This is a genomic window from Novosphingobium sp. HR1a (assembly GCF_015594425.1).
In the GTDB taxonomy this organism is placed as follows: domain Bacteria; phylum Pseudomonadota; class Alphaproteobacteria; order Sphingomonadales; family Sphingomonadaceae; genus Novosphingobium; species Novosphingobium resinovorum_A.
The window spans coordinates 55,935-109,505 of record NZ_JABXWS010000004.1; the positions used below are offsets into that span (position 1 = coordinate 55,935).

63 protein-coding genes (2 of these 63 running past the window's edge) are annotated in these 53,571 nt (G+C 67.0%); 31 read left to right on the forward strand and 32 right to left on the reverse strand.

What is annotated here, in order from left to right; genetic code table 11:
• The 5 genes from HWN72_RS00830 to queC form a co-directional block, all read left to right on the forward strand.
• On the forward strand, window positions 1–207 hold the end of the coding sequence (locus HWN72_RS00830) for an aspartate aminotransferase family protein (protein ID WP_036529922.1). It extends 984 nt beyond the left edge of the window; the window shows 207 of its 1,191 coding nt (coding positions 985–1,191); its start codon lies off the left edge, out of view; it ends in the stop codon at window positions 205–207.
• Window positions 207–1,130, forward strand: coding sequence for an ornithine carbamoyltransferase (argF, locus tag HWN72_RS00835; RefSeq protein WP_248005722.1), 924 nt, complete (start codon window positions 207–209; stop codon window positions 1,128–1,130). Before HWN72_RS00830 ends, argF begins: the two co-directional genes overlap by 1 nt.
• Window positions 1,127–2,032: an Hsp33 family molecular chaperone HslO gene (locus HWN72_RS00840; protein ID WP_051587186.1), complete on the forward strand. Its 906-nt coding sequence runs from the start codon at window positions 1,127–1,129 to the stop codon at window positions 2,030–2,032. The genes argF and HWN72_RS00840 overlap by 4 nt, the downstream gene beginning before the upstream one ends.
• Before the next feature lie 106 nt (window positions 2,033–2,138).
• On the forward strand, window positions 2,139–2,540 hold the full coding sequence (locus HWN72_RS00845) for a hypothetical protein (RefSeq protein WP_036529925.1): 402 nt from the start codon (window positions 2,139–2,141) through the stop codon (window positions 2,538–2,540).
• Window positions 2,541–2,605: 65 nt separating this feature from the next.
• Entirely contained in the window at window positions 2,606–3,313 is a 708-nt protein-coding gene (gene queC / locus HWN72_RS00850; protein ID WP_211149530.1) for a 7-cyano-7-deazaguanine synthase QueC, read from the forward strand.
• A gap of 142 nt (window positions 3,314–3,455) precedes the next feature.
• Here queC and HWN72_RS00855 read toward each other — a convergent pair whose 3' ends face one another.
• The 19 genes from HWN72_RS00855 to HWN72_RS00945 form a co-directional block, all read right to left on the reverse strand.
• Window positions 3,456–4,469 (reverse strand): OmpA family protein, encoded by a 1,014-nt coding sequence (locus HWN72_RS00855; RefSeq protein ID WP_008829062.1) that lies wholly within the window; start codon window positions 4,467–4,469, stop codon window positions 3,456–3,458.
• A gap of 189 nt (window positions 4,470–4,658) precedes the next feature.
• Window positions 4,659–5,117 (reverse strand): DUF2793 domain-containing protein, encoded by a 459-nt coding sequence (locus HWN72_RS00860; protein ID WP_008829061.1) that lies wholly within the window; start codon window positions 5,115–5,117, stop codon window positions 4,659–4,661.
• Between the two features lie 36 nt (window positions 5,118–5,153).
• Window positions 5,154–7,346, reverse strand: coding sequence for a phage tail protein (locus HWN72_RS00865; RefSeq protein ID WP_211149531.1), 2,193 nt, complete (start codon window positions 7,344–7,346; stop codon window positions 5,154–5,156).
• 1 nt (window position 7,347) lies between these two features.
• A complete protein-coding gene (locus tag HWN72_RS00870) occupies window positions 7,348–7,773 on the reverse strand; it encodes a hypothetical protein (protein WP_211149532.1) in 426 nt (141 codons plus the stop codon).
• The gene (locus HWN72_RS00875; protein WP_211149533.1) at window positions 7,770–8,591 is read right to left on the reverse strand and encodes a DUF2163 domain-containing protein; all 822 of its coding nucleotides are present in this window, start codon (window positions 8,589–8,591) and stop codon (window positions 7,770–7,772) included. Before HWN72_RS00875 ends, HWN72_RS00870 begins: the two co-directional genes overlap by 4 nt.
• Window positions 8,588–10,930, reverse strand: coding sequence for a DUF2460 domain-containing protein (locus HWN72_RS00880; protein ID WP_211149534.1), 2,343 nt, complete (start codon window positions 10,928–10,930; stop codon window positions 8,588–8,590). Before HWN72_RS00880 ends, HWN72_RS00875 begins: the two co-directional genes overlap by 4 nt.
• 11 nt (window positions 10,931–10,941) lie before the next feature.
• Complete coding sequence (locus HWN72_RS00885; protein WP_008829056.1) at window positions 10,942–11,499, reverse strand: hypothetical protein; 558 nt, start codon at window positions 11,497–11,499, stop codon at window positions 10,942–10,944.
• Window positions 11,492–11,680: a phage tail assembly chaperone gene (locus HWN72_RS00890; protein ID WP_008829055.1), complete on the reverse strand. Its 189-nt coding sequence runs from the start codon at window positions 11,678–11,680 to the stop codon at window positions 11,492–11,494. Before HWN72_RS00890 ends, HWN72_RS00885 begins: the two co-directional genes overlap by 8 nt.
• Window positions 11,677–11,985 (reverse strand): gene transfer agent family protein, encoded by a 309-nt coding sequence (locus tag HWN72_RS00895; protein ID WP_008829054.1) that lies wholly within the window; start codon window positions 11,983–11,985, stop codon window positions 11,677–11,679. The genes HWN72_RS00890 and HWN72_RS00895 overlap by 4 nt, the downstream gene beginning before the upstream one ends.
• The gene (locus HWN72_RS00900) at window positions 11,982–12,389 is read right to left on the reverse strand and encodes a phage major tail protein, TP901-1 family (RefSeq protein WP_008829053.1); all 408 of its coding nucleotides are present in this window, start codon (window positions 12,387–12,389) and stop codon (window positions 11,982–11,984) included. Before HWN72_RS00900 ends, HWN72_RS00895 begins: the two co-directional genes overlap by 4 nt.
• Window positions 12,390–12,576: 187 nt before the next feature.
• Window positions 12,577–12,966, reverse strand: coding sequence for a DUF3168 domain-containing protein (locus HWN72_RS00905; protein WP_008829052.1), 390 nt, complete (start codon window positions 12,964–12,966; stop codon window positions 12,577–12,579).
• A gap of 3 nt (window positions 12,967–12,969) precedes the next feature.
• A complete protein-coding gene (locus tag HWN72_RS00910) occupies window positions 12,970–13,143 on the reverse strand; it encodes a hypothetical protein (protein WP_155986452.1) in 174 nt (57 codons plus the stop codon).
• Window positions 13,140–13,697, reverse strand: coding sequence for a phage head-tail connector protein (locus HWN72_RS00915; protein WP_008829051.1), 558 nt, complete (start codon window positions 13,695–13,697; stop codon window positions 13,140–13,142). The genes HWN72_RS00910 and HWN72_RS00915 overlap by 4 nt, the downstream gene beginning before the upstream one ends.
• Window positions 13,698–13,903: 206 nt before the next feature.
• Window positions 13,904–15,043 carry a phage major capsid protein gene (locus HWN72_RS00920; RefSeq protein ID WP_036529485.1) on the reverse strand — a complete coding sequence of 380 codons (1,140 nt, stop codon included), beginning with the start codon at window positions 15,041–15,043 and terminating at the stop codon, window positions 13,904–13,906.
• Between the two features lie 145 nt (window positions 15,044–15,188).
• Window positions 15,189–15,626: an HK97 family phage prohead protease gene (locus HWN72_RS00925; protein WP_211149535.1), complete on the reverse strand. Its 438-nt coding sequence runs from the start codon at window positions 15,624–15,626 to the stop codon at window positions 15,189–15,191.
• Window positions 15,623–15,931 (reverse strand): DUF6127 family protein, encoded by a 309-nt coding sequence (locus HWN72_RS00930; RefSeq protein WP_211149536.1) that lies wholly within the window; start codon window positions 15,929–15,931, stop codon window positions 15,623–15,625. The genes HWN72_RS00925 and HWN72_RS00930 overlap by 4 nt, the downstream gene beginning before the upstream one ends.
• Window positions 15,928–17,076, reverse strand: coding sequence for a phage portal protein (locus HWN72_RS00935; protein WP_211149537.1), 1,149 nt, complete (start codon window positions 17,074–17,076; stop codon window positions 15,928–15,930). The genes HWN72_RS00930 and HWN72_RS00935 overlap by 4 nt, the downstream gene beginning before the upstream one ends.
• 234 nt (window positions 17,077–17,310) lie before the next feature.
• Complete coding sequence (locus HWN72_RS00940) at window positions 17,311–18,636, reverse strand: DNA-packaging protein (RefSeq protein ID WP_036529478.1); 1,326 nt, start codon at window positions 18,634–18,636, stop codon at window positions 17,311–17,313.
• A complete protein-coding gene (locus HWN72_RS00945; protein WP_036529475.1) occupies window positions 18,629–19,138 on the reverse strand; it encodes a hypothetical protein in 510 nt (169 codons plus the stop codon). Before HWN72_RS00945 ends, HWN72_RS00940 begins: the two co-directional genes overlap by 8 nt.
• Window positions 19,139–19,326: 188 nt before the next feature.
• Between HWN72_RS00945 and HWN72_RS00950 the strand changes: the two genes are divergently transcribed.
• From HWN72_RS00950 to HWN72_RS00965, 4 genes are all read left to right on the forward strand, one after another.
• Window positions 19,327–19,965 carry a YqaA family protein gene (locus HWN72_RS00950; RefSeq protein ID WP_036529473.1) on the forward strand — a complete coding sequence of 213 codons (639 nt, stop codon included), beginning with the start codon at window positions 19,327–19,329 and terminating at the stop codon, window positions 19,963–19,965.
• A gap of 64 nt (window positions 19,966–20,029) precedes the next feature.
• On the forward strand, window positions 20,030–20,986 hold the full coding sequence (locus HWN72_RS00955) for a TauD/TfdA family dioxygenase (RefSeq protein WP_211149538.1): 957 nt from the start codon (window positions 20,030–20,032) through the stop codon (window positions 20,984–20,986).
• A gap of 36 nt (window positions 20,987–21,022) precedes the next feature.
• The gene (locus HWN72_RS00960) at window positions 21,023–21,886 is read left to right on the forward strand and encodes an alpha/beta fold hydrolase (protein ID WP_211149539.1); all 864 of its coding nucleotides are present in this window, start codon (window positions 21,023–21,025) and stop codon (window positions 21,884–21,886) included.
• 4 nt (window positions 21,887–21,890) lie between these two features.
• Window positions 21,891–22,412, forward strand: a complete 522-nt coding sequence (locus HWN72_RS00965; RefSeq protein WP_211149540.1) for a nuclear transport factor 2 family protein — start codon at window positions 21,891–21,893, stop codon at window positions 22,410–22,412.
• A 74-nt stretch (window positions 22,413–22,486) separates the two neighbouring features.
• On the opposite strand, the gene HWN72_RS00970 is transcribed toward HWN72_RS00965, so the two are convergent.
• Window positions 22,487–23,755 (reverse strand): cytochrome P450, encoded by a 1,269-nt coding sequence (locus HWN72_RS00970; RefSeq protein ID WP_211149541.1) that lies wholly within the window; start codon window positions 23,753–23,755, stop codon window positions 22,487–22,489.
• Between the two features lie 134 nt (window positions 23,756–23,889).
• Here HWN72_RS00970 and HWN72_RS00975 point away from each other — a divergent pair, with 134 nt between their 5' ends.
• Window positions 23,890–24,840 (forward strand): ABC transporter ATP-binding protein, encoded by a 951-nt coding sequence (locus HWN72_RS00975; RefSeq protein ID WP_008831209.1) that lies wholly within the window; start codon window positions 23,890–23,892, stop codon window positions 24,838–24,840.
• A 224-nt stretch (window positions 24,841–25,064) separates the two neighbouring features.
• Here HWN72_RS00975 and HWN72_RS00980 read toward each other — a convergent pair whose 3' ends face one another.
• A complete protein-coding gene (locus HWN72_RS00980; protein WP_155986451.1) occupies window positions 25,065–25,235 on the reverse strand; it encodes a hypothetical protein in 171 nt (56 codons plus the stop codon).
• Window positions 25,236–25,433: 198 nt separating this feature from the next.
• Between HWN72_RS00980 and nadB the strand changes: the two genes are divergently transcribed.
• Window positions 25,434–27,035: an L-aspartate oxidase gene (gene nadB, locus HWN72_RS00985; RefSeq protein WP_069708854.1), complete on the forward strand. Its 1,602-nt coding sequence runs from the start codon at window positions 25,434–25,436 to the stop codon at window positions 27,033–27,035.
• Between the two features lie 135 nt (window positions 27,036–27,170).
• Here the strand turns inward: nadB and HWN72_RS00990 are convergent, their stop codons facing one another.
• A complete protein-coding gene (locus HWN72_RS00990; protein ID WP_008831211.1) occupies window positions 27,171–27,413 on the reverse strand; it encodes a GlsB/YeaQ/YmgE family stress response membrane protein in 243 nt (80 codons plus the stop codon).
• Window positions 27,414–28,133: 720 nt separating this feature from the next.
• On the opposite strand from HWN72_RS00990, the gene HWN72_RS00995 reads away from it, so the two are divergent.
• Window positions 28,134–30,092 (forward strand): ribonucleoside-diphosphate reductase subunit alpha, encoded by a 1,959-nt coding sequence (locus HWN72_RS00995; RefSeq protein ID WP_236727469.1) that lies wholly within the window; start codon window positions 28,134–28,136, stop codon window positions 30,090–30,092.
• A gap of 687 nt (window positions 30,093–30,779) precedes the next feature.
• On the opposite strand, the gene HWN72_RS01000 is transcribed toward HWN72_RS00995, so the two are convergent.
• On the reverse strand, window positions 30,780–31,382 hold the full coding sequence (locus HWN72_RS01000) for a TlpA disulfide reductase family protein (RefSeq protein WP_036529461.1): 603 nt from the start codon (window positions 31,380–31,382) through the stop codon (window positions 30,780–30,782).
• A gap of 19 nt (window positions 31,383–31,401) precedes the next feature.
• On the opposite strand from HWN72_RS01000, the gene argH reads away from it, so the two are divergent.
• The 4 genes from argH to HWN72_RS01020 all read left to right on the forward strand — a co-directional run bounded on the left by argH (window position 31,402) and on the right by HWN72_RS01020 (window position 35,234).
• Complete coding sequence (argH, locus tag HWN72_RS01005; protein ID WP_211149580.1) at window positions 31,402–32,775, forward strand: argininosuccinate lyase; 1,374 nt, start codon at window positions 31,402–31,404, stop codon at window positions 32,773–32,775.
• A 7-nt stretch (window positions 32,776–32,782) separates the two neighbouring features.
• Window positions 32,783–33,067 (forward strand): hypothetical protein, encoded by a 285-nt coding sequence (locus HWN72_RS01010; RefSeq protein WP_008829988.1) that lies wholly within the window; start codon window positions 32,783–32,785, stop codon window positions 33,065–33,067.
• 10 nt (window positions 33,068–33,077) lie between these two features.
• Complete coding sequence (gene lysA, locus HWN72_RS01015) at window positions 33,078–34,337, forward strand: diaminopimelate decarboxylase (protein WP_211149542.1); 1,260 nt, start codon at window positions 33,078–33,080, stop codon at window positions 34,335–34,337.
• A gap of 120 nt (window positions 34,338–34,457) precedes the next feature.
• The gene (locus tag HWN72_RS01020; RefSeq protein WP_211149543.1) at window positions 34,458–35,234 is read left to right on the forward strand and encodes a bifunctional precorrin-2 dehydrogenase/sirohydrochlorin ferrochelatase; all 777 of its coding nucleotides are present in this window, start codon (window positions 34,458–34,460) and stop codon (window positions 35,232–35,234) included.
• 147 nt (window positions 35,235–35,381) lie between these two features.
• On the opposite strand, the gene ruvX is transcribed toward HWN72_RS01020, so the two are convergent.
• The 6 genes from ruvX to pyrE are packed head-to-tail and all read right to left on the reverse strand — an operon-like array spanning window position 35,382 to window position 39,725.
• Window positions 35,382–35,852, reverse strand: coding sequence for a Holliday junction resolvase RuvX (ruvX, locus tag HWN72_RS01025; protein ID WP_211149544.1), 471 nt, complete (start codon window positions 35,850–35,852; stop codon window positions 35,382–35,384).
• Complete coding sequence (locus HWN72_RS01030; protein ID WP_211149545.1) at window positions 35,849–36,970, reverse strand: DUF3089 domain-containing protein; 1,122 nt, start codon at window positions 36,968–36,970, stop codon at window positions 35,849–35,851. The genes ruvX and HWN72_RS01030 overlap by 4 nt, the downstream gene beginning before the upstream one ends.
• A 6-nt stretch (window positions 36,971–36,976) precedes the next feature.
• Window positions 36,977–37,897 (reverse strand): signal peptidase I, encoded by a 921-nt coding sequence (lepB, locus tag HWN72_RS01035; RefSeq protein ID WP_008831547.1) that lies wholly within the window; start codon window positions 37,895–37,897, stop codon window positions 36,977–36,979.
• 19 nt (window positions 37,898–37,916) lie between these two features.
• Entirely contained in the window at window positions 37,917–38,321 is a 405-nt protein-coding gene (gene acpS / locus HWN72_RS01040) for a holo-ACP synthase (protein ID WP_069708861.1), read from the reverse strand.
• A gap of 25 nt (window positions 38,322–38,346) precedes the next feature.
• Window positions 38,347–39,087, reverse strand: a complete 741-nt coding sequence (locus tag HWN72_RS01045) for a pyridoxine 5'-phosphate synthase (RefSeq protein ID WP_008831549.1) — start codon at window positions 39,085–39,087, stop codon at window positions 38,347–38,349.
• Between the two features lie 56 nt (window positions 39,088–39,143).
• Complete coding sequence (pyrE, locus tag HWN72_RS01050) at window positions 39,144–39,725, reverse strand: orotate phosphoribosyltransferase (RefSeq protein ID WP_008831550.1); 582 nt, start codon at window positions 39,723–39,725, stop codon at window positions 39,144–39,146.
• Window positions 39,726–39,935: 210 nt separating this feature from the next.
• Here pyrE and coxB point away from each other — a divergent pair, with 210 nt between their 5' ends.
• From coxB to HWN72_RS01120, 15 genes are all read left to right on the forward strand, one after another.
• Window positions 39,936–40,973 (forward strand): cytochrome c oxidase subunit II, encoded by a 1,038-nt coding sequence (coxB, locus tag HWN72_RS01055; protein WP_211149546.1) that lies wholly within the window; start codon window positions 39,936–39,938, stop codon window positions 40,971–40,973.
• Window positions 40,974–41,003: 30 nt separating this feature from the next.
• The gene (gene ctaD, locus HWN72_RS01060) at window positions 41,004–42,686 is read left to right on the forward strand and encodes a cytochrome c oxidase subunit I (protein ID WP_211149547.1); all 1,683 of its coding nucleotides are present in this window, start codon (window positions 41,004–41,006) and stop codon (window positions 42,684–42,686) included.
• A gap of 113 nt (window positions 42,687–42,799) precedes the next feature.
• Entirely contained in the window at window positions 42,800–43,726 is a 927-nt protein-coding gene (locus tag HWN72_RS01065; RefSeq protein WP_008831553.1) for a heme o synthase, read from the forward strand.
• A gap of 9 nt (window positions 43,727–43,735) precedes the next feature.
• Complete coding sequence (locus HWN72_RS31540) at window positions 43,736–43,861, forward strand: hypothetical protein (protein ID WP_256434530.1); 126 nt, start codon at window positions 43,736–43,738, stop codon at window positions 43,859–43,861.
• Entirely contained in the window at window positions 43,861–44,448 is a 588-nt protein-coding gene (locus HWN72_RS01070; RefSeq protein WP_008831554.1) for a cytochrome c oxidase assembly protein, read from the forward strand. Before HWN72_RS31540 ends, HWN72_RS01070 begins: the two co-directional genes overlap by 1 nt.
• 82 nt (window positions 44,449–44,530) lie before the next feature.
• Window positions 44,531–45,352 carry a cytochrome c oxidase subunit 3 gene (locus HWN72_RS01075; protein ID WP_008831555.1) on the forward strand — a complete coding sequence of 274 codons (822 nt, stop codon included), beginning with the start codon at window positions 44,531–44,533 and terminating at the stop codon, window positions 45,350–45,352.
• Between the two features lie 88 nt (window positions 45,353–45,440).
• Entirely contained in the window at window positions 45,441–45,995 is a 555-nt protein-coding gene (locus HWN72_RS01080) for an SURF1 family protein (protein WP_211149548.1), read from the forward strand.
• Window positions 45,996–46,248: 253 nt separating this feature from the next.
• The gene (gene thrC / locus HWN72_RS01085; protein ID WP_008831557.1) at window positions 46,249–47,652 is read left to right on the forward strand and encodes a threonine synthase; all 1,404 of its coding nucleotides are present in this window, start codon (window positions 46,249–46,251) and stop codon (window positions 47,650–47,652) included.
• Window positions 47,652–48,539, forward strand: coding sequence for a class I SAM-dependent methyltransferase (locus HWN72_RS01090; RefSeq protein ID WP_211149549.1), 888 nt, complete (start codon window positions 47,652–47,654; stop codon window positions 48,537–48,539). Before thrC ends, HWN72_RS01090 begins: the two co-directional genes overlap by 1 nt.
• Window positions 48,540–48,673: 134 nt before the next feature.
• Complete coding sequence (locus HWN72_RS01095) at window positions 48,674–49,045, forward strand: dihydroneopterin aldolase (protein WP_008830633.1); 372 nt, start codon at window positions 48,674–48,676, stop codon at window positions 49,043–49,045.
• Complete coding sequence (locus HWN72_RS01100; protein ID WP_008830634.1) at window positions 49,042–49,401, forward strand: Rossmann fold domain-containing protein; 360 nt, start codon at window positions 49,042–49,044, stop codon at window positions 49,399–49,401. Before HWN72_RS01095 ends, HWN72_RS01100 begins: the two co-directional genes overlap by 4 nt.
• On the forward strand, window positions 49,398–50,417 hold the full coding sequence (gene moaA / locus HWN72_RS01105) for a GTP 3',8-cyclase MoaA (protein WP_211149550.1): 1,020 nt from the start codon (window positions 49,398–49,400) through the stop codon (window positions 50,415–50,417). The genes HWN72_RS01100 and moaA overlap by 4 nt, the downstream gene beginning before the upstream one ends.
• 1 nt (window position 50,418) lies before the next feature.
• Complete coding sequence (locus HWN72_RS01110; RefSeq protein WP_211149551.1) at window positions 50,419–50,673, forward strand: MoaD/ThiS family protein; 255 nt, start codon at window positions 50,419–50,421, stop codon at window positions 50,671–50,673.
• Between the two features lies 1 nt (window position 50,674).
• Entirely contained in the window at window positions 50,675–51,118 is a 444-nt protein-coding gene (locus tag HWN72_RS01115) for a molybdenum cofactor biosynthesis protein MoaE (protein WP_211149552.1), read from the forward strand.
• Between the two features lie 233 nt (window positions 51,119–51,351).
• Window positions 51,352–51,783: a hypothetical protein gene (locus HWN72_RS01120; protein ID WP_211149553.1), complete on the forward strand. Its 432-nt coding sequence runs from the start codon at window positions 51,352–51,354 to the stop codon at window positions 51,781–51,783.
• A 109-nt stretch (window positions 51,784–51,892) separates the two neighbouring features.
• Here the strand turns inward: HWN72_RS01120 and HWN72_RS01125 are convergent, their stop codons facing one another.
• From HWN72_RS01125 to HWN72_RS01135, 3 genes are all read right to left on the reverse strand, one after another.
• A complete protein-coding gene (locus tag HWN72_RS01125; RefSeq protein ID WP_248005723.1) occupies window positions 51,893–52,600 on the reverse strand; it encodes an HPP family protein in 708 nt (235 codons plus the stop codon).
• Window positions 52,601–52,616: 16 nt separating this feature from the next.
• On the reverse strand, window positions 52,617–52,949 hold the full coding sequence (locus tag HWN72_RS01130; RefSeq protein WP_069708871.1) for a hypothetical protein: 333 nt from the start codon (window positions 52,947–52,949) through the stop codon (window positions 52,617–52,619).
• A gap of 144 nt (window positions 52,950–53,093) precedes the next feature.
• On the reverse strand, window positions 53,094–53,571 hold the 3' portion of the coding sequence (locus HWN72_RS01135) for a nitroreductase family protein (protein WP_008830641.1). 101 nt of this gene lie beyond the right edge of the window; only the last 478 of its 579 coding nucleotides appear in the window; its start codon lies beyond the right edge, outside the window; the stop codon is at window positions 53,094–53,096.

Below are 53,571 nucleotides of genomic sequence, written 5' to 3' on the forward strand. Positions count from 1 at the left end.
GGCCTGTTCATCGGCCTCAAGATGAAGGTCGAGCCGCGCGCCTTCGTGGCGCACATGCGCGACAATCACGGGCTGCTCACCGTCTCGGCGGGCGACAATGTGGTGCGCGTGCTGCCCCCGCTCGTCATCGACGACAGCCACATCGACGAGTTCATGGAAAAGCTTTCCGCCGCAGCGGCGGACTACAAGATCGAAGCGAGCGTGTGATGAAGGATTTCCTGAGTCTGTCCGATGCGGGCGGTGATACTCTCGCCGCCATGATCAACGACGCGATCGACCGGAAGGCGGCGCGTGCGGGCTGGGCCAAGGGGCGTGCCGACGCCGATGCGCCGCTTGCCGGGCACACGCTCGCGATGATCTTCGAGAAGAACTCCACCCGCACCCGCGTCTCGTTCGACATGGCGATGCGCCAGCTTGGCGGCTCGGCGCTGATCCTGGAGGCAGGTTCCACGCAGATCGGTCGCGGCGAATCGATCGCCGATACCGCCCGCGTTCTCAGCCGCATGGTCGACGCGATCATGATTCGCACCGACGGCCACGCCAAGATCGAGGAACTGGCGCATTACGCCGACGTCCCCGTCATCAACGGCCTGACCGACCTGTCGCACCCGTGCCAGATCGTCGCTGACCTGCTGACGATCGTGGAGCACGGTCACGCGCTGCCCGGCCTCCAGCTTGCGTGGCTGGGCGACGGCAACAATGTCGCCAACTCACTGATCGAGGCGGCGGGGCTGATGAAGTTCACCATCCGCATCGGCGGCCCGGCGGGCTACGAGCCGGACGCCGGTTTCATCGCGCGCTGCCGCGAGGCCGGGGGCGAAGTCATCCTCACCAACGACCCGCACGAGGCTGTGGCCGGGGCGCAGGTCGTGGTCACCGACACCTGGGTCTCGATGGGCCAGCCGGGCGGCGAGCAACACGTCGCGGCGATGCAGCCCTATCAGGTCAATGCCGCATTGATGGCCGCCGCCCGCCCCGAGGCGACCTTCCTCCACTGCCTGCCCGCGCACCGCAATGAGGAAGTGACCGACGAGGTCATGGACGGTCCGCAGTCGGCGGTGTGGGACGAAGCCGAGAACCGCATCCACGGGCAGAAATCTGTTCTGCTCTGGGCGCTCGGCAAGCTGTGATCGAGGACGACCTGCTGCGCGACGATACCGGCTTCGACCGGGTCCTGTCGTTCACCGTGCCCGCGCGCCATGTGCGCGGGCGCATGGTGCGGCTTGGCCCGGTGCTGGAGACGGTGCTGTCGGCGCATGACTATCCCAAGGTCGTCAAGCATGTGCTGGCCGAGGCGCTGGTGCTGACCGCGCTGATGGGTTCGCTACTCAAGGACGAGAACGCCCAACTGACGTTCCAGGCGCAGGCCGAGGGCGGCGCGGTGGACCTGCTGGTCTGCGACTATCGCAACGGGGAACTGCGCGGCTATCTGCGCCACGATCCGGAGATGGTCGGGGCGCTGGAGGAGGACTGCTCGCTCGAGACGATGTTCGGCAAGGGCTTCCTGGCGATTACTTTCGATCTCGCGACCAGCGGCGAACGCTATCAGGGCATCGTACCGCTGGAGGGCGCGTCGCTGGCGCATGCCTGCGAGAGCTATTTCGCGCAGTCAGAGCAGCTGCCGACGCTGATCCGTATCGCGGTCCGCTCGAACGGGCCGCGCTGCGTCGCGGGCGGCATGCTCGTGCAGCATTTCCCCGACGGCGAGGAAGGCCGTGAACGCCTGCACGTCAAGGAAGACCATCCGGATTGGGAGCATGTCGCGATCCTGTCGGGAACGGTGCAGGCCGCCGAACTGGTCGATCCGGTGCTGACGCTGGAGGAACTGGCGTGGCGCCTGTTCCACGAGGAAAGCGAAGTACGGGTCGAACCTCTGCTGCCGCTGAGCCGTGGCTGCCGTTGCACCGTCGAGCATTATCGCTCGATCCTGTCCAAGTTCCCCGAGGATCAGCTGGAGGACATGCGCGACGACGATGGGCACATCCCGGTCGATTGCGCGTTCTGTTCCAAGGTTCTGCGCGTCCCGGCCTGAGTAGCACAAGCGAGCGTCATACTCTCGCCACACCTATGAGTGACTTGAAATCCGGGGCGCCCCTGCCGATGTTGTGAGCGGCGGGACGTTTTCAGGGTGCGACGGAATGTTTTCGAAGTCTTCTCTTGCGGTGTTTGGACTGGCCGCCTGTGTAGCGGCAGCGCTGCCGGCTTACGCGCAGCAGCAGTCATTGGGCATGCTCGATGCATTGGCACACGGTGGCTGGGAACTGCGCGAGCGCGGTGGTCCGGTGCGCAACATCTGCCTCGACAGTGGACGTCGGCTGATCCAGCTGCGCCATCCGGGCGCGCCGTGCAGCACTGTCGTGGTCGAGGACAAGGCCGATCAGGTCACCGTGCAGTATACTTGTCGCGGGCAGGGCTACGGCCGCACGCAGATCCGGCGCGAGACCGATGGTCTGGTGCAGATCGACAGCCAGGGCATCGTCAACGGCCTGCCTTTCGCGTTCTCCGCCGAAGGGCGCCGCACTGGCGATTGCCGCAGCTGAGTCCACCGAAGACCTTGCGCATTTGATCGTTGTCGTCGCGGCGTCAGGGGCGTAGCGGGGCAATCATGCATGAAGAGAAAACCCCGCAGCCGGGCTCGGCTGCTCCGCAGGCCGTGGTGCTGCTCTCCGGCGGCCTTGATTCCATGGTCTGTGCCGGAATCGCGCGTGAACGCGGCTTCGCGGTCAATGCGCTGACTATCGACTACAACCAGCGGCACCGGCGCGAACTGGACGCGGCGGCCGAGATCGCGAGTTTCGTCGGGGCGCAGCGTCATGTGGTGCTGCCGCTCGATCTGCGGCGCTTCGGCGGCTCGGCGCTGACCGATGATATCGCCGTGCCCAAGGACGGTGTCGGCGAGGATATTCCGGTCACTTACGTACCCGCACGGAACCTGGTGTTCCTGTCGCTGACGCTGGCCTGGGCGGAGGCGATCGGCGCGAACGACATCTTCATCGGCGTCAACGCGCTGGACTATTCGGGCTACCCGGATTGCCGGCCCGAATTCATCTCGGCATTCGAGAACATCGCCACGCTGGCGACAAAGGCCGGAGACGAGGGGCAGACGCTGCGCATCCATGCGCCGCTCCAGTTCATGAGCAAGGCTGACATCGCCCGGGAGACGGACCGTCTGGGGCTCAATCCCGGCATGAGCTGGTCGTGCTACGACCCCCAGCCGGACGGGCGTGCTTGTGGTCTGTGCGACAGTTGCCGCCTGCGCAAGGGTGGCTTCGAGGAAGCCGGGCTCACCGATCCGACGCCTTACGCGGCCTGATCTTCAAGCCCCGTACAAACGAAAGCCCGGCGAGCGATCTTGCCGGGCTTTTTCGTGTCTGGAAGGCGGCTCGCGTAACGCGGGCAAAAGAAAAGGGGGCCGGATTGCTCCGACCCCCCGATCTTGTACCGTTGCCGGTCGCTTACATGCCCGAACCCGGACCGTAAGTGATCTCGACGCGACGGTTCTGCAGCTCGCGCACGCCGTCCGCGGTCGGAACGCGCGGGTTGGCTTCACCGAACGCCTGGCTCGAGATCGAGCCGTCGGGGATGCCGTGGCTGGTCAGGTACGAACGGACCGAAGCGTTACGACGCTCCGACAGGCCCATGTTGTACTTCGGCGTACCCGAACGGTCGGTGTAGCCGGCCAGCATGATCGGCACGCTGTCGCAGTTCGCGTAGGCGCTGACGGCGCTGTCGAGAATGGTCGACGCTTCCGGCGTGATGTCCGACTTATCCCAGTCGAAGAACACGATGTACGGACCCTTGTTGCAGACCGGAGCCGGCGGCGGGGGCGGAGGAGGCGGCGGCGGGGGCGGCGGCGGGGGCGGCGGGGGCGGCGGCGGAGCAGCCGGTTCGCCGAAGTTGTACGCCAGGGTGCCGAGCAGCGAGTGCGAACGCCAGCGGGTGCTGATGTTCTCACCGGCCGGGCCGACCAGGTCGACGTTCGACACGTTCATGAAGCGATACTTCAGACCCACATCCCAGTGCGAGCTGATCGGAGCACGGATGCCCGCGATTGCCTGCCATGCGAAGCCGGTGTCCGAATCGTCGATCACGTCAGCGTGGACGCGAGCGACACCGGCACCACCGCCGACGAAGCCCTGCAGGCCGTCGTCCGGACCGAAGTCCAGAAGGCCGTTGACCATGAACGACAGGTTGCTGACGTCAGCGCCGCCGGAGTTCTTGATCGCAGCCTGGCGATAGCTGGCTTCGGTTTCGAGACGGAACGGACCGAAGTCGTAACCGAGCACGCCGCCGCCGTCGAAGCCCTTCTTGAAGTCGATCGTGGTGCTGGTACCGTCAACGACAGTGTCAGCGTCTTCGACGATCATGCCACCGAAGTCGAGTTCGAGATACCACGACTTGTCGCGCGCCAGCGCGGGAGTGGCGAAGGCGGTCGAAGCCAGCGCCAGTCCAAGGACGAGTTTCCTCATACGTTTCCCCTACAAAGAGATTTGGAGCCACCGAGTGCGAGAGTGTCTAACCCCTTGGCTTTACGTGTGCAAGCGCACATTGAGCGCGACTGTTGCAAATTTGTCGCGTTTGCGGGGGCTTGGGAGGTTGTTGCGCCCTCACTATCCAGAATCAGCAACACCTCTGCAACCCCTGTTTCCTTGCGCACGTCAAACCGAGGGCAGAATACCCAAGGCTTGGAGAGCCGCGATCAAATCGTTGATCGCGGTCCGAGCCTCCCCATCAACACTCGTCCCGCCAAGTGGTTCCACGGGGAGCGAACCTTTTCTCCAGAAACCGAAAAACAGCATTTCGGCCCCGCGCGAGGCATCGAAGACGCGCAGCCCGTCGCGGGGAGCTACGAAGGCCCAGCCGCCGCCGCGGCGCAGCGCGACGGCACCGTCCTGCCCGGACCATTCGCGGGTAGCGCCCGAAGCGACGATCCAGGCATCGTTTTCCAGGGAATTTTCCGGAGGCGTCGCCGCTTCGCCGAGCACCAGGCAGTGCATCAATGCATCACTCAGCAGAAGTGCCTCGTTGACGAAGGCTTCCTTATGGGCCTGCCCGGAATGGAGTAGCGGCAAGGCGAAGCGAGGGCTGGCATCGGTGAAATTCAGCAGTTCGGGCATGGCGGATCTCCGTGGGTTTCGGTCAGGGCCGTTTCGTCAGGAAACAGGGGCTAGCGGCAGGGGCAGCGAGAGCGCGTGCGTGCCCTGCTGACGCACCTGGAACATCGCGTCGGCGTTGTGGGCGTATCGGGCGAGCACGGCGGGCTCGATGCGAAGTTCGGGTGCCTCGGTCGTCCAGGCGGCCAGGGGGGCGTCGAGCGGACCGAGCGTCACGAGGTAGCGCTCAGCCTGTTCGACGAGGGGTACATCGATGCCATCCGCCCACGACCATCCGCCACGCGCGCGGCGGGTCCATGTGAACGTCCAGGCGCCGTCTGCGGCAATGGCCCGGCGGGCATGGACCGGCGACAACGGGCGCAGCGTGATCCCTGCGAGGTATACGGGAGACGCTACCGGATCCGGGTCGCCACGTCCTTGCGCGAGGACTCTGCGCGAGGGCGAGGAGCCGAGCAGCCCGGCGTCCAGGGAGGCAAGCCCGGTGCCCGGCAGCACGAATGCCTCGCCATCCCCGTGCGCGGCGACGGCGGCTTCGGTCCCGCCACGACCGCGCAGAAGGCCTTCGAGCCGCCAGCGGCCCTGACCAAGAGACGTCGCCAGCAGGAACTGCACGATCTCCTCGCCGACGAACGCCAGGTTCCCTCCTTCGCCAAGGCGGCGCGTGTCGATGCTCGCCAGTTGCATCGCGGGATCGACGAGTTGGATTTCCAGCTGAGTGCCGCGATCGAGCTGCAGCGGATCGGCGCCGGGCAGCCGCGACAGCGCCGTGCCCATGATCGCGCGCGTCCGGCCGCTTTGGCCAAGAGGCTGCAGCGCGCCGTCACCTTGGTCGGCGTAGAGCGCCGCGCCGGTCCACCCCGCTTCGGTGCCGGAGACTGCTGCCACGGTGCGCACCGCGTCGGACGACCCTGCTGCAGGATCGAACGGGAGTTCGAACGCGGCGAGGCGGGTCTCGCCGGCCGGGCGATCAGGCGCGGGATTGCCACGTCCCGGATCCGAAGCGAGTGCGGGCGGCGTCGTCGCTCCCGGTGGAAGGGCGCGCTCCAGCGAAAGTTCGACGCCGCCGTCGTGCCACTCCCATGCCTGGATGCGCCAGTGTCCGGCGATGCCGGGCAGCGTGACCCGTGCGCCCGGCGCGACTCGCGGGTCGAGTTCGCAGGTGCGCCACGATATGCGGTCGCGGGTCCAGTCGATCCGGCGGGCGGCGCGTTCGATCATGGTGCGGGCCGTAGCGGCTCCGAGTGCGGCGGGCAGATCGATGGCGCCCGGTTCTCCGGCGAGGCTGCGGCCGGTCGCGCGCTGGAGGCTGGCCTGATAGTCGCGCTCGACGTCGTAATAGCGCAGGATGGCGGGCGGACTGTCGGAGGGCGCGGCACGGTGCCGGGTGAAGCCGGTCCGCGCGCCGAAATCGTCGTCTGCAGTCGTGATGGCAGGCTCGGCAAGGGCGATGGCGGCGGTTTGCCGCCGGTCGCGCGCGACGACGAGATTCTCGCCCGAGGCATCGATTTCGAGCGGAAGTATCTGCGCGAAGGTCTGCAAGTCCGACGCGGGAGCGCTTTCGCTGGTGTAGCCGACGACTTCGGCGAGAGCGACGTTCGCATCGATCTCGTCGATCACGTCGCCGACGATGTCCTGCAACGAGAAGTCGTCGTCGGCGATGACCTCGAAGGTCAGTGACGGGATGCGGTTGTAGAAGCCCGAGAGATCGAGGTCTTCGAACACCACGTAGGCGAGGCCGCGATAGGCGGGGCAGCGTTCGGCACCCTCGGCTGAGGCGATCAGCGGGTCCGGCGGTTGACGGCCCGCCCCGGTATGGAAGCGCAAGGTCCCTGCGGCCTTGAGCTCCCCGTCGGCGCCGCGTAACAGCTGGCCGTCAGCCCAGATACGGCCGAGAGCGCGGATCGGCCGACCGGCGAGGGCGACCGCGAAGTTGGCGGAGTAGCCGTAAGTCGTCACGGATGGTCCGCCCTTGCCGGTGCCTTGCACCTCGCTGCGTTCGACAAGGTCGGTCGCCCAGATGACGGAGCCTGCCGTACGCATGCGGCCGAAGTGACGGGGCAGGACTTGTCCGTAAGTCGAGCTGGTTAGCGCCAGTTCCTTGAGGCGGGGGCCCTCGCGGCCGGTCGAGCCGAACAGTGCGGTGTCGAACTGGCGTCCCACCAGCGAGCCGATCGCCCCTCCGAGGGGGCCGCCCAGCATGGTGCCGATACTTCCGAAGACGAGCGTGGCCATGTCAGTTCCTTGGATTTGGCGCGAGGCGCCAGTGGTGCAGGAGAGGCCAATCGGGTGGCAATGCACCATGGACGACCCGGCGAAGGCCGGCATGGGCATGGACCACGCTGGTGCCGCAGATCACGATGGCTAGGTGCAGCTGGCAGGTGGAAGGGCGCAGCATCAGCACGTCGCCGGGCAGAAGCGTGTCCCCTACCGGCTCCAGCCCCAGCCTTTCGAGGTCGAGCCGGACAGAGGGAACGATGCGGGTGCGCAGCGGGTAGCCATTGGCAAGGCGCACCGCTTGGCCGGACCGCGCGAACGCGGCTTCGATGACGCCGACGCAGTCGAGACCGACGCCCGGCTCGCGCCCGTGCAGACGGAACGGCGTACCCACCAGCGTTAGCGCGGCAGCAGCAAGGCGCGCGCCCGTGACTGCGTCCGTCACTGCACCGGGCCGGGATATCGGGTGAGCATATCGTTGCCGGGCAGGAACGGCTCGCCCCGAAAGTTGACGGCATTGCCGAAGCGCTGCGAGCAGGTGCCGAGCGTGTGGTCGCAGCCTTCGCGCAGCAGGGCTCGGGTGCCGGGCTCCATGGCATCGGCAAGGGGAACGTCGAGGATCAGGCCGTTTGCGCCCCCGCCCATCACGTCCATCTGGATTCCGGCCTGAGGCCCGTCGATCCAGCGCAAGCGCCCGCCCGCGTGATCGGCGGCATCGGGGGCGCCTTCGAACAGCGCGGCATTGGTGGCGGCGTCGATGCCGAGCAGGCGCACTTCGCGGCTGAACTTCTGCGGATTGAGGTTGCACCCCGGCGCGCAGAAGATGGAGCGGCAGGCGGGGCTGGTGCGCGGCGTGGGATCGCGCCACAACTCGGCCTTGCGCGAGACGAGTTCGGCGGAGAAGGCGCCGTCGTCTTCGCTGACCGTGCCGATGGTCCCGGCGTAGAGCACCTCGCGCTCCAGCGTTTCCCAGTCGACGAGGCCGATGCGGACCTGGGCGCCGTCGAAACGTCCGGCGGCCAGGTCGGCGCTGTCGATCGCCTCGTGCGTCAGCGAACCGCGCACTTCGGCGCTGTCGGGCTCGAAGTCGGCGCTCTTGCGGATGGCGCTGGGCACCATGCCGGGCGAGGCCCGGTGGAGCACGCCGTCAAACCAGAGGTCGCGGTCGTGCGAAGTGAACCCCAGCGCTACCCCGTCGCCGCGCAGGATGCGCCAGAAGGTGGCGACGGTTTCGAGGTCGTCGGCGAACCATGTGCGGGTCATGACGCCTCCCGGATTTCGACCACGGGCACGCTGGGCGCCTCGCCTGCGGCAAAGGCGGCGCCGGAGACTTCGAGGCTGTCCTCGGCGAAGCGGACGGGGACGTCGAACAGGAAGCCCGCGCGGACGTCCGCGCCGACTGGCGGGGCTTCGTCGAAAATGACGAGGCCGTGCTCGGCCAGAGTCCAGTTGCCGACCTGCAGCGCCCCGTCGATGGAGACGAGAACCGTTGCGAAATCGGGCCGGGTGATGCGGCGGACTTGGGCGTCCTCGCCCTCGCCGTAGCGCTTCGCCAGCGGGAACCCGGCCTTGATGCCGTCGCCGGTGCCGAGCGGCTGGTCGAGCGGGCCGGGCGCGGCTACCATGCCGCTCGAACTGAAGTCACTGGGATCGCGCAGCCGGAACCCGCGAGCGGGACCTCGGCGGGCGCGGAAGAAGGCGATGAGTGCGCCCAGTTCCGCCTCGGAGCGTACGCCCGGGCCGACGTCGAAGCGCAGCCGGGCGTTGGACCACAGCGAATTGCGCCGCTCGAACCCGGAGGCGGTGACCGAGACGCTGGTGGAGAACTCGGGCACCACCGTCGCGTCGCGGCCGAGCGCGAGCGGGTAGAGCACGTCGTCGAAGGCCTGCATGGGGTCGGCTCCTGAGGTTGGCGGCGGGGGAAGGCGCACGTATCCGTCGCGTGCGACCTGGGGCAGCGCCCAGACGACGACTTCATGGGGCGCGCGGGTCAGGGCTTCGTCGATCCCGGCGTCGATGCGGCGCCACTGGTCTTGCTGTTCGGGGGCAAGGACGAAGCCGGCGAGGTAGTCCTGTTCGCTGGGCGGGTAGCCGAGGCGGGCGTCGACTTCGGCATGGGCATTGCGGCGATGGGCATCGGCACCGGCAGTCAGCCAGTCGTAGTCTTCCACCTGCAGCCGGTCGAACGCGGGCGAGGCCCAGCCGGTCGGCAGGTTGGCGCGCTTCAGTTCGGGCATGTCGGGCGCGAGCAGGGTGGGGGTGAAGACCAGCGCCAGCGCCTCGACCGGATCGGGGGCGACGGCGGTGCGCACGGCGGAGACGAGGTCGGCGGTCGATTGCGCCAGCAGCGCGCCTGCCTGATCGAGCAGGGCCGTCTGCGCCGGGGCGAGCGGCGCGCGCATGTCGGGAATGGCGGCGGGCGATCCGCCGAACACGGCCTTGGCGGCGGCGTCGTAGAGGCAGATGCGCCCGTCGCCGAAGGTCCACCACCATGGCTCGCCGATTTGAAAGCGGACGGGCGCGCCCACCTCGGCGAGCAATCCGGCGAAGGCCGCACCGACTGCCTGCAGCCACGTCATCGCCTGCGAATTCGCGGGGGAGAACAGGGTGGAGGGCGGATCCCAGCCGGTCAGTGCCGGGTTGCCGTCGAGGTCGCGCTGCTTCCACGCTTCGGGGCAGTGCTGGTCGAGCAGTTCGTAGGACAGCGAGGCCATCGGGCTGAGGCCCGCCGCGAGGCATCCGGCGAAGAAGGCGCGGTGCCAGCTGCGGGTCGGGCCATTGAGGGGGTCGCCGCCCTGCCCGGCTAGGTATTGGCCGGCGTTCGCCGCGAGCCGGAAGTAGTGGCTCATGCCGAGGTAATGCACCACCGATCCGCGATAGCCGAGCTGGCGCACGGCGCGGATCAGGCGCGCCGGGGTCTGGACGCCCTGGTCGTCGTAGCCGGTCGCCATGGCGAGGCCGTTCGCGGGCAGGATCACGTCGCCGATCTCCAGCATGGCGCGGGCGCCGTCGGAGGCGATTTCGGACATCTCGAACCAACCTTCGGCCTCGTCGGGGAGCGGGTCGGGGCTGGTGCCGTCGTAGCCTGGGGGAGCAAAGGAGATGAACATCCGCTCGATCGCGCTGGGCCAGACGCGGTCGGCGTCGGGGGGCAGGGCGTAGCCGCCGTCGAGCGCCGAGAAATCGAGCGTGACGACCGCGTCCTCGCCCGTTCCTTGCGCATAGTTCCAGAGGCGCACGTACCAGGTATGCGGCGCGCCCGCTTCGTCGCGGCCCTCGATGGTGAGGGTCGGGCCGTTGATCGCGTCGAGCGGGATCAGTCCGCCCGACCGCCAGCGAAAGCGCAGCGAGGTATGCGCATAATCGCGGTCGGTGCGGTAGGCGAGAAGGGGATGGTCGAGCGTATCGACGCTGTCCCAGATCAGCCCGCCGAGGTCGGCGCGGCGCAGGAACGAGGCCTCGACGCGCAGTGCATCGGGGGAGGTGGACACCACCGTCGCCACTATCGGGCGCGGGAAGTTGACGGTCCAGAAGCGCGGATCGAAGCGCATGAGCCAGTCGCTCGCCTGCCCCTCGCGCTTGCTGGCGAGCCAGAATGCCATGGGCTCTCTCCTCAGTTCGAGAGGGCGCGGCGCACAGCGCTCGCGACCTGGCGGCTGGAGCGCTGCAGCGACTGCGGCGCGCTGGAACCGCGCGGGGCCGAGAGGTTGATCGCCACGCGCACGTCGCGGCTGGCCGAACTGCCTGTTTCGACGCGGCCTGCGGAGGTCGGCACGAACAGCTCCGGCCCGTGCTCGCCCACCACATAGCCGCGTCCGGGCGAGACATTGCCGCCAGTGGCGCGGCCCGGCAGGCCGAGCGCGCCGGTCAGCAGGCCGGAGAGGTCCAGACCGCCGCCCGCGCCGCTGCCGCCGACCAGCGCCGAGGCCAAGGTCTGCGCGGCCTGTCCGGCGATGGCGTCGAGCGTCGAGGCGGCGGTGCGCTTGAGGTCGTCGAAGCCAAGGGCACCTTTCCGGATCGCGCCGGACAGGCCCTTTTCCAGCGCGTCGCCCGCGCGGGTGAAGCCGGACACGAGGTCGCCGTCCACGGCCTCGCGCATCTGCGCGATGTCGCGGGCGAAGCCATCGGTGCCGGCGCGGACCTCGACGAGGAGGCTGTCGATCTCATCCATGATCGTTTTCCATCAGCTTGGTGAGGGTATCCCGGTCGAAGCCCGCAGGCGCGCCGGGGGAGAGCAGGCCGAGCGCGGCGGCCAGTTCGGCTGGGGTGGCCGCCCAGAACTCGGCGGGCCGCCACCCCAGCGTGCGCGCGGACAGGCCGCAAAGGGCCAGCGCGGCGGCTGCGAAGGTCACGCGCGGCCCTTGAGCACTTGCGCGAGCAGTACCCGCAGCGGCGCGGCGCAGGCGGCGAGGCCCTGAGCGACGATCGCCGCGCCCACCGTTTCGCGGCTTGGCCGGTCGGCTTCGGGCAGGCAGTGCCAGAACAGCGTGGCCATCTCGGCGAGGTGAAGTTCGCCCGCGCCCGCCCGCTCGACGAGGGCGAAGAGCGGGCCGAGTTCCTCCTCGGCGGCGACCAGCGCGGTGAAGCTGGGCCGCATCACGTAGGCGCCGTGGCCGATGGCGATGGCCGCCTCGCCGCGCAGAGGGTTGGGCGTCATGCCGGGATCACCTCGCCCGAGCTTTCGAGCTGGAGCGTGTAGTTGCGCTCGCCGTTGAAATCGCCCGCGTAGTCGAGGCGCTGGACGAGGAATTTGCCGCGCAGCCGTTCGCCGTCCTCGAAGCTGAGTTCGTAGTCGCCAAGCGTGCCGGCCATGGCGTTGGCGCGCACCTGCGCCTCCGCCGCGCTGCCGAGGAAAATCCCCGCCGCGCTCACCGAGACCGAGCGCACGCCCGCGCCGGAAAGCAGTTCGCGCCAGCCACCGCTGTCCTTGGAGGTGACGACGACGGCGTCTCCGGTGACCGACATCTGCGTGGTGCGCAGCCCCGCGACGGTCTGGTAGGCGGCGGGGACGCTGCCGTTGGAGATCTTGAGGAGGAAGGCGCTGCCTTTCTGGGCGGGCATGGTAAGGCTCCTTTGGTGAAAGAGAGGGGGCACGCAGCGTCGCGTTGGCCTACCCCGTCCGGCTAGGCCCTTCGGGCCAAGCCTCCCGGCCCTCCCGCAAGCGGGAGGGCCTTACCTCGGGTCTCCCCTCCCGCTTGCGGGAGGGGTTGTGGGTGGGCCTGTCGCAACCTGCGCGTGAAATCAGTCGTCACTGCGCCAGCAGGCGAAACCTGTATTCGAGCAGGATCGCGCGGCGGCTTTCACCGCGCTGTTCGGCGCGGGCGCGCAGGAACTGGATTGTCGCGATCTGGAAGCCCGGCTGCAGGCGCGGCAGGCTGTCCACCCGCGCCTCGATGGCGGTGACGAGGTCCGCCGCCGCATCGGGCGCATCGCCCCGGCAGTGCAGTTCCAGCGCCACGCGGACCTCGCGACCCGGGGCGGTCTTGCAGCTCCAGTCGGTGCTGGCGCTCGAGGCGATGGCTAGCCACGGCAGGCTGGTGCGCGAGGAGGCTTCCTCGACCACCGCGTTGAGGTTCGCCGCGAGGGTCATGTCGGAGGCCAGCCATGCGATCAGGGCGGCGCGAAGGGGGATTTCCATGACTTATCCTTTCGCGAACAGCGGCCAGACGAGGCCCGCGCGGCGCCAGCGGCTATCATCCTGACGGGCAGCGAGACGGCGGCTGGTAGCCCAGGCGACGGCGAGGGCAGCGGCGTTTGCGGTCAGCCGCCGCGCGAGGGCGTCGAAGTCGGTCTCGGCCTTCATGGCGCCCGTCATTTCAGGCGCATCCGGCGCCACGGCCGCCACAGCGCGGCGACGGAGGCGGGCGGCAGAGGCGCGGCACCGTTGCCGTCACGCTCGCGGTGCTGGTGTGCGGCGAGGCGGACGACGCCGTGGCGCAGCGCTTCGGGCAGGGCGTCCCATTCGGGCGCGAGACCGGCGGTGAAGCGCACCGCGACGCGGCTCTCCGCGCCGGGCAGGGGAAGCCGCAAGCGGCCGGTGCCGTCGGCGTCGAGGTCCGCCTCCCAGCTGCCCGGCGCGAGCGTGGTGCGGGTGCCGTCCGCCGCGATCGTCTCGACCGAGGCGATGGCCTGGACCGGGCGCGTCGCCAGCGTGTGCCAGAACTGGTGCCTCTCGGGGCGGGTGGAGAGCACTTCCTCGCACTCGGCCTCGATCGGCAGGGAGCCGGTGAAGGCCTCGCAGGTGTCCAGCGCGGCGGCGAGCAGCCCGGTCAGCGAGGCGTCGTCGGTGGCGGTGGTGATGCCCAGCCACTGCTTCAGTTCGGCCAGCGCCGGGGGCGGCAGCGTGGGCGGGGTGAGGATGACCCGCATGGTGGGTGTCTCCGAATGGTAGGAAGGGGGTGGTTTGTGCCGAGGGGGCTTCGACAAGCTCAGCCTGAGCAGAATTGGGAGGTCTGCACTAACCTCCGCTCACCCTGAGCTTGTCGAAGGGTCAGGCTGAGCTTGTCGAAGCCCTCTCAGGTCACCCGCGCCGCCGGGAGGGGAAACGGCGGCGCGGGCGCTCTACCTGCGGGGCGTCAGGTAGAGATGCGCAGCAGCTTGATCGCGTCGGAATCCAGCACCTGCCCGCCGATCCGCTTGGTCGCGTAGAAGTGGACGAAGGGCTTGTTGGTGAACGGATCGCGCAGGATCGAGGTCGCGGTGCGCTCGGCGATGAGGTAGCCGGCGCGGAAGTTGCCGAAGGCGATCGGCAGGGCGTTCGCGGCGATGTCGGGCATGTCCTCGGCCTCGACCACCGGGTAGCCGAGCAGGCGGTTGGGCTGGCCCTCCATCAGGCCCGGCTGCCACAGGAACGAGCCGTCCGCCGCCTTCAGCTTGCGCACCTGTGCCAGCGTCTTCGAGTTCATCACCCAGCTCGCGCCCTGGCGGTGACCCGCCTTGAGCGAGTGCACGAGGTCGATCAGCTTCAGTTCGGGCGAGGTGTCGAAGCCCGCCGCATTGCCCGAGACGATGTGCTGCAGCTGGCCGAAAGTGCGGGCACCGTCGGCCGAGGCGCTGGTGGTGCCGGTCAGGAAGCCGCGCGGCTGGTTGGTGCCGGTGCCGCTGACGAAGGCGGCGCCTTCGGCGCGGGCGAACTCCATCGCGATCTCGTCGGCCAGCCACGACTGGATGTCGAAGGCGGCATCGTCGAGCATCGCCTGGCTCGCCGCCGGGTTGGCGTAGAGTTCGCCGGAGGGCGGGGCGATCTCGGCGAAGCTGGGCGTCGCGGTTTCGGGGCGCGCGGCGGTCTCGCTCACCCAGCCCGAGGCGGTGCCGCCGGTGGTGATGAGCTTGCGGTAGCCCGCCGTGCTGGTCTGCACGACCTGCGCGATCGCGCGGATCGGGCTGATGTTCTTGAGCCGGGCCGAGATCAGCGCGTCGATCTCACGCGGGACGGCATAGCCGCCGTCGGCCAGGGCCGCGCCGGAGAGCGACTTGAGTTCCGTCTCGCGGCCCGAGCGCAGGTAGCCCTGCACGAAGCTCTTCACTTCGAGCGAGGGTGCGGCGCCCATGCCCTCGATCAGCGGCCGCGAGGCAGCGCGCGAGACGCGGTCGAGGCGGGCCTTCACGTCGTCGACGTCGGTGCGAAGGGCCGTGACGGCGGCGTCGGTGGCATCCTGGCGCGCGACTAGGTCGAACGAGGCGTCGATCGCCTCGACGGGAGCAGTGGATTCCATGGGTAGGCACCTTTCTGTGGTGGGGAAGGGGGGAGCCATGACGTCGTCCCGGGCTCGACCCGGGACCGGTGGCTGTCTTTAGGCGGTGGCTGTCACTCCGGGCGCTTCGCCATGGGTTGGGCGCGGCCCGGCCAGCGGTCCCGGATCAGGTCCGGGACGACGGAGAAACCAGATGCACCCGCGCGCCGTGCTGCATCGGGTGGGTGACGAGGCTGACCTCGAACAGCTCCACGTCGAGCAGTTCGCGCCCCGCATCGGAGCGGCGGCTGGCACGGGCGCGGTAGCCGAAGGACAGGCCGGTGACCGAGCCGCGCTTGAGGGCGAGGCCCGCCGCGCCGTCCGGGTTGTCTACGCGCGCGACCACGCGCAGGCCGCGCGCGTCCTCGGCGGCGGTTTCGACCCAGCCGATGCGGAGGTCCGGGCGGTGCTGCCAGTAGAGCGGGATCGGATCGCGGCGTTCGGCCAGCGAGCGGGCGAAGGCGCCCGCGCGGATGGTGTCGCGCCCGGCGTCGGGCTGGCCGAACAGCGCGGCATAGCCGGCGAATTTCAAAGTCCGCTCACCCTGAGCTTGTCGAAGGGTCATCGCAGCAGCTCCGTCGCGCCGAGGCGCACGGTCAGGCCAAGCAGCAGCAGGGCGAGGGCGCCGCGCATGAACCAGCTGAGCACCGTGCGGCGCGCGCTCGACTTGGCATCGCGCCAGGCCTGCAGCAGTTCGCGCAGTTCGCTGACGTCCTGCGGGGCGGTGGCGTCGCCCAGGCCGATGCGCGCGAGCATGCGTTTCGCGCCCAGTTCGCTCGCCTCCTCCACCACCGCGCGCAGGGTGACGAGGTCGCTCCCCTCGGATGCCGCCTGCGCGAGCAGACCGGCCAGCATATCGTTGGAGTTCATTGTTTGTTCCCTTCATCAAGGCCCAGAAGGCGGCGCTTCTCGGACGGGTCGAGGAAATCGGCGGCGCTCACCTGCGACCACAGCCGCTCGCGGTCCTCGGCCAGCGCTGGCACGCGGTCGAGGTCGATCGCGAGCGCCGCATCGGGGAACCACGGGGCAAGGCCCTCGCCCAGCGCGGCGAAGATCTTGGACGCCAGCGGCAGCAGGGTAAGCCGCCACAAGGCGCGGTTGGCCTCGCGGTAATTGTTGTAGGTCGCATCGCCCGGCAGGCCGAGCAGCATCGGCGGCACCCCGAAAGCGAGCGCGATGTCGCGCGCGGCGGCGGCCTTGAGAGTGGCGAAGTCCATGTCGGCGGGCGTCATCGCCATCGCCTGCCAATTGAGGCCGCCCTCCAGCAGCATCGGCCGCCCGGCGTTCGCCATGCCCGCATAAGCGGCGGTGAGTTCGGCCTTGAGCCGGTCGAATTGCTCGCCGGTCAGCGCGGCGCCGTCCGGGCCTTCGTAGACCAGAGCCCCGGAAGGTCGCGCCGCGTTCTCCAGCAACTGCCGGTTCCACGCTGAAGCCGCGTTGTGCGTGGCGATCGCCTCGTCCGCCGCGCACAGGCACCCGGCGCCGTAGTGATCGTCGCCCGGATGGAAGTGGCGGATGTGGATCACGTTCGGCGAGGCATCCTCGTCCAGCAGCGGGATCGACAGGCGGCGACCGGCGACTTCATAGGCATAGGCGGCAGGCCAGCCGTCCTCGCCCGCGACCACGCTGACCCGCTCGGGTCGCAGCGCGAACAGTTCGACCGGACGGCCGCGCGCGTCCTTCATGGCTTGCACGTAAGCATTGCCATGAAGCAGCAGCTGCGAGGCGAGCGTCTCCAGCAGCGACTGCCCGGCGCTGGTGTCGCTGACCAGCGCAGCCAGCGCCGTATCGGTAGGCTTAAGCGGCGCGCCGCCGATGCCCTCGGCCACGAGCCTGACCGCACGCTGGGCGACCGGGTTTTCGAGATAGGCACGGCGGACGGCCTGCGTATATTCGAAGGGGGTACGCCCGTCGCCGCACTGGCTGAAGAACCACGGCGATGCCGATCCGCGCGCGAGCACAGGTCGGTCACTTGCGCCCTTGAAAGCGGTGACGAGCGATTCGAGGAAGGACACGGGAGAAGGTTCCTTTCGAAGAGAGGAAATCAGGGAAGGAAGAGAAGTCCTGGGGCCATCGCCCCAGACCCCTGTACTGTCGTCGCTGCGCGTGCAGCCGCCTCAGCCCCACATGGCGCCGCAGGCTATTTGTCTCCCGGCTCACGGTGGGCGCGAGAGGAAGCCGCGCGCGTGACCTCGACGGTATTGGGGGTGCAGGGGGGCTATGCTCCCCTGCTTGTGACTTTCCGTTCTTCAGGCAATTCGCACTTTAGGATCGACCGTTTTCCCGAGCATCAGCTCGCTCAAGGCCCAGACCAGAGCGTCGGCCCGGTCGGGAGAGCGCCCCGGTCCCTGATAGCCGCCACCCGCGAGCAGCCCGCACATCTGGTCTTCCAGCGCCGCGAAAGTCCCGGCGTGGCGCATCCGGCCCGCTTCGTACAAGGCCGCGACCGGTTCCGCCCTTGCGGCCTTGCCCCGGCTGGCGTGGACCAGCCTGAGCGGCAGCGACACTTGCGCCGCGCGCAGCACCGAGGCGACCATCGCGCCGCCCTGATTGGCTTCGGCGACGACGCGGTCGGCGTTCCAGGCTTGCGCGGTGGCGGCCACGGTGCGTGCCCAGCGTTCCGGCCCGGCTTTCTCGACCGAGGCGTCGGCGAGGACGTGGGCGATGCCGTCTGCCGCAAGCCCGGCGACGACGATGCCGCAGGCGTCGCCCTCGGCGGAGGCGGGGGGATCGACGGCCACGACCACACGCACCAGTTCGGGCGAGGCGTCTTCGCGGCAGGTTTCCAGCAAGGCGCGGGACCAAAGTGCGCCTTCCACATCGGCGATGAGTTCGCCGTCGAGTTCCTGCCTGCCGAGCAGTGTGCCGCCGTACGTCCCGCGCATCGCGTCAAGGAACTGCGGGGGCAGATTCGCCGCGTTGTCGAAGGTGCTGCCCTGCGTCACGGCGACGCGCTCGGCGGCCATCAGCCGTGTTACCAACGGCACTGCGCGCGGCGTGGTGGTGGCCATTACGCGCGGGTTGGCGCCGAGGCGCAGGCCCATCATCAGGTTGTCCCATGCGTTCGTCGCGCGGGCGGAGGCGTTGTCCCATTTGGCGATCTCGTCGCACCAGGCGTGGCTGTGCTGGGGGCCGCGCAGCGATTCGGGTTCGGCGGCGGAGTAGAGCATGGCCTGCGCGCCGTTGGGCCATGTCAGGCGGCGCAGCGAGGGCTCGAACGCCGGTCGCCGCCACGGCGCGCCGACGTTGAGCAGCCCGCTCTCGCCCTCGACCATGACGGCGCGGGCTTCGGCGAGGTTGGCGGCAACAAGAGCGATGCGCGCGGTGGGTTCGGCCTCGGCGATGGCGGCGGTCCATTCGGCGCCGCAGCGGGTCTTGCCGAAACCACGCCCGGCCATGACCAGCCATGTGCGCCAGTCTCCGATGGGAGCAAGCTGCTCGGGGCGTGCCCAGAGGCGCCAGTGCCAGTTCCATTCGCGGCGTTCTTCGGGTTCGAGGGCGTCGAGATGGCCTTCGATCTCGGCCCCGGTCGCGTCGCGCAGCCAGTCTGTGTCGGGGGCGGCATGGTCAGCCATTTGCGCCGTCCTTCATTTCGGCTTCGCGGCGGGCGACGACCTGGCGGCGCAACTGTTCCAGCTTGGCATCGATGGCGGCGCGCACGACGGTGAGGTCTTCGTTGTCGCGCATGGCCCGTTCGCGCGCCACGTTCTCGCGGTGGAGGCCGAGGAGGCGCAGGGCATTGGGGTTGTCGAACTTGACCGTACCGTCCTTGGCCTCACCGAAGCGCAGGCGGTGAAGCACTTCCAGCTCCAGGTTCTGGTAGCCTTCGAGCAGCGCGGTCTGCCACTTGCGGGCGAATTCCGGCTCCACTCTGCGGGCCTTGTAGGCGCGGCTGGGGTGGACTCCGGCGGTGGCGGCCGCAGCGGTGACGTTCGAGGTTTCGGCCAGCGCGGCGAGGAAATACTTGCGCCAGTGCTGGTTGACCCCGCCCTTTTCCAGTTCCTGCAATGCGGCACTGATCTTGGTTCGCGAACGGCGCGGCAAGGCGCCGGGCGAAGCCTGCTTCGGCTCGACCATGGGGGGATCCTGTACTGGAGAGGCAGGCCGGTCGTGGGAGGCGACTCGGCATCGTTTCGGTGTTCCCGTTATGTACCTATTTGGTGTGCCTGCGTCAAGCTAAAATAACCAAATTGGTTTTTTCTTCCCGCTTGCCGCAGTGCAGCGCGGCCACTAATCAGGGCGCGATCTGAACGGGGGAATCCTGAATGCTGCGCCGCCTCTACGAATGGACCATGGCCAAGGCGTCGCACCGCCACGCAGGCTGGTGGCTGGCCGCCTTCGCCTTCATGGAGGCGAGTTTCTTCCCCGTGCCGCCGCATCCGTTGCTGGGCCTGATGTGCCTGGCCGAGCCGAAGAAGGCGATTCGCTTCGCCGCCATCGCCACGCTCGCCTCGGTGGCGGGCGGCCTGCTCGGCTATGCGATCGGGCACTTCGCTTATGCCGCCTTCGGCGAGGCGCTGCTGCGGGCGCTGCACTTGTCGGAGAGCTTCCCCAAGGCCGCGTGCTACTTGCGCGACTACGGGGCCGAGATCATCATCGTGAAGGGCGCGACGCCGATCCCGTTCAAGCTGCTGACGATCACGGCGGGGTTCATCGGCATGAACCTGCTGGTGTTCGTGGGCGCCTCGATCATATCGCGCTCGATCAGCTTCATGATCGTGGGCGTGCTGTTCCGCCTGTTCGGTGCGCCGATCAAGGCGGTGATCGACAAGCATCTGGGCAAGGTGACGGTCGGCTTCGTGGTATTGATCATCGCCGGTTTCCTTGCCGTATCGTTCCTTGGCGGCGGTTCGAAGCAGACCACCGAGAAGTGCGCATCGGCCGTGGCGGCAAAAACCGTCTGAGCGCTTTGCCCTGACCGGGCGCAGGATTTAGCCTTCCTCCCGACAACAGATCGGGAGAGAGGCCGTGTCGTTCACTACCAGTCCGCTGCAGGAGGGGCTGCCGTTCGGCATCCGCATCGACGCCCTGACCCTCGCCGCGCTGCAGGACAAGGCCGTCCGCGACGAGATCGACGCGCTGTTCTTCCGGCACGGCATGATCGTGTTCGAGGCGGTGGAGCAGAGCGACGAGATGCAACTGGCGATCTCCAGCTGTTTCGGCCCGCTCAAGGAGCACCCGGTCAAGGGCGTGTCGCGCGTCGATTCGGACCGGTTGCCCGGCGTGATCGAAATCCGCAGCCGGCGCGGCAAGGGCATCGTGGAGGTGGACGGACGGCAGGTCTCGCACTGGCTGCCCTGGCCCTTCGACCATTGCTATAACGACGAACTCAACCGCGCGGGCGTGCTGCGCTCGGTCGAGCGGGTGGAGGAGGGCGGCATCACCGGCTTCCTCGACGGGGTGGCGCTCTACGCGGCGTTCCCCGAGGACCTGCGGGCGCGGATCGAGGGCCGGGAAATCGCCTATCGCCTGGAAACCCAGTTCGACGAACTGCGGTTCGGCCGTCCCGCCCGCTATCGCATGATCGAGCCCAAGCCGATGCCCGCAGGTTTCGCCGAGCAGGTCGCCGCGATGCCGCGCGCCATCCACCCCGCCGTCTGGACCCGCGCCACGGGCGAGAAGGTGCTCCACGTCTCCGCCTACATGGCGCAGGGCATCGTCGATGACGAGACGTCCGGGGGTGGTGCGCTGCTGGAGGACGTTTGCCAGGAGATCAACCGCCTCGGCACCCGGTTTTCCTACCAGCACAAGTGGCGGCCGGACGACATGGTGATCTGGGACAACCTCAGGATCCTGCACTGCGTCTCGGGCAACGATCCCGCGGAGGAGCGGCTGATGTACCGTACCACGATCGCCGGGGACTACGGCCTCGGACGCTGGGAGACGGCGCCGCAGTCGACGGTGGGCGCGGATGCGATGGTGTGATCCTTCGGTGGCAAGACCGCGACGACAGGAGAGAGCATGAAGATCGACGTTAACGGCCTGACCCTCGACTACGAGCTGATCGGCGACGAGGACGCGCCGCCGTTGGTACTGACGCCGGGCGGCCGCTACGCGCGCGACGCGGCGGGCGTGCCGGAACTGGGCGCGAAGCTGGCGCAAGGCGGCTACCGCGTGCTGCTGTGGGACCGGCCAGGCTGCGGCGCGTCCGACATCGCCTTCACCGCCTCCAGCGAATCGGTGATGAACGCCGAGGCGCTTGTCGGGCTGGTCGGGGCGCTGGGGCTGGAGGACGTGACGCTGGCGGGCGGCTCGGCGGGCTCGCGCATCACCCTGATGGCGGCGGCGCGCATGGCGGCCAACGTGCGCCGGATCGCGATCTGGTGGATCAGCGGCGGGCCGATAGGGCTGGCGGGTCTCGCCTGGTACTATTGTGGAGACCAGATCGCGGCCGCCAGCAAGGGCGGCATGGAGGCGGTGGTCGAGCTTCCCAGCTGGGCCGACCAGATTGCCCGAAACCCGAAGCTGCGCGCCATACTGCTGGCGCAGGACGCCGATGCCTACATCGCGGCGATGCAGCGCTGGGGCAAGGCTTTCGCCTATTCCGACACCTCGCCGGTGCCGGGCATGAGCGAGGCCGATTTTTCGACCCTGACGATGCCCGTGCTGACCTTCCGTTCCGGCAGGAGCGACATGGCCCACACCCGCGAGACGTCCGAATGGGTCCATCGCCTGCTTCCCGATTCGAGTCTCGTGAAGCCGCCATGGGGCGACCAGGAATGGAACTACGTCTCGACTTTCCCGGAAGACATCGCCGGACGCCGGGGCCGCTTCGAGCGCTGGCCGCTTCTCGCCCCGATGCTGCTCGACTGGTTCGGGAGCTGACACCTTGGACCTTGCGGAACTGATCGACCGCCACGCCATCCATCAGGTCCTGCTGCGCTATGCGCGCGGGCTCGACCGGCTGGACAATGCGCTCGTCCGCGGCTGCTACTGGGACGACGCGATCGAGGATCACGGTCATTTCGTCGGCACGCCCGGCGACTTCGTCCCCTGGGCGGACCGCACCACGCTGCTGTTCGAGACGACGCAGCACGCCATTCTCAATCACGTCTGCGACCTGCAGGGCGACGAGGCGTTCTGCGAGACGTACTACCACTTCTCCGGCGTGACCGCGCAGGGGCCGAACTTCATGTCCACCGGCCGCTACGTCGATCGCTTTGCGAAGCGCGCCGGAGAGTGGCGCATCGCCGACCGGGTGACCATCGTGGAGGGCACGTACGACATCCCCAAGGCCGCGCTGGCGCCGCCCCCGGGCAGTGCCTACACCCCGGAGGAGCCCTGCCAGGCCAGCCGCGACCGTACCGACGTGAGTTATCACCGCCCACCCGTGCCGAGACGGCCGCGCTAGCTTGCGGTGGCATCGGATTGGACCCTTGTTCGTCGTTTCGAGGTAAAGTCGCCGCGATGCAGGGGGCAGGGCATCTACGCTGCCTCGAAGCGCAGATGCAGGTTGGCGAGTCCCCGGATGATGTAGCTCGGCTCGTATTCCATCCGCCGCGCACCGGCGGGTCCGTGCTGTGCCTCGTCAAGCGTGATGGCGGCGGTGTGTTCGAGGAACCGGTCGAGCAGTACCGCCACCTCGGCCCGCGCCAGCGGAGCCCCGGCGCAGGTATGCGCCCCGCGGCCGAAGGCGAGGTGCTCCTTGATCCTCGGGCGGCCGAGGCGAAACGCGGCAGGTTCTTCCCAGCGGCGCGGGTCGCGGTTGGCGGCGGACAGCGAGACGACCACGCGCTTGCCTGCGGGGATGTCCATGTCGCCGATCTTCGTGGCCCGCGCGGCGATGCGGAAAGTGGCCTTGGTCGAGCCTTCAAGACGCAGCACTTCTTCCAGGAACGGGCCGATCAATGTGCGGTCATCGCGCAGGGCCTGCTGCATCGGCGGGTCCTCGCACAGGCGGCGCAGGGCATTGCCGATCAGCTTGGCGCTCGTGTCCTGCCCGGCGGCGAAGAGGAACATCGTCGATTTCACCACCTCCATCGCATCGGGCGTCGATCCGTCCGGGTATGTTGCCAGGGCCATCTCGGTCATGACGTCGTCCTGCGGCCGGGCGCGGCGTTCGGCGATGTAGCACGCGAAATAGCCGGCCATGACCATCAGCGGATGGATGCTCTGCGCGTCGGGCGTATCCATGTTGCCGGGCGGCGGGGCATCGTCGATGATCTTGCGGAATGCCTCGCGGTCCTGCGCGGGGACGCCCAGCAGGTCGGCGATGACCATGGTGACGAAGGGCGTGGCGATTGAGCCCACCAGTTCGCACCCGCCCGCCGCGACGGCCTCGCGCACCATGTCGTCGGCATAGGCGCGCATGAACGCCTCGTTGGCCTTGAGGCGCGAGGGCACGAACAGCGGGTTGAGCAGCGAGCGGGCGGCGATGTGCTTGTCGCCGTCGTAGGAGACCATCAGTTCCATCTGCCCGCTTGGCGTCGCAGCGAGCAGAGCGGAGATGTCGTCGTCCTCCACTGCGAAAGGCAGCGGCACCAGCGGATCGGGGTTCAGCCATGATGAAAAATCGCGCTTGTTGAGCAGCACTTCCAGCGCCTCGGCAAAGCCGGTCACCACGATCACGTCGCGGCTCTGCATTTGGTAGACGGGGCCGTGGGCGCGGATGGTCTCGAAGTAGTCGTAGGGATCGAGCAGCACCGAATGATCGGTGAAGTAATCCTTCTCGATAGGGGCTGCTTCGGTTGCCATGGGCGCTCTCCAGTATCGGTCGCTCGATTAGCGACTCGTAGTGATATATTGTGGATCATATCGTGCGCCAAGGAAGCGTCAACGCGGCACCTGCAGTCTTTACGTCGTGGCGATCATGGCCCACATGCACGGCCATGAGCACTTCCACGCCCGCAATCGCCATCCGTGACCTCGTCAAGCGCTATGCCCCGGCCGGAGGCGGCGAGGGCAAGCTGGCATTGAAGGGCGTCTCGTTCGATGTGCCGGAGGGCGGCATCTTCGGCCTCCTCGGCCCCAACGGTGCGGGCAAGTCGACGTTGATCAACATCCTGGCGGGCATGGTCATGAAGACCTCGGGCTCGGTGGACATCTGGGGCTTCGACATCGACCGCGACCAGCGCAACGCCAAGCGCGCGATTGGCATCGTCCCGCAGGAGATCGTCTTCGACCCGTTCTTCACGCCGTTCGAGGTGCTGGAGATCCAGGCGGGGCTCTATGGCATCACCAAGGCGCTGCGCCGTTCGGAAGACCTGCTGCGCGCGGTCCACCTTGCCGACAAGCGCGATGCCTATGCCCGCACGCTGTCGGGCGGCATGAAACGCCGCCTGCTGATCGCCAAGGCGCTGGTCCATCGCCCGCCCGTGCTGGTGCTCGACGAGCCGACGGCGGGCGTCGATGTCGAGCTGCGCCGCCAGCTCTGGGAACTGGTGGGCGAACTCAACAAGGAAGGCGCGACGATCGTGCTGACCACGCACTACCTCGAGGAAGCCGAGGAACTGTGCGACCGCATCGCGATCATCAACCACGGCGAACTGATCACCAACAAGCCGACCCGCGAACTGGTCGGCATGGCGCGTGAGAAGATCATCGTCCTGACGCTGGACCGCGACGTTACCGAACTGCCCAGCCACCCCGGCTTCATCAAGTGCGTGAAGACCGGCGAGCGGGTTCTGGAGATCACGTACGACAAGGATCGCGCCAATGCGGGCGAGATCATGTCGGCCTTGCAGGCGCAAGGTTTCGCGATCGTCGACGTGACGACTCGCGAAGCGGACCTCGAAGACGTGTTCGTCAGCCTGACCAGCGCGGTGCGTTCGGCAGCCTGAGTATAACCGGCGACTCGGCGCACGAGCGAAACGACTCGTCGCCGTTTTCAAATATGATGCAGCTGTCTCATATTTCCCGGGCCTCGCCCGGGGGCGCCTTTACGTGCGCGATTAACAAAATTTTACATTGAGGCGGCCGGGGCCAAGCAAAGGCCTGTATCCCCTTTTTTCCTTAATAATATTCAGGAGGATGAGGGGCATTTCGTAAAGCTAAGGATTCTTACTTACTTGTCGGCTGCTTCGCTGTCGTCAAGTTTCCAGACCTTGTGCTTCTGTCGGCGAATAGTCTTTCCGCAATTTTTACAGGTGCCGGTATAATTGAGGCCATCCCATTTCACATCGTTGCGCACCGGTTCATGCCTATTGGCAAAGCAAAGCGGAATCGAGATCGCCACGAGATAGGTTCCTCAATGAGAAGCGAAAGCTGACTAGACTAATCAACGTGTTTGGCAAGAAGCAAAATCGCCGTAAGTTAACCGTGTTTGTAATGACTTGGTCTATCTTATATAAGAACGATACCGCACCGCAACATGCAAGTGGCGGCGCGCGCAAACTATTGCGATCCATGTGCAACGGGCGCTAGGAGCTGCGTCATGGAAACGCCATCCAGCGCCGCCGGCGCATTCGACGTCCTTGTGATCGGTTCCGGTGCGGCCGGACTTACGGCTGCGTTAGCGGTAGCCGACAAGGTCAAGGTCGCGGTATTGGCCAAGGGCACGCTGACCGGCGGTTCGACGGCCTGGGCGCAGGGCGGCATCGCCGCCGTGCTCGATGCCGGCGATACTTTCGAGGAGCATGTCCGCGACACCATGGTCGCAGGCGCTGGCCTCAACCGGCGCGAGACGGTGGAGTTCGTCATCGAGCGGGCACCCCATGCGATCGAGCGGCTGGTCGAACTGGGCGTGCCGTTCAACACGGACGGAGAGGCGCTTCACCTCACGCGTGAGGGCGGCCATTCGCACCGCCGCATCGTCCACGTTGCCGACGCCACCGGCTGGGCGGTGCAGCAGGCGCTGCTGCAGGCCGCCGAGGCGCACCCCAACATCACCCTGCTCCCCGGCTATTCGTGCATCGACCTGATCACCGGGCGCCACGAGCAGCGCTATTCCGGTTCGGGCCGCGTCTGGGGCGTCTATGCGCTGAACGAGGCGAGCGGCCGGGTCGAGGCCTTCACCGCCCGTGCCACGGTTCTGGCGACGGGCGGCGCGGGCCGTGTCTACCAGTTCAGCACCGCCCCGCGAGGCGCCACCGGAGACGGCATCGCCATGGCCTGGCGCGCGGGCGCGCGCGTCTCCAACATGGAGATGATGCAGTTCCACCCGACCTGCCTCTACAACCTGGAGGTCAAGAACTTCCTCATCACCGAGGCGGTGCGCGGCGAGGGCGGGCACCTGATCAATCCGCGCACCGGCAAGCGATTCATGACCTTCTACGATCCTGAACGGCTGGAACTGGCCCCGCGCGACGTCGTGGCGCGCGCCATCGACTCCGAGATCAAGCGCTTCGGCCTGGACTACGTCCACCTCGACATCAGCCACCAGCCCGAAGACTTCGTGAAGGCGCACTTCCCGAACATCTACGAGAAGCTGATGGGCCTCGGCATCGACATGACGAAGGAGCCGATCCCGGTCGTGCCCGCACAGCACTATACCTGCGGCGGCATCCTCGTGGACCTCGACGGCCGCACCGACCTGCCGGGGCTCTATGCGGCCGGCGAGTGCACCGAGAGCGGGCTGCACGGGGCGAACCGCCTTGCGTCCAACTCGCTGCTCGAATGCTTCGTCTTCGGCGAGGCGGCGGCGGCGGACATTCTCGCGAAGTGGGACAGCTTCGAGGCGCCGCCGCAAGTGCGCGCCTGGGACGAAAGCCGCGTGACCGATTCCGACGAGGAAGTCGTCATCAAGCAGAACTGGACCGAGATCCGCCGCTTCATGTGGAACTATGTCGGCATCGTGCGGACCACCAAGCGGCTGGAGCGCGCCATGCACCGCATCCAGATGCTCAATGGCGAGACCGAGGAATACTACCGCCACTTCCGCGTCTCGACCGACCTGATCGAATTGCGCAACCTGCTGCAGAGTGCGGAACTGATCGTCGAATCCGCTCTCAAGCGACACGAGAGCCGGGGGCTGCACTACACGCTGGATTATCCGGCGGCGGATGCGCAGCCGCTGGATACCGTGCTGGTTCCGTAAAGAAGGAAGAAAGTTCCACCCCCGGCCCCTCCCGCAAGCGGGAGGGGAGCAAGGTAAGGTAATAGCCCTCCCGCTTGCGGGAGGGCCGGTAGGCTTGGCAGCTTGCTGCCTAGCCGGACGGGGTGGGCCGTACCTTTACCCGATATGCAGCACCCGCCCGAGGAAGATCAGCACGATCGCGCCGATCACCGAGGCAAGGCATCCGGCGCGGCTGAAATCGCCGCGCCCGCGGCTCGTCACCAGCCCCGCCAGCAGTGAGCCGCCGACGCCCAGCAGGATCGTCGCGATCCAGCCCATGGGCACTGCACCCGGATAGAAGAACCGGGCCAGCGCGCCAATGACGAGGCCGCTGATGATGGCGCCGATGATGTTGAACATGTACCGTATGACTCCCCTTCGCGCCGCAGCGCTTTCGCATTCACGCTGATAAGCGGCGAGGAGGCCAGTGGTTGCAGGTCCTCGACAAGCGACCGACGCATCTCGACGAAAGCCGATGGGCCTGCCGGGGAAAAGCGTCGCGCCGGGTCTTGACCGCCTCGGTTCGTCGCACGCCCGATTCGTCTCACCGGTGATTTATGTGGAAAAATTTAGGAGGTGAGGGCCGATTCAAAGGGTTGCGCTTCTGGAAGACAACGGAAATTCGGCGCGTCGCGGCAGGGCGATGACAGCCTCGTGACGAATGCGCGGATCGGTGCCGTTTGCAGCCCCCCTCTTGAACCTCTCGCTGGAAAGGGCACTATAGGTTGTGTCGCGCCGATCGAGAGGCCTCAATACCTAGGGATACAGCGCATAAGCCGAAAGGCCCGTGCGGAGCCCTTCAGGGAACTTGGGACCAGACTTCTCGAACCGGCGCGCCGGTGGTCTGGCAGGGAATGTCGTTCTCTTTTTGTGCTGGTTCTGATAGATGGGACGTTCTTGAGCGCCCTTCGACTCGGTGCCGGCCTGCTCGGCCGCCGAAAGCAGTTTGGATCGCCCCCGTGGCGGTTCGATGACAGGTTTTGACGATACATTGGGGGCGCACCAGTGGACTTCAGGAATGGAAGCGACGGACACGTGTCTGATTCGGATGTGAGCTACGCGGATCCCGCGCAAGTCGATATGGAGTCGCTCCTTGCCGGGCATGTCTCCGAAGCGGCGATGAAAAAGGAAGCCTCGGCCGTGGCCATGGACAAGACCGATACTTTGGCCGCCGATCTGGTGGTCGAGGCGCCGAAGACGAAGAAGAAGGCCGTCGATTCCAAGACGATCCACGATCGCCGCTTCACCATCGTCACCGATGCGTCGCGCGATGCGCTCCTGACCGACTTCGGCAAGGAAACGCTCGACGACCGCTACCTGCTTCCCGGCGAGAAGTATCAGGACCTCTTCGCCCGCGTGGCCGATGCCTATGCGGACGACCAGGAGCACGCACAGCGTCTCTACGACTACATCTCGCGCCTGTGGTTCATGCCCGCCACCCCCGTGCTGTCGAACGGCGGCACCGGGCGCGGGTTGCCGATCTCGTGCTACCTCAACTCGGTCGAGGACAGCCTTGAAGGCATCGTCGCCACCTGGAACGAGAACGTCTGGCTCGCCTCGCGCGGTGGCGGCATCGGCACTTACTGGGGCAACGTGCGCGGCATCGGCGAGCCGGTCGGCCTGAATGGCAAGACCAGCGGCATCATCCCCTTCGTGCGCGTGATGGATTCGCTGACCCTCGCGATTTCGCAGGGCTCGCTGCGCCGCGGTTCGGCCGCCTGCTACCTCGACGTCTCGCACCCCGAGATCGAGGAGTTCCTGGAGATCCGCAAGACCTCCGGCGACTTCAACCGCAAGGCGCTCAACCTGCACCACGGCGTGCTGCTGACCGACGAGTTCATGGAAGCCGTGCGCGACGGCACCGACTTCGCCCTGCGCAGCCCCAAGGACGGCTCGGTGCGCGGCAAGGTCCACGCCCGCTCGCTGTTCCAGAAGCTGGTCGAAGTGCGCCTTGCCACCGGCGAGCCCTACCTCGTGTTCTCCGACACCGTTAACCGCATGATGCCCAAGCATCACCGCGATCTCGGCCTCAAGGTCTCGACCTCGAACCTGTGCTCGGAAATCACTCTGCCCACCGGCCGTGACCACCTCGGTAACGACCGTACGGCGGTGTGCTGCCTTTCCTCGCTCAACATCGAGACTTGGGAAGAGTGGAAGGGTGACAAGCGCTTCATCGAGGACGTGCTGCGCTTCCTCGACAACGTCCTGCAGGACTACATCGACCGCGCGCCGGACGAAATGGCCCGCGCCCGCTACTCGGCGGAGCGCGAGCGTTCGGTCGGCATGGGCGTGATGGGCTTCCACTCGTACCTGCAGAAGAAGGGCATCGGCTTCGAAAGCGCGATGGCCAAGGCGCTGAACCTGCAGATGTTCCAGCACATCAACGCCAAGGCCAACGAAGCCTCGATGATGCTCGCCAAGGAGCGCGGACCGTGCCTCGACGCCGCCGACCAGGGCGTGATGGAGCGTTTCAGCTGCAAGATGGCGATCGCGCCGACCGCGTCGATCTCGATCATCTGCGGCGGCACCTCGGCCTGCATCGAGCCGATCCCGGCGAACATCTACACCCACAAGACGCTCTCGGGCAGCTTCGTGGTGAAGAACCCCTACCTGCAGAAGCTGCTGGCCTCGAAGTCCAAGGATTCCAACAACGTGTGGAATTCGATCCTCGAGCAGAACGGCTCGGTCCAGCACCTCGACTTCCTCTCGGCCGACGAGAAGGCGGTCTACAAGACCAGCTTCGAGATCGACCAGCGCTGGCTGCTCGAATTCGCGGCTGACCGTACGCCTTACATCGACCAGGCGCAGTCGCTGAACCTGTTCATCCCGGCCGACGTCGACAAGTGGGACCTGATGATGCTCCACTTCCAGGCATGGGAAAAGGGCATCAAGTCGCTCTACTACCTGCGCTCGAAGTCGGTGCAGCGCGCCGGTTTCGCGGGCGGCGTAGAAGCCGACAACACCAGCGAACTGCCCAAGTTCGAACTGGCTGCCAGCGGCGGCTCGACCGACTACGACGAGTGCCTGGCCTGCCAGTGAGCGGGGCCTGCCAGTAAGGCGCCAAGGCTTCACCGAGAGCGGCCTTCCGGGAAACCGGGAGGCCGTTTTCGTTTGTATGAGACGGGAGCTGGCCGGCCTTATGCCGCTCATGCCGCATGGGAAGCGTGGCGCCAGGCCTCGGGGCCTTCGACAAGCTCAGGCTGAGCGGAGTTGGAGGTCTGTTTTGGTTGGGGAACGGTCGATCGAAAATCAGATCGTCATCCCAGCGAAGGCTGGGACCGCTCTCGTCATGTCGCAACCTCTCGGCGAGGCCGGGATGAAGCTGGAAAGGGTCTGCTGAAAGGGTGCAACATGGTCATAACGGTCCCAGCCTTCGCTGGGATGACGATGGTGTTTGAATGACGGCAAAAGGGGGGAGGAGCGGACGTTGCGCTGGCCCACCCCGTCCCGGCTAGTTCGCTTCGCTCTCAAGCCTCCCGGCCCTCCCGCAAGCGGGAGGGCAAAGCGGTGCGCTCTCATTCCCCTCCCGCTTGCGGGAGGGGGCAGGGGTGGGCAAAGCGCTACGTCAGCTTTGGGGCGCTTGCCGAAGGTCCGCTTTCCTACACACCATCCCGTCCGGTACATGGCGGCGATGCTTAGCCCATCGAACCCGGACCCAGCAAGGTGACGCCTTTTCCCTCTGGACCGGGTCACCTGCGTAAACCGTCAGCTTGAGAAGGCGCCGGCTTACTTGGCCTCGGCGATCAGCTTGAGCGCCTCGGGCGAGGTCCAGTCGTTGCCGCCGGTATAGCGCCACACTTCCTTGCCTTGCCTGTCGAACATGATGGTGACCGGCAGGTTGCCCCCGTACTGGAAGCCGAGGTCGCCCTGCTCGTCCACCCAGGGCTGGATCTGCTCCAGTTCGCGGCGGCGCAGGATTTCGACGACCTTGTCGGTCTGGCCCATGTCCTGCGAGATCGGCAGGATCGTCACGCCCAGTTCGCCCTCGCGGTCGATCAGCTTGTTGAGCGTGGGCATTTCCGCGATGCACGGTGCGCACCACGTGGCCCACAGGTTGACCAGCAGCGGCTTGCCCTTGAACGAGGAGAGGTCGAGGCTTTCGCCGGTATTGTCGACCAGGCTGACGGTCGGCATCGGCTCGCCCTTGTGCGAGCGATCGACCTTGCCGCCGGCCTCGGCGGGCTTTGCCGCGCCGGCTTGCGATGCTTCTTCGGAAGGCGCCGGTTGCGCGTCCTTGTTCCCTTTACTATCGCAGCCCGCAATCACGAGGGCCGAGGCCCCGGCCAGCGAACACAGGACGAGCGACTTGAGCGAACGGGAAGACAGCAAGGCGACAGGCTCCAATGCAATGTGGGGCGGACGGTTCGCACAGGGACCGTCGGCAATCATGCGCGAGATAAACGCCTCGATTCCCTTCGACAAGGCATTGTGGCGTCAGGACATCGCCGCCAGCAAGGCCCACGTCGCGATGTTGGGCGCCTGCGGCATCGTTTCGGACGCCGACGCGGTGACCATCCGCGACGGCCTCGACGCCGTCGCCGCCGAGTACGAAGCCAATGGTGTGCCCGAGGACTGGGACCTCGAGGACATCCACATGACCACCGAGTCGCGCCTCGCGCAGCTCATCGGTCCGGCGGCCGGGCGCCTCCACACCGCGCGCTCTCGCAACGACCAGGTCGCCACCGACTTCCGCCTCTGGGTGCGCGATGCGATGGACCAGGCCGATGCGGGGCTGCAGGCGCTGCAGGTCGCGCTGGTGACCCGTGCCGGTGAACATGCCGACAGCATCATGCCCGGCTTCACCCACCTGCAGACCGCGCAGCCGGTGACGCTGGGCCACCACCTGATGGCCTATTACGAGATGATCGGCCGCGACCGTTCGCGCTTCGCCGATGCGAGGAAGCGCATGAACCGCAGCCCGCTGGGCGCCGCCGCGCTGGCCGGCACCGGCTTCCCGATCGACCGCACGATGACCGCGCAGGCGCTGGGCTTCGACGCGCCGACCGACAACAGCCTCGATTCCGTGTCCGACCGCGACTTCGCGCTCGATTACCTGATGGCGGCCAGCCAGTGCAGCCTGCACCTCTCGCGTCTGGCCGAGGAGTTCATCATCTGGGCCAGCCAGCCCTTCGGCTTCGTGGCGCTGCCCGATGCGCTGTCCACCGGCAGCTCGATCATGCCGCAGAAGAAGAACCCGGACGCGGCCGAACTGGTGCGCGGGCACTCGGGCCGGATCTCCGGCTGCCTGATGTCGCTGATGATGACGATGAAGGGCCTGCCGCTCGCCTATTCGAAGGACATGCAGGACGACAAGCCACCGGTGTTCGAGGCCGCGAGCTTGCTGGCGCTGTCGATCGCGGCGATGACCGGCATGGTCGCCGACACCCGTTTCAAGACCGATCGCATGCGCGCCGCCGCCGAACTCGGCTTCGCCACCGCCACCGATCTGGCCGACTGGCTGGTGCGCCAGGCCGACATTCCCTTCCGCGAGGCGCACCACATCACCGGCGCCGCGGTCAAGCTGGCCGAGCAGCGCGGCGTGCCGCTCGATCAATTGCCGCTGGAGGACCTCAAGGCCATCGACAGCCGCATCGACGAGCGCGTATTCAACGCGCTCTCGGTCGAGGCCTCGGTCGCCGCGCGCAACTCGCACGGCGGCACCGCGCCCGAGCAGGTGCGCCTGCGCGTGGCGGATGCCCGCGACGCCCTGGGTCTGGAGTGATACGTCGATGAAGAAGGCCGTTCCCGTCCTGATGCTCCTCAGTCTTGCCGCGTGCGGGCAGCAGTCGGCACTCGGCCTCAAACCGGGGCAGACGATGCCGCCTGCGCCTTATGGTCGGGCGGACAAACCGTCGGCGGCGGAGCTGCTCACGCTGCCGACCATCGCCATTCCCGAGCGCAGCGTCGAACTGCGCACTCGTTCCGAGCAGCGGCAGGACGATCCCTTCGACCTGCCGCCGCCCGAGGCGCCGCAGCCCGACCCGACTACAGCCGCATCCGGCCAGCCCGAGTAAGAAATCTTCCATGGATCATTTTGCAATCACAGACGGCGCGATGAACGCCGAACAGGTGCCGCTGGCCGAAATCGCCCGCGAAGTCGGCACCCCCGTTTACGTCTATTCGCGCGCCACGCTCTCGCGGCACGCCAGGGTCTTCCGCGAAGCGCTCTCCGCGCTGCCCAACATCCACATCGCCTTCGCGGTGAAGTCCAACCCGAACCTCGCCGTCCTGCGCCTGCTGGCCAAGGAAGGCTACGGCGCGGACGTCGTCTCCGAAGGCGAGATGAACCGCGCGCTGGCGGCGGGCATGAAGGCCGGGGACGTGGTCTTCTCCGGCGTCGGCAAGACGCGCGCCGAACTGACCGCCGCAGTGCGCGCCGGGATCGGCCAGTTCAATCTCGAGAGCGAGGAAGAGGGCGTCGAACTTTCCGAGATCGCTGCGGAACTGGGCGCCAGGGCCACCTGCACCCTGCGCGTCAATCCGGACGTTGACGCACGCACGCACGCCAAGATCTCGACCGGCAAGGCCGAGAACAAGTTCGGCGTCGCTTACGACCGCGCGGCAGGGATCTACGAACGTCTCTCGGCGCTGCCGGGGCTGGAGATGCGCGGCCTTGCCGTCCACATCGGCAGCCAGATCAGCGACCTCGAACCCTCGCGTCAGGCGTTCATCAAGATGGGTGCGCTGATGGAGACGCTGCGTTCGCAGGGCCTGACCGTCACCCACATGGATCTCGGCGGCGGTCTCGGCGTGCCTTACAAGGCGACCGACGACCTGCCGACGCCCGCAGACTATGGCCGCATGGTGGCCGAGGTCGCCGGCGACTGGGGCGTCACCCTGATGTTCGAGCCGGGCCGCGTCATCACCGGCAACTCGGGCGTGCTCGTGACCGAAGTGGTGCGCGTCAAGCAGGGCACGACGAATCCGTGGATCGTCGTCGATGCGGCGATGAACGACCTCGCCCGCCCGGCGATGTACGATGCCTGGCACGACTTCGCGGCCGTGCACCCCTCGGGCGAGACGATGACCGCGAACATCGTCGGCCCCATCTGCGAAAGCTCCGACACGTTCGCCATGGCGCGCGAAATCGACGTGGTGAAGGCGGGCGACCTCGGCGTGTTCCGCACTGCCGGTGCCTATGGCGCGACGATGGCGAACACCTACAACAGCCGCGCGCTGGTGCCCGAGGTGATGGTCGACGGCGACAAGTGGGCGCTCGTCGCCAACCGCATCGAACCTGCCACGATCCTCGCCGCCGAGCAGGTTCCGGCCTGGCTGGACTGAAGGACAAGGCCCACCCCCAACCCCTCCCGCTCATCCTGAGCTTGTCGAATGGCGGAGGGGAGCGAGACTTGGCGATTTATCGCCTAGTCGCAGCGGGGTGGGCGGGCTACGCCTGACGGCATGATCGAAAGTCTCCCCCTGTTCCACCGCATCGCGGGCCGTCCGGTCGTCGTGCTTGGCGAGGGGGAAGCCGCCGCAGCCAAGCGAAGGCTGGTCGAGCGCGCAGGAGGCGTGGTCCACACCGACATTTCCGAAGGCGTAGCGGCGGGCGCTAAGCTGGCTTTCGTCGTCCACGAGGAGGAGGCGCAGGCCGAGGCGGACGTCGCGGCGGCTCGCCGCGCGGGGATGCTGGTGAACGCCACCGACCGTCCGGCCTTGTGCGATTTCACGGTGCCTTCGATCCTCGACCGTTCGCCGGTGCTGATCGCGGTGGGGACCGGGGGCGCTTCGGCGGGTCTTGCCAAGCAATTGCGGCTGCGGCTGGAAGCGCTGCTGCCGCAATCGCTGGGGGTGCTGGCGAGCGCGTTGCAGGCCGCGCGTGGCCGCTTACGCGAACGTTTCCCCGAAGCAGGCGACCGCCGCCGTGCACTCGATGCGGCGCTGACGGCGGGCGGCATACTCGATCCGCTTGTCGCGAGCAGCGCTGAGCGGGTCGACGGCTGGTTGCAGGACGCCATCGCCGATGAGGGCGAGCTTGTGGAAATCACCCTTGGCAGCGATGATCCCGACGACCTGACGCTGCGCCAGGCCCGCCTGCTGGGCGCTGCCGATGTCGTCATCCACGATCCGCGCGTGGCACCGGCCATCCTCGACCGCGCTCGCGCTGACGCACAGCGGCATGTGCTGCAAGACACCACGCCGCGCGCGGGACTGACGGTGGTGCTGACGCTGGGTTGAGGTGGCGGGGTTTCGGCAGGGTCAGGCGGAGCGGAAGGTCCGGCTTGGGTGGGGAACTGCCATATATCCTCCCCATCGCTTCGCGACAGGGAGGATCAGGCGAGGTCCGCAATTAGGGCGCCTACGGCAATTCCGTCCAGCGCCCCTCTAGAACAGCCCCCCGGCCAGCGCATCGACGGCGCCTTGCAGGATCACCGCCGCCGCTGCCGAATCGATACGCGTGGCGCGCTTGGCGCGGCTCATGTCCTGTTCGATGAGGCCGCGCTCGGCGCTGGAGGTGGACCAGCGTTCGTCCCACAGCAGGATCGGCAAACCCAGCACCGACAGGTTGCGGGCATAGGCGCGGCTCGATTGCGCGCGCGGGCCTTCGGAGCCGTCCATGTTGAGCGGCAGCCCGATGACGATGCCCTTGACCGAGCGTTCGCGGATCAGGTTTTCCATCAGCGCCTTGTCGGCGCCGAACTTGCCGCGCTTGATCGTCTTGCCGGGCGAGGCGATGCGCCAGCCGGCATCGCAGAACGCGGTGCCGATGGTCTGGGTACCGAGGTCGAGGCCGAGCAGCGCGCCCTTGTTCGGCAGGGCCTCGCGGAACTCCAGCGCGCTGGTGGTCGGAGTCACTTTTGCTGCTTCGCCAGCCACGCTTGGGTGCGCCTTTCGAAATCGGCCCTGAGGTTCGCCCAGAACAGGGTCACGTCATAGAGGTGATAGTTGTTGCCCGGCAGCACATAGGCCCCGAGGTCGAGCTTGGGCGGCGGGCCGATGTGGAGGAAGTGGTCGGGGCTGCAAGTCGCGGGGACGACCTGCGCGGCCATGTTTCCGCTCCGCGCCTTGAAGTCGGGCACGAGGGTGCCGAGGTTCGCCTCGGCCCCTGCGGCGCTGCCGGGCACGCCCGTCAGCGGATTGGTGCACAGGAACGCGCTGCCCGCCACCGACTTCGCGTCGAGCCCGGTGCGCCGTGCATAGGCCTTGAGCAGCATCGCGGTATCCGCCGGGTCGGCGACCGAAAGCCAGCTGACGATGCAGCCGTGCTCGTCCGCGCGCTCGCAGGCGGGGACGCCCATCTTCGGCAGGTCATGCTCCAGCGAGACCGGCCAGCCGATCACCCATGCCCCGACGAGGCGCTGCGCCAGCGGTGTCCCGGCGATGCGGTCGCGCATCAGGCGGCGCAGCAGGAACGCGCCCTGGCTATGGCCCGCCAGCGCGATCGGCTGGTCCGGCCTCAGGTTGCGCGTGAATATCTCGAACGAGGCGAGCACGTCGGCGTAGGCAAGGTCGATCGCCTGCGCGGCTTCGGGCTTTGCGGTCAGGAAGGTGCCGACGGCGGCCTGCCGGTAGCGCGGCGCCCAGACTTCGCCCTCGTTGAACGGGCTGGCCATGCCCTGCACGAAGAGGTTCGCGCGGTCGCGGCTGACTGTGTCGTCCAGCGCGGCGTTCCAGGCGTCACGCGCGATGTAGCTGGTGGGGTGGACGAAGAAGACCGCGACCGGGAGTTTTGTCTTGGGGGCCTCGATGCCGGGAGGGAGCCACGAGGAGGGATCGTCCTTCAGGCCCGGCCGCGCGACCCACATCGCCGGGTTGTTCCACGATTCGGGCGGCAGCGCCTGCTGTTCCGCAAAGGAAACGTTGGGCACGAAGGCCATCTCGGTCAGGTCCTCGGACCAGAACCAAAGGGCCAGCATCAGCGCCAGCACCGCTACCGTCAGTCCCGCGATGACGTAGAGGAACTTGCGCGCCATGCCCGGTCAGTACGCCTTGGCGGGATCGACGCGCGGGCGCAGGCTGGTGAAGGCCCGCCCGTCGCGCATGGAACTCCACCAGGTCAGCGGGTTCCAGCTTTGCGAGCCATCGAGCGAGAAGGTGATGAACTCCGCCCGTCCGCCGATGTCGGACAGCGGCACCGGACCGCCGAGGCCGCCGTCGGGCTGGCCCTGCCAATTGGTGGTGAAGGGCGCGCGGCTGTCCGCCGAACGGTCGCGGTCGTCACCCATCAGGAAGACGTGGCCTGCGGGGATCGTGACCTCGGGATAGTTGTCGAGGCTCTGCGTGACATAGTCGATCACCTGATAGCTGGCCCCGTTGGGCAGCGTCTCGCGGTAGGTCGGCAGTTCGTAGACCTCGCGGCCCGAGGGCAGGCGGGTGCGGTATTGCTCGAAGCCGTCGTAGCAGTGGCCCGGTTCCTGCCCTTCGCAGGTCAGCTTGTCGTCGGCGGGGATCTGCACCGGAGGCTCGATCTCGCGCGGGATGAACTTGCCGTTGAGGCGGATGCGGCCGTCGATCACGGCGATGCGGTCTCCCGGACGGGCGACGACGCGCTTGATGAGGTCGGCCTTGCGATTGCCGGGCACGACGATGACGATGTCCCCGTATGCGGGCGTGGAGCCGAGGATGCGCGTGGTCGAGCGCGGCAGCAGGTGGAAGCTCAGCGACGACCAGTTCCAGCCGTAAGGATACTTCGACACGACCAGCCGGTCCCCCACCAGCAGCCCCGGCATCATCGAGATCGAGGGGATGTAGAAAGGCTTGGCCACCAGCGAGTGGAATGCCAGCACGCCCAGCAGCATGAGGAAGAGGCCGCGTAGCTCCTGCCACCAGTTGGTGGTGCGGGGCTGCCTTGCCGGCTTGGCCTGTTCGAGGGAGTCTGGCCGGGCGGTCTGTTCGGTCATGCGGGGGGAAACTCGGCGATTAGGAGAGGGGGCGCGCTTCGATGATCACGAAGGCCTGCGCCCATGGGTGGTCGTCCGTGAGTGTCAGGTGAACCACGGCTTCATGGCCTGCGGGGATCATGGAATCCAGCCGTTCCTTCGCGCCGCCGGTCAGCGCCAGCGTCGGCGCGCCGGAGGGAGCGTTGACGACGCCGATGTCCTTCATGAACACGCCCGCCTTGAACCCGGTTCCGACCGCCTTGGAAAACGCCTCCTTGGCGGCGAAGCGCTTGGCCAGCGTGCCCGCGATCGTGTGCGGGCGGCGGGCGGCCTTGGCGCGCTCCACCTCGGTGAAGACGCGACCCAGAAAGCGGTCGCCGTAGCGTTCGAGCGAGTTGGCGATTCGCTCGATGTTGCACAGGTCCGAGCCGAGACCGATGATCATGCCCGGGCTCCCGCTTGCTTCGTCATCACCGCACCTCGTCCATCAGCGCGCGCATCTTCTTCACGCTGGCTTCCAGCCCGATGAAGATCGCCTCGCCGATGAGGTAGTGACCGATGTTGAGTTCCGCCAGTTGCGGAATCGCCGCGATGGGCTGGACGTTCTCGTACGTCAGGCCATGCCCGGCGTGCGGCTCGATGCCGTTCTTGGCCGCGAGCGCCGACATGTCGACGATGCGGCGCAACTCATGCGCCACCTGCTCGCCCTCGGCATGGGCATATTCGCCGGTGTGGAATTCCACCACCGGGGCGCCGAGCTTCATCGCGGCCTCGATCTGGCGCGGCTCGGGGGCGATGAAGAGGCTGACGCGAATCCCTGCGTCCGACAGGCGCGAGACGATGGGCGCGAGGCGATTGTGCTGGCCCGCCGCGTCGAGGCCGCCCTCGGTCGTGCGCTCCTCGCGCCGCTCGGGCACGATGCAGGCGGCGTGAGGACGGTGGCGCAGGGCGATCTCGAGCATCTCGTCGGTTGCCGCCATCTCCAGGTTGATCGGCAGGCCGGTCGCCTCCGCGACGCGGAAGAGATCGTCGTCGCGGATGTGGCGGCGATCCTCGCGCAAATGGACGGTGATGCCGTCTCCCCCTGCACGCGCCACGATCTGGGCGGCGCGGGCCGGGTCCGGATGCTCGCCGCCGCGCGCGTTGCGGATCGTCGCGACATGGTCGATGTTGACGCCGAGACGCAGGCGGGCGGGCTTGAGCACGTTCATTCTATCATCCTGAGCTTGTCGAAGGATTGTCCGATCAGGGAGCGACGTTCCGAGATTTACTGGGCGCGGCTGCCGGGCTTCACCGCCTGCGAAGAGGCCAGTTCGGGCGGCAGTTCGTCCGGCGCATACGTCGGGAAGTTGAGCGCCACGAGCGGGAAGAACGGCACGCCCAGATCCACCGATCCGGCCGAGCGATCGACCAGCGAGGCCGCGGCGATCACGGTGCCGCCGGCTTCCTCGATGGCCTTGATGGCTTCGCGGCTGGACAGGCCGGTGGTGACCACGTCCTCGACCATCAGCACCTTGTCGCCCGGTTCCAGCGAGAAACCGCGGCGCAGTTCGAAAGTGCCGGTCGGGCGCTCGACGAACATCGCGTCGACCTGCAGGGCGCGGCCCATCTCCTGGCCGATGATGACGCCGCCCATCGCGGGCGAGACGACCTTGGTGATCTGCTTGCGAATGTCGTGCGGCAGCTTGGATGCGATGGCGACGGCAAGACGTGCGGCGCGGTCGGGGTTCATCAGGACGCGGGCGCACTGAAGATAGTACGCGCTGTGGCGGCCGGACGACAGCAGGAAGTGTCCTTCCAGCAGCGCCTTGCAGGCGCGGAATTCGGCGAGGACCTCTTCTTCGAGCATTTGCAACTATACCTCTGGAGCGTTTTTCGAGTGTTCGCGCGCAGTTCGTCTGGCGCTTGCGGCAAAAATTCCCCTAGAGGCGCTTGAGACGGGCGGCAAGGCCGCGTATAGCCCGGCCCAAAGGGGGCGAAAAACGCCGCCATGACAGGGGTGCGTCTGAAGTCGTTGATACGGCACGGGCGTTCGAAGGAAGTGGAAGCGCAAAAAACCATGACATTGGGCAAGATTTCCATTGGTGCAGGAAGGGTTCGCAGAGCCCTTGGACTATCCTTTAACGGGGCTCTCGCCAGCGTGCTTACGTTCGCCGCGCCTGCAATGGCGCAGGACGCCGCCGCTCCTTCCGCCGGAAGTTATACCCCGATGAAGCCGACGCCGGGAATCGGCATGCCGGTCGACGGCGGTATCAACCTCCAGCAGCAGTTCTCGCCTACGGGTGAATACGGCGAATGGCTGCACCACGGCCTGCTGTGGATCTGCCTCATCATCTCGCTGTTCGTGCTGGCGCTGCTGGCCATCGTCATCGTGCGCTTCAACCGCCGCGCCAATCCGGTGCCGTCGAAAACCAGCCACAACACCGTGCTCGAAGTGGTGTGGACGCTGGCGCCGGTGCTGATCCTGATCGGCATCGCGGTGCCCTCGATCGACCTCATCGCCAAGCAGTACAAGCCCGCGCCCAAGACCGCGCTGACCGTCAAGGTCACCGGCAACCAGTGGTTCTGGACGTACGGATACCCGGATAACGGCGACTTCGAGGTGATCTCGAACATGCTGAACATCCCCGGCCAGCCGGTGGTCAACAACGGCGTGCGCGAAGTCGGCTCCAAGCCCTGGGACGGTCCGTCGCACCTCGAGGTCGACAACCGCATGGTCGTGCCGGTCGGCGAACCGATCCGCCTGCAGATCACCGCCACCGACGTGATCCACTCGTTCGCGGTGCCCTCGCTGTGGTTCAAGCTGGACGCGGTGCCGGGCCGCATCAACGAGAAGGTTCTCTTCATCGAGAAGCCGGGCGTTTATTACGGCCAGTGCTCCGAACTGTGCGGCGCCAAGCACGGCTACATGCCGATCGCGGTCGAGGCGCTGCCGCGTGATAAGTATAATGCCTGGGTCCTGACCCATGCCGGCGCGGAGATCGACGGGCAGAAGAAGCCTGCGGCCGCCGCCGAATCCGCTGCGGCTCCTGCCGCCGCTCCCGCCGCAGACGCTTCCGAAGCGCCTGCCGGCGAAGCGACCGCCGAAGCCGAATAAATAGCGATACGAGAGGACAGGGTCCCCACCATGGCAACCACCGCTGACCACTTCCAGGCTCACCCGGAAGACCACGGCCATCACGCCGAACACAAGCCCGCGTTCTTCGCGCGCTGGTTCATGTCGACCAACCACAAGGACATCGGCACGATGTATCTGATCTTCGCGATCTTCGCGGGGATCATCGGCGGTGCCTTCTCGGGCATGATGCGCGTCGAGCTGAACGAGCCGGGCATCCAGTATCTCGACACCTTCGCGCGCTGGTTCGGCGCGGTGAACCCGGACTTCAACACCACGCTGCACACCTGGAACGTGCTGATCACCGCGCACGGCCTCATCATGGTGTTCTTCATGGTGATGCCCGCGATCATCGGCGGCTTCGGCAACTGGTTCGTGCCGATCATGATCGGCGCGCCGGACATGGCGTTCCCGCGCATGAACAACATCTCTTTCTGGCTGACGGTGGCGGGCTTCTGCTCGCTGCTGTGCTCCGCCTTCGTGCCGGGCGGCACGGGCAACGGCGCGGGCACCGGCTGGACGGTCTATGCCCCGCTCTCGACCAGCGGTTCGCCCGGACCTGCGGTGGACTTCGGCATCTTCGCGCTGCACCTTGCCGGTGCCGGCTCGATCATGGGCGCTATCAACTTCATCACCACGATCTTCAACATGCGCGCGCCGGGGATGACCATCCACAAGATGCCGCTGTTCGTGTGGTCGGTGCTGGTGACCGCGTTCCTGCTGCTGCTCTCGCTGCCGGTCCTCGCCGCCGCGATCACCATGCTGCTGACCGACCGCAACTTCGGCACCACCTTCTTCGACGCTTCGGGCGGCGGTGATCCGGTGCTTTACCAGCACCTGTTCTGGTTCTTCGGCCACCCCGAAGTCTACATCATGATCCTGCCGGGCTTCGGCATCATCTCGCAGATCATCTCGACCTTCTCGAAGAAGCCGGTGTTCGGCTACCTCGGCATGGCTTACGCGATGGTCGCGATCGGCGTGGTCGGCTTCATCGTGTGGGCGCACCACATGTACGCCACCGGCCTTTCGGTGAACACCAAGATGTACTTCACCGCCGCCACCATGGTCATCGCGGTGCCGACCGGCGTGAAGATCTTCTCGTGGATCGCCACGATGTGGGGCGGTTCGGTGGAGTTCAAGTCGCCGATGGTATGGGCGATGGGCTTCATCTTCCTGTTCACCGTGGGCGGCGTCACCGGCGTATACCTTGCCAACGGCGGCATCGACGACGTGGTGCACGACACCTACTTCGTCGTCGCGCACTTCCACTACGTGTTGTCGCTGGGTGCGGTGACCGCGCTCTTCGCCGGGTTCTACTACTGGTTCCCGAAGATGAGCGGCCGCATGCACTCGGAGTTCCTGTCCCACGTCCACTTCTGGATCTTCTTCGTGGGCGTGAACATGATTTTCTTCCCGATGCACTTCCTGGGCCTGCAGGGCATGCCGCGCCGCTATCCGGACTACGCGGAAGCCTATACCCACTGGAACCACATCGCGACCGTGGGCTACATGGTGATGGCCTTCAGCCTGGTGATCTGGTTCATCAACATCATCTACGCCTTCACCGCAGGCAAGAAGGTGGGTGACAACTACTGGGGCGAAGGCGCGACCACGCTTGAGTGGACGCTCTCCAGCCCGCCGGCGTACCACCAGTTCGAGACCCTTCCGGTCATCGGCGAGACGGTGCACCACTGATCCCCTGCGGGCCGCCCCGGACCTGTCCGGGGCGGCCGCTAACCTTCACCGGATGGGGCTGAGACGTTCTGGCTCTCGCCTGAATCGGTCCCCGGGTGTATGGGCGGCCCATCATGACCCCCACGAATTCGATTCCTGCCGCCAACGCGGCCCCTGCGGATTGGCGCGACCTGATCGCGCTGACCAAGCCGCGCGTGATGAGCCTGGTGATCTTCACCGGCCTGTGCGGCCTGCTCGCCGCGCCTGAAAGCATCCACCCCGTCCTCGGCTTTACCGCGATCCTGTGCATCGCCATGGGCGCAGGCGGCGCCGCCGCGCTCAACCAGTGGTGGGAAGCGGACATCGACGCCGGGATGAAGCGCACCGCCAAGCGCCCGCTGCCGCAGGGCCGGCTCGATCGCACCACCGCGCGCGACTTTGCCGGTATCCTGTGCGCCGCATCGGTGTTCCTGATGGGCTTCGCGATCAGCTGGCTGGCCGCCGCGATCCTTGCGATCTCGATCGTCTACTACGCCGTGATCTACACGATTTGGCTCAAGCCCCGCACGCCGCAGAACATCGTCATCGGCGGCGGCGCGGGCGCGTTCCCGCCGTTGATCGGCTGGATCGCCGCGACCGGGCATATCTCGACGATGCCGGTCGTGCTCTTCGCGATCATCTTCTTCTGGACGCCGCCGCACTTCTGGGCGCTCGCGCTTTTCGTGAAAACCGAATATGCCAAGGTCGGCATCCCGATGATGCCGGTCGTCGCGGGCGAACGCTCGACCCGCCGCCAGATCCTCGCCTACGCCGTGCTGCTGCTGCCGCTCAGCGCGCTGCCATGGTGGCTGCCGGGCAAGGAGCATGCGGGCGCGATCTACGGCATCTCGGCGCTGGCGCTCTCCACCGTGTTCCTCGCCCTCTCGATCCGCGTTGGACTGCGCACGCGCAGCGGCGATGACGATGCCATGAAGCCCGAGAAGCAGCTGTTCGCCTACTCGGTGCTCTACCTTTTCGCCCTGTTCGCCGCGCTCGTGGTCGACCGCTACATTCCGCTTTGAGGACGTTTCATGCCCGCGCCACAGGAACAGAAGACCATCGAACAGATCCGTCGCAGCCGTAACCGCGCCCTCGGCCTCAGCCTCGCGGCCTTCGTGGTGCTGGTGTTCTGCATCTCGATCGTGAAGATGGGCTGATGGCCGGAAAGGGCGAACCCCGCTCCAACCGCAAGGTCGCGCTGACGGCCGCTTCGGCGGCGCTGGCGATGCTCGGCCTGGGGTTCGCGTCGGTGCCGCTCTACCGCATCTTCTGCCAGGTGACCGGCTACGGCGGCACCACCCAGCGCGCGGACGAGGCCAAGGCGGCCACCGTCAAGGACAGCGGCCGGACGATATCGATCCGTTTCGACGCCAATGTCGAGCGCAACATGCCCTGGCAGTTCAAGCCGCTCCAGCGCACCGACACGGTATCAATCGGCGCCCGCGACATGGCGCTGTTCTGGGCCAAGAACGACAGCGACAAGACCGTCACCGGCACCGCCAGCTTCAACGTCGAGCCCGAACAGGCCGCGCGCTACTTCAACAAGATCCAGTGCTTCTGCTTCACCGAGCAGACGCTGAAGCCCGGCGAGGAAGTGCGCATGCCGGTGCTCTACTACGTCGATCCGGCGATCCTGACCGACCCGGACAACAAGGACGTGCAGCAGATCACGCTGAGCTATACCTTCCACGTCACGCGGGTGGAGGACGCAAAGGCACTGGACCATCCGCGCACGGGCAGTTAAGCGAAGTACCAAGAACCGTCGGCCATGATAAAACAGGGCGGCAGACGGCACACGAGATTGGATGAACGGGGACGAAGGCACCATGGCAGGTACGAAGAACCACGATTACCACATTCTTCCGCCCGACATCGCGCCCCTGGCGACGACGATCGGCGCCTTCACCTTCACCACCGGCATGGTGCTGTTCATGCACAAGATGCCCGGCGGCCATTTCGTGCCCTGGGCCGGGCTCGCGATCCTGCTGGCCTCGATGTTCATGTGGTTCTCCAAGATCGTCAACGAGGCGCATGCGGGCGACCACACGCCCGTCGTCCAGTTGCACCAGCGCTACGGCATGATCCTGTTCATCGCTTCGGAAGTGATGTTCTTCGTCGGCTGGTTCTGGGCCTTCTTCGACTTCTCGCTGTTCCCATCCGAACTGGCGGACGTCATCGGCGGACAGTGGCCGCCCAAGGCGATCGAGGCGGTCATGGACCCCTTCGCCCTGCCGCTGCTCAACACGCTGATCCTGCTGTGCTCGGGCACCACCGTCACCTGGGCGCACCACTCGCTGATCCACGGCGATCGTGAAGGGCTCAAGAAGGGCCTGTGGGCGACGATCCTGCTCGGCGCGCTGTTCTCGTGCATTCAGGCCTACGAGTACATGCATGCCCCGTTCGGCTTCGGCGGCAACACCTACAGCTCGGCTTTCTACATGGCGACCGGCTTCCACGGCTTCCACGTGATCGTCGGCACGATCATGCTGATCGTCTGCCTCAAGCGCACCTACAACGGCGACTTCACGCCCCGCCAGCACTTCGGCTTCGAAGCGGCGGCATGGTACTGGCACTTCGTCGACGTGGTGTGGCTGTTCCTCTTCGTCGCAGTCTACATCTGGGGCGGCTGGGGCTATCCCACGCATTAATTTGCCCACGCACTGATCGAACAGATCGTTCATTCCGAAAAGGCAGCCGAAGACCGCTTCGGCTGCCTTTTTCGCATCAGGACCTGACATGCGCCGCATCCCCGTCTTCGCGACCCTCATCGTCCTTGCCGCCGTGGCGGTGATGATCGCGATGGGCTTTTGGCAACTGCGCCGCCTCCATGAAAAGGAAGCGCTGCTGGCCCACTACGCCGCGGCGCAGAAGAACCCCGCGCCCGTCGAGTGGACATCCCGAGGCGTCGGCAAGGACCTGCTCTATCGCCGCGCCCATCTCGTCTGCGCGGGCGTAGGCGACCGGAGCAGCATCGCCGGAAGCAACGCCAAAGGGGAGCCCGGCGTGGCCCAGACCGCCGAATGCACGCTGCCGGGCGGTGGCAGGGCGCTGGTAGTGATGGGCTGGTCGCTCCAGCCCAACGCCGGAGCATGGCAGGGCGGGGAGGTCACCGGCATGATCGCGCCCGGCCCGCGCCTCGTTGCGATGCCTGCGGTCGGCGGGCTGGAGGAAAACGCGATCCCTGATCCGGCGGACTTGCCGAACAACCACTTGTCGTATGCGGGGCAGTGGTTCTTCTTTGCGGTTACGGCTTTGGTTATCTACTTTCTGGCGCTCAGGAAGAGGAAGTAGGAAGTCCTGGGGCCCCCCATATACCTTTGGCGCCCCAGACCCCCATACCGTCGTCGTCGGGCGCGCAGCAGCCTCAGCCACACATTGCGCCGCAGGCTGTTTTGTCTCCCGGCTCATCGTGGGCGCGGGAGGAGGCTGCGCGCGTCACCTCGACGGTAACGGGGTCTGGGGCGATGGCCCCAGATTCATTTCTTTCCTTCTTCACACCCTTCACGCTCTTTTCATTTCCCGCCTTCACGGCTAACCGCGCCCGATGGACTATATCAGCACCCGCGGCAGCGCTCCGGCGCTTGATTTCGAAGGCGCGACGCTTGCCGGCCTCGCATCGGATGGTGGCCTTTACGTTCCGCGTGAGTGGCCGCGTTTCTCGGCCGAGGAAATCGCGAGCTGGGCGGGGCTTCCTTATGCCGAGCTGGCCGCCAAGGTCATGGCGCCGTTCGTCGCGGGCAGCCTCACCGAAGAGCGCCTGCTGGAGCTGACTACGGCAGCTTACGGCCGTTTCGCGCATGACGGCGTAACGCCGCTCAAGCAGCTCGATTCGCAGCAGTGGTTGCTTGAGCTGTTCCACGGCCCGACGCTGGCGTTCAAGGACGTGGCGCTGCAGTTGCTGGGCCTGCTGTTCGAGGAGTTCCTTGGCCGTTCGGATCGCAACCTGACGATCGTGGGTGCGACCTCGGGCGATACCGGGTCTGCGGCGATTGACGCGGTTGCGGGGCGTGCGAAGGTGGACATCTTCATGCTCCACCCCAAGGGCCGCGTTTCGGACGTGCAGCGCCGCCAGATGACGACGGTGCTGGCGCCCAACGTGCACAACATCGCGCTGGAGCACGCCAACTTCGACGACGCGCAGGCGATCGTGAAGCGCGTATTCAACGACAAGGGCATGACCGATCGCTTCGCCATCGGCGCGGTGAACTCGATCAACTGGGCGCGCCTGATGGCGCAGGTGGTGTATTACTTCGCGGCCGGGCTGCAGTTGGGTGCACCGCATCGCAAGGTGGCGTTCTCGGTGCCGACGGGCAACTTCGGCGACGTTTTCGCGGGCTATGTGGCGGCGCAGATGGGTCTGCCGGTCGAGAGGCTGATCGTCGCGACCAACGTGAACGACATTCTCCACCGCGCGTTGGCCGAGGGTGATTACTCGCAGGGGACGGTGACGCCGACCGCCGCGCCGTCGATGGACATTCAGGTGTCCTCGAACTTCGAGCGCCTGCTGTTCGACCTCGGCGGCCGCGACGGCAAGGCTCTGGCCGAGCAGATGGCCGGGTTCGAGGCTACCAAGGCGATGCAGCTGACCAACGCGCAGCGTGAGGGCGCATCGGCGCTGTTCTCGTCGGCGCGCGCCGATGCGGACGAAATGGCATCGACCATCCGCTGGGCTTACGAGGCGACCGGCGAACTGATCGACCCGCACACCGCCTGCGGTCTTTTCGCCGCGCGCACGGCGGGCATCGACGCGAGCGTGCCGGTCGTCACGCTGGCGACCGCGCACCCCGCCAAGTTCCCCGAGGCGGTCGAGCGCGCCACCGGCCAGCGCCCGACCCTGCCGACCCGCGTGGGCGACCTGTTCGAGCGTGAGGAAAAGTACGAAACGCTGCCCGGCACCTTCGAGGCCGTGACCGAATTCGTGGCGGCGCACGCCAGCCCGAAAGTCTGATGGCTGAGCTTGTCACAGAGCCGCTGATCCTCGCCGGAGAGGGTTGGGCGGATTACGGCCTCGTCGATTCGGGCCACGGACGCAAGCTGGAGCGCTACGGCGACTACCGCTTCGTGCGCCCCGAACCGCAGGCGATGTGGACTCCGCGGAGCGAGCATTGGGACGCCCATGGCGAGTTCGTGCCTGGTTCGGACGAGGACGGCGGTGGCCGCTGGCAGTTCGACAAGGCCGTGCCGCGCGATGGCTGGCCGCTGGCGTGGAACGAAGTTTCGTTCACCGCGCAGTGCACCCCGTTCCGTCATCTCGGCTTCTTCCCGGACATGGCGCCGGTGTGGGACTGGATGCGCGGGATGCTGGCCGGGCGCACCGATGCCAGCACGATGAACCTGTTCGGCTATACCGGCGTCGGCACTCTTGCGCTGTCGGCCCATGGCCCGGTGACGCATGTGGATGCGTCCAAGAAGTCCGTCGCGCAGGCGCGCGAGAACGCCGCTCTGGCGGGGCTGCAGGACCGCCCGGTGCGCTGGATGATCGACGACGCGGCCAAGTTCGCCGCGCGCGAAGTCCGGCGTGAGAAGCGTTACGACGGCATCATCCTCGACCCGCCCAAGTTCGGGCGCGGCCCCACCGGCGAGACCTGGCGTCTGGAAGAGCACCTTCCGGGGCTTCTCGCCGATTGCCGCAAGCTGCTCGATGCTGACAGCCGGTTCCTGTTCCTGACGGTCTATGCGGTGCGCATGTCCTCGCTGGCGCTGGCCGGGCTGATGGACGAGCTGTTCGCCGGACTTCCCGGGAAGATCGAGCATGGCGACCTGTCGGTGCGGGAAGACGGTGAGGGGCGGTTGCTGCCGACCGCGATCTTCGCGCGCTGGTCCAATCCCGAGTAGCCCCAATCACTTTCGTCATTGCGAGCGTAGCGAAGCAATCCAGCGCGGTTTGTGCTGCCCTGGATTGCTTCGCTACGCTCGCAATGACGAAATGTTTTCGTTGCGAGCGATGATATCCTAAAGGCGCCCACATCATGGCCGATTCGCTGATCCTTGAAGTCGCCGATTTCGAGCAGGATGTCCTCACCGGCATCTACTCGGAGGAAACCGGCAAGCCGCAGCCCCTGCGTTTCACCATCACGGTGAAGCTGCGGCCTGCGGACCACTACGCCCCTGACACGCCGCTGACGGCGAGCAAGAACTACATGGACCTCAAGTTCGCGGCGTCGGAAGCGCTGCCACAGGGTGTCCACTTCAAGCTGATCGAGGCGGTCGCCGACCACGTCTGTGAGACGTTGTTCCTGCAGGACGAGCGGGTCGAGGCGGTGACGGTGAAGATCGTCAAGCTGGCGCTCACCGAGGTCAACGAACTGATCGGCATGACCCTGACGCGGGAACGTCGTTGAACGAGTTGCTCCATCTCGGGCCGCTGTCGGACGACGCGCTCGAGGCTGCGGCCGATTTCCATGCCCGCCTGCTGCCCGGGATCGAGGCGACGCTGTCGGGCGGCGCCGATCCGCTGACGCTGGTTTTCCTGCCCGCGAATCACGAGCACCGCGCCTGGCGCCTTGCCGCCGTGCAGGGCCTTGCCCGCCGCTTCGCACCTTCGCGGGTCAATGCCGTCGAGAGCGACGCCGGAGCAGGTGGGCGGGAGGCTGTGGCAGCGGCGCAACGCTGGCTTGACGGTGCAGGCGGTGTGACGGGACAATTACTACCGCTCAATGGCAAGGGCGCGGGCGGAGTGCTATATCCGTCCGAATGAGCACGCCGCAGCCCCTCGTCGACCAGTTCCAGCGCAGGATCACCTACCTGCGCCTGTCGGTGACCGACCGCTGCGACTTGCGCTGCGCCTACTGCATGCCGGAGCGGATGACGTTCCTTCCCAAGAAGGACGTGCTGACGCTCGACGAGATGCACGACCTTGCCCTCGGCTTCATCGCACGCGGTATCACCAAATTGCGGCTGACCGGCGGCGAACCGCTGGTCCGGCGCGACATGATCGACCTCGTCCGGGCGCTCGGCCGCCGGATCGGCGCGGATGACGGGCAGGGTGGGCTGGAAGAGTTGACCCTCACCACCAACGGCACCCGCCTCGCCGAATTCGCCGACGATCTGCGCGCGGCGGGGGTGCGACGGATCAACGTTTCGCTCGATACCCTCGACCGCGAGGCTTTCGCGCGGCTGACCCGGCGCGATTCGCTGCCGCAGGTGCTGGAGGGGCTGGCGGCGGCGAAGGCGGCGGGCCTGAAGGTCAAGCTCAACACGGTGGCGCTCAAGGGCATCAACGAGCACGAGATCGCCGATATCGTCGCCTGGGCGCACGCGCAGGGCTTCGAGGCGACGCTGATCGAGGTCATGCCGCTGGGCGAAGTGGAGGAAGACCGCTTCGACCACTACTTGCCGCTCGTCGCGGTGCAGGAGGATCTGGCCCGGCGCTGGACGCTTGCGCCGAGCGGGCACCGCACCGGCGGCCCGGCGCGTTACTGGGACGTCGCGGAAACCGGCGGACGGCTCGGCGTGATCACCCCGCTGACAAACAACTTCTGCGAGGGCTGCAACCGCATCCGCGTCACCGCGACGGGGCAGCTCTATGCGTGCCTCGGCGGCAATGAGCAGGTGGACCTGCGCGCGGCGCTGCGTTCGGACGATCCGCAAGGCGCTTTGTCGGCGGCGCTGGACACGGCGATGCGGATCAAGCCTGAGCGCCATCACTTCGCGATCGACGGACGCGGCGAGGCGCCTGCGCTGGCGCGGCACATGTCGATGACGGGTGGGTGAGATGACTGCGAAACTGGTGTTCCTCGGACGGCTTGAGGAGCTGGCGGGGACGGATGGCATCAGCGTCGATGTACCACTCGGCTGGGCGGGGCTGCTCGCTCACCTCTCCGAGCATTGCGCGCCCGAACTGGTCGAAACCGTCGCCGGTGTCCGGGTGAAAGTGGCGCTCAACGGCGCGCTGATCGCCGAAAAGGGCGGCGTGGTGCTGGCAGAGGGCGACGAACTGGCCTTCCTGCCGCCGGTTTCCGGTGGCTGACATGTCCGACGTTCGCCTGCTGACGTCCGGCTTCGATCCGGCAGCGGAACTGAGCGCCTTCACCGCCGCGCACCCGCAAGCGGGCGGGATCGTCAGCTTCCTTGGGCAAGTGCGTGAGGGCGCGGGCTGCGAGGCGCTGGAACTGCGGCACTATGACCCGCTGACGCTTCCGGCGATGCAAGATCTGGCGATGCGCGTGCGCGGGCGTTGGGCGCTTGACGGGCTGCTGGTTATCCACCGCAGCGGGGTGATGCTCCCGGCCGAGCCGATCGTGCTTGTTGCCGCCGCTGCCCGGCACCGGCGCGATGCCTTTGCGGCGGCGGACTTCGCGATGGACCACCTCAAGAGCGAATCGTGGTTCTGGAAGCGCGAGAAGACCGGCGGCCAATGGCGCTGGATCGAACCGCGGGAGCAAGACTTCGAGGATATTGCGCGCTGGGGGTGAGATCGCGCGAGGCCGGAGTAAATAGAAACCTGCCTCGTCATTGCGAGCGCAGCGAAGCAATCCAGGGCGGTTTACGCGGCCCTGGATTGCTTCGCTGCGCTCGCAATGACGAGAGAGGGGGAGCCTTCGCATTGCTGGCCTCCCCCACTCACAATCTTCGCCGCATTTGACCCGCATCAACGAATCATGGCGCGAAGGCGCGCATATGCCGATCACCCAAGGAGATCAGCATCATGTCCCAACGTCTTACCCGGCAGCAGCTTCAGGGTCTGGCTACGGTCACGGCCGTTCCCGCCCGCACGCCAATGCACTTTGGAGTAGACCGCAGCTTCGGCCTGCCGACCGGCTTCTATGTCGCCACGGTCGCGCTCTACCTCGCCTTCATCGGTGTCATGGCCGCCACGTTCATGAACCCGGAACTGGCCATCCCGATGGTCATCTTCGCCGGGTTCGTCCTCATGGCGTTCGAGCTGGCCGGGTACTGGGTGAAGATGAAACCCCACAACGATGCCGCCGCGCCAACATGGGGCCAGCTTGCCGCACGCGGCATCGACACTCTGAACGGAAGGCTCACGGCGGGCGAAGCGGCCGTCCAGGTTCTCACGCTACCCGTGCTGATCCTGTGCTGGGGCCTGGCGGTCGCGATCATCGTCGCCTTCACCTGACGCGGGGCCTGCCTGAATCTGGTTCACCGGGCTGGGAGCCCTTCAGGCAGACTGCGTCGGAACGTTCGGGGAGTCCCACCCTTCTGGCCGGGGGGTGGGACTTTTCGCGTCAGGACGCCCGGCGTCGCAGCACCGCCTGCACGAAGGCGTCGAGATCATCGACGTCCACGTCGAGCACTTCGTCCCATTCCTCCAGCACCGCGACGACGTCCTCACGCGTGGAGACGGGAATCGGCGGGGGCGGCGCGACATGCGGCCAGGCGTGACCGGTGAAGTTGTTGTAGAGCCAGCCGAAGCTGCACAGCACCAGCACGTTGGCGCCGATCGGGATCATCAGCGTCGCGTCCCACGGCACCTGCCCGCCCGCGCCGAGCGCGCAGAGCAGGGCGCAGGCACCGCCCGGCGGATGGAGGCAGCGGGCCACCGACATCGCCGCGATGGCAAGCCCCACCGCGATGCTCCCGCCCAGCCACGGATTGCCGATCAGGTGCCCGATCGAAATGCCGATCGCGGCCGAGAGCAGGTCTCCGCCGATCACCGACCACGGCTGCGCGAGAGGGCTCGCCGGAACGCAGAACACCAGCACCGCCGAGGCGCCCAGCGGCGCGACGAGGAAGGGCAGGGCGTGGGCCTGATGGCCGCCGAGCAGGGCCCATGTCGCGAAGCCGGAAAGCGCGATCCCCAGCGCCGCGCCGATCGCGCCGCGCGCCCAGCCCAGACGGCCGAGGGCGTGGAGGCGCAGGGAATGAATGTGCCGGACCATGGCGGCGCTATGGCGCAGAGCGGTGCGGGTGACGAGCCCGGATTTGCCTCGCATTGCGATAGGCGGGCTATCAGAACTTCAGCTTGTAGCGCACCATCGCCCGGTTGCTGACTTGCCCGCTGCCCAGCGTCGCCGAATCAAGCTCGACGCCGAGCGAGGAGTTTTCGCTCAGGCCCATCTGCGCGCGGGGCAGGCCGTCCGGCGTTTCGTAAGTATCGGGAAGCGGACGCAGGCGCTCCTTTTCCGGGTTGGTCGCGCAGACGACGATTTCTCCGGGGCGGCCGACCGGGCAGCGCGGCTTGACGGCATGGAGATCGACCGTCCCGTCCTGCGGCATCTGCGCAAGGTCGAACAGCGGCGCTGCGATCGCGGGCGGTTCGGGCGGGAGGTCGGCGATCGGCATGGAGAGCAGGAGGCCATGCGATCAAGGCGATTTCAGGGCGGCGGGAAGATCATTGGGCGAATCAAAAAGCCCGGCCCTCCGTTGGGAGGACCGGGCCGATGAGCGCCCGCACTGGAGGGGGGAGGGGTGCGGGCGTCGAAATGATCAGGCGAACTTGCCGGCCTTGGCGATCTCGGCCAGCGGCTTGCGGTCGCTGGCGACTTCGCGCTCCTGCAGGAAATCGGGCAGGACCGACTTGTCACCCTGCTTGCCGATGGCGAAGGCGGCTTCGAGGCGATGGTCTTCCGGGATGCCGAGCGCGGCTTCGGCCTCGCCGAACTTCAGGCCGGTCATGCCGTGGGTGTGGTAGCCCAGCGCCTGCGCCTGGATCGCGGCGAGCACCCAGGCGGCGCCGGCGTCGAAGCTGTGGCTGTGGTTCTCGAAAGTGCCCTTGTCCGAGCGCGAGAACTTGTCGGAGACGACATAGACGATCGCCGAGGCTTCCTTGGCCCAGCCGGCGTTGAAGTCGATCAGGCCCGACAGGAACAGGTCCCAGTTCGCGTCGCCCTTCTTGGCGTAGAGGAAGGTCCAGGGCTGCACGTTATAGGCCGAGGGCGCCCAGCCACCGGCTTCGAGGATCGCG

Excerpts from the sequence above, each read along its gene's own strand:
- pyrE (WP_008831550.1), bottom strand. The coding sequence starts at position 39,725 with ATGCTCGAAGAAGAGGTCCTCGCCGAATTCCGCGCCTGCAAGGCGCTG.
- lysA (WP_211149542.1), top strand. The coding sequence starts at position 33,078 with ATGGATCATTTTGCAATCACAGACGGCGCGATGAACGCCGAACAGGTG.
- HWN72_RS01095 (WP_008830633.1), top strand. The coding sequence starts at position 48,674 with ATGGCCGATTCGCTGATCCTTGAAGTCGCCGATTTCGAGCAGGATGTC.
- HWN72_RS00995 (WP_236727469.1), top strand. The coding sequence starts at position 28,134 with ATGGAGTCGCTCCTTGCCGGGCATGTCTCCGAAGCGGCGATGAAAAAG.
- ctaD (WP_211149547.1), top strand. The coding sequence starts at position 41,004 with ATGGCAACCACCGCTGACCACTTCCAGGCTCACCCGGAAGACCACGGC.
- HWN72_RS00920 (WP_036529485.1), bottom strand. The coding sequence starts at position 15,043 with ATGGAATCCACTGCTCCCGTCGAGGCGATCGACGCCTCGTTCGACCTA.
- HWN72_RS00900 (WP_008829053.1), bottom strand. The coding sequence starts at position 12,389 with ATGCCCGCCCAGAAAGGCAGCGCCTTCCTCCTCAAGATCTCCAACGGC.
- HWN72_RS00960 (WP_211149539.1), top strand. The coding sequence starts at position 21,023 with ATGAAGATCGACGTTAACGGCCTGACCCTCGACTACGAGCTGATCGGC.
- moaA (WP_211149550.1), top strand. The coding sequence starts at position 49,398 with ATGAGCACGCCGCAGCCCCTCGTCGACCAGTTCCAGCGCAGGATCACC.
- HWN72_RS01120 (WP_211149553.1), top strand. The coding sequence starts at position 51,352 with ATGTCCCAACGTCTTACCCGGCAGCAGCTTCAGGGTCTGGCTACGGTC.
- coxB (WP_211149546.1), top strand. The coding sequence starts at position 39,936 with ATGACATTGGGCAAGATTTCCATTGGTGCAGGAAGGGTTCGCAGAGCC.
- thrC (WP_008831557.1), top strand. The coding sequence starts at position 46,249 with ATGGACTATATCAGCACCCGCGGCAGCGCTCCGGCGCTTGATTTCGAA.
- HWN72_RS00915 (WP_008829051.1), bottom strand. The coding sequence starts at position 13,697 with ATGCGGGTCATCCTCACCCCGCCCACGCTGCCGCCCCCGGCGCTGGCC.
- acpS (WP_069708861.1), bottom strand. The coding sequence starts at position 38,321 with ATGATCATCGGTCTCGGCTCGGACCTGTGCAACATCGAGCGAATCGCC.
- argH (WP_211149580.1), top strand. The coding sequence starts at position 31,402 with ATGTGGGGCGGACGGTTCGCACAGGGACCGTCGGCAATCATGCGCGAG.
- HWN72_RS00950 (WP_036529473.1), top strand. The coding sequence starts at position 19,327 with ATGCTGCGCCGCCTCTACGAATGGACCATGGCCAAGGCGTCGCACCGC.
- HWN72_RS00910 (WP_155986452.1), bottom strand. The coding sequence starts at position 13,143 with ATGACGGGCGCCATGAAGGCCGAGACCGACTTCGACGCCCTCGCGCGG.
- HWN72_RS00895 (WP_008829054.1), bottom strand. The coding sequence starts at position 11,985 with ATGACGCCCAACCCTCTGCGCGGCGAGGCGGCCATCGCCATCGGCCAC.
- HWN72_RS01115 (WP_211149552.1), top strand. The coding sequence starts at position 50,675 with ATGTCCGACGTTCGCCTGCTGACGTCCGGCTTCGATCCGGCAGCGGAA.
- HWN72_RS00925 (WP_211149535.1), bottom strand. The coding sequence starts at position 15,626 with ATGACCCTTCGACAAGCTCAGGGTGAGCGGACTTTGAAATTCGCCGGC.
- HWN72_RS01125 (WP_248005723.1), bottom strand. The coding sequence starts at position 52,600 with ATGCGAGGCAAATCCGGGCTCGTCACCCGCACCGCTCTGCGCCATAGC.
- HWN72_RS31540 (WP_256434530.1), top strand. The coding sequence starts at position 43,736 with ATGCCCGCGCCACAGGAACAGAAGACCATCGAACAGATCCGTCGCAGC.
- queC (WP_211149530.1), top strand. The coding sequence starts at position 2,606 with ATGCATGAAGAGAAAACCCCGCAGCCGGGCTCGGCTGCTCCGCAGGCC.
- HWN72_RS00845 (WP_036529925.1), top strand. The coding sequence starts at position 2,139 with ATGTTTTCGAAGTCTTCTCTTGCGGTGTTTGGACTGGCCGCCTGTGTA.
- HWN72_RS01075 (WP_008831555.1), top strand. The coding sequence starts at position 44,531 with ATGGCAGGTACGAAGAACCACGATTACCACATTCTTCCGCCCGACATC.
- lepB (WP_008831547.1), bottom strand. The coding sequence starts at position 37,897 with ATGACCGAACAGACCGCCCGGCCAGACTCCCTCGAACAGGCCAAGCCG.
- HWN72_RS00945 (WP_036529475.1), bottom strand. The coding sequence starts at position 19,138 with ATGGTCGAGCCGAAGCAGGCTTCGCCCGGCGCCTTGCCGCGCCGTTCG.
- HWN72_RS00855 (WP_008829062.1), bottom strand. The coding sequence starts at position 4,469 with ATGAGGAAACTCGTCCTTGGACTGGCGCTGGCTTCGACCGCCTTCGCC.
- HWN72_RS00865 (WP_211149531.1), bottom strand. The coding sequence starts at position 7,346 with ATGGCCACGCTCGTCTTCGGAAGTATCGGCACCATGCTGGGCGGCCCC.
- HWN72_RS00940 (WP_036529478.1), bottom strand. The coding sequence starts at position 18,636 with ATGGCTGACCATGCCGCCCCCGACACAGACTGGCTGCGCGACGCGACC.
- argF (WP_248005722.1), top strand. The coding sequence starts at position 207 with ATGAAGGATTTCCTGAGTCTGTCCGATGCGGGCGGTGATACTCTCGCC.
- HWN72_RS00885 (WP_008829056.1), bottom strand. The coding sequence starts at position 11,499 with ATGGATGAGATCGACAGCCTCCTCGTCGAGGTCCGCGCCGGCACCGAT.
- HWN72_RS00975 (WP_008831209.1), top strand. The coding sequence starts at position 23,890 with ATGAGCACTTCCACGCCCGCAATCGCCATCCGTGACCTCGTCAAGCGC.
- nadB (WP_069708854.1), top strand. The coding sequence starts at position 25,434 with ATGGAAACGCCATCCAGCGCCGCCGGCGCATTCGACGTCCTTGTGATC.
- HWN72_RS01010 (WP_008829988.1), top strand. The coding sequence starts at position 32,783 with ATGAAGAAGGCCGTTCCCGTCCTGATGCTCCTCAGTCTTGCCGCGTGC.
- HWN72_RS01065 (WP_008831553.1), top strand. The coding sequence starts at position 42,800 with ATGACCCCCACGAATTCGATTCCTGCCGCCAACGCGGCCCCTGCGGAT.
- HWN72_RS01110 (WP_211149551.1), top strand. The coding sequence starts at position 50,419 with ATGACTGCGAAACTGGTGTTCCTCGGACGGCTTGAGGAGCTGGCGGGG.
- HWN72_RS01030 (WP_211149545.1), bottom strand. The coding sequence starts at position 36,970 with ATGGCGCGCAAGTTCCTCTACGTCATCGCGGGACTGACGGTAGCGGTG.
- HWN72_RS00905 (WP_008829052.1), bottom strand. The coding sequence starts at position 12,966 with ATGGAAATCCCCCTTCGCGCCGCCCTGATCGCATGGCTGGCCTCCGAC.
- HWN72_RS00875 (WP_211149533.1), bottom strand. The coding sequence starts at position 8,591 with ATGACCCGCACATGGTTCGCCGACGACCTCGAAACCGTCGCCACCTTC.
- HWN72_RS01070 (WP_008831554.1), top strand. The coding sequence starts at position 43,861 with ATGGCCGGAAAGGGCGAACCCCGCTCCAACCGCAAGGTCGCGCTGACG.
- HWN72_RS00930 (WP_211149536.1), bottom strand. The coding sequence starts at position 15,931 with ATGAACTCCAACGATATGCTGGCCGGTCTGCTCGCGCAGGCGGCATCC.
- HWN72_RS01045 (WP_008831549.1), bottom strand. The coding sequence starts at position 39,087 with ATGAACGTGCTCAAGCCCGCCCGCCTGCGTCTCGGCGTCAACATCGAC.
- HWN72_RS01130 (WP_069708871.1), bottom strand. The coding sequence starts at position 52,949 with ATGCCGATCGCCGACCTCCCGCCCGAACCGCCCGCGATCGCAGCGCCG.
- HWN72_RS01080 (WP_211149548.1), top strand. The coding sequence starts at position 45,441 with ATGCGCCGCATCCCCGTCTTCGCGACCCTCATCGTCCTTGCCGCCGTG.
- HWN72_RS00990 (WP_008831211.1), bottom strand. The coding sequence starts at position 27,413 with ATGTTCAACATCATCGGCGCCATCATCAGCGGCCTCGTCATTGGCGCG.
- HWN72_RS00880 (WP_211149534.1), bottom strand. The coding sequence starts at position 10,930 with ATGGCATTCTGGCTCGCCAGCAAGCGCGAGGGGCAGGCGAGCGACTGG.
- HWN72_RS00860 (WP_008829061.1), bottom strand. The coding sequence starts at position 5,117 with ATGCCCGAACTGCTGAATTTCACCGATGCCAGCCCTCGCTTCGCCTTG.
- HWN72_RS01020 (WP_211149543.1), top strand. The coding sequence starts at position 34,458 with ATGATCGAAAGTCTCCCCCTGTTCCACCGCATCGCGGGCCGTCCGGTC.
- HWN72_RS00970 (WP_211149541.1), bottom strand. The coding sequence starts at position 23,755 with ATGGCAACCGAAGCAGCCCCTATCGAGAAGGATTACTTCACCGATCAT.
- HWN72_RS01090 (WP_211149549.1), top strand. The coding sequence starts at position 47,652 with ATGGCTGAGCTTGTCACAGAGCCGCTGATCCTCGCCGGAGAGGGTTGG.